Raw genomic sequence first — 55,750 nt, forward strand, 5'->3', positions numbered from 1 at the left:
GACCGGACCCCGCATCAGCGACACAGCCCGGCCGACCACTACAGGCGTACCACCGCGACCACACCTCCAACAGCTACCGGCAGCTACGCACCGCCGCGGCCATGGACGGCGCAGCCCGCACCCTCGCCGGGCGGACCCGGGCCCGCGTCATCGCCGCCGGCCTCGTCGCCGTGCACGGCGCGAACCTGACCGCCGAGACCGCAGACCTGCGGGTATGGGCCCGGCGGTGGGGCCGGGGCATCCACGCCTTCACCCCCGGCATGCTCCTCACCGCCCTCACCCACGAAGCCACCAAAGTCACCGCCACCGCCACTGTCAGCACCAGCGGCAGCATCGGCGCAGGCGGGGGTGGGTTGATGCGGGCCGGGACCCGGCACACCGCCTGGAGCCAGCACTGCCTCTGCGGCGCCCGCGTCCCCAAACCCCTCCGACAACGCCGGCACACCTGCCCCACCTGCGGCCTGACCGGCGACCGGGACCTCACCGCCGCCCTCCTCGGCGCCCACACCGTCCTGGACGACCCCAACCAGCCCAACACCGCCCGCATCGACTGGCCTCACGCACACGCCACCCACACCACCCTCGGCGTGACAGCGATCAACGAAGGGCTGCAAGGAGCCCTGACCGAGTCAACCGGACACCACCGCCCCCACCCACACCCCACCGGTGCCGGTGCACGGCGGCCGCAGCGCAGCACCAACCACCCCGTACGGGGCGGTCGATGCCGGCGTGCTCGGCGAAATACCGGACAGGCGCCCCCGACAACCCCGGACCAGACCCACACACCACCACCGTGCGGGACCACACCGGAACGACGAGACGCACACCCCGGACTGCGTCAACACCAGGGCACCAAACCCCGACATTGACACAGGCATTACAGGAACTGTTCTCCCTGTTCGGCCTTGCGCAGCAGTAGCGCCGGCGGCTCGAACCGGGAGCCGTAGCGGGCCGCGAGCTCGCGGCTGCGGGCGATGAACCCGGGCAGGCCGCCCTCGTACTGGTTGATGTACTGCAGCACGCCGCCGGTCCAGCCGGGGAACCCGATGCCGAGGATCGAGCCGACGTTGGCGTCCGCGACGCTGGTGAGGACCCCCTCGTCGAGGCACTTGACCGACTCGAGCGCCTCGGCGAACAGCATCCGCTCCTGCATGTCCACGAACGGCACGTCCGCGTCGGGTTTCGCGAAGTGCTCGCGCAGACCGGGCCACAACCGGTCGCGTTTGCCGCCGGTGTACTCGTAGAAGCCGGCTCCGCCGGAGCGCCCCGGCCGGCCGAACTCGTCGATCATGCGGTCGATGAGCGCGTCGGCGGGGGTCGGGGTCCATGCGTCGCCGTACGCGAGCCGGATCTTGCGCGGCAGCGTCAGGGTCAGCTCGTCCATCAGGGCGAGGACCGCGGCGGGGTAGCCGGCCTGCAGGCCGGCCTGCTCGATCGACGGCGCGGGCACGCCCTCGGCGAGCATGAGCAGGCCCTCACCGGTGAACGCGCCGATGACCCTGCTGGTGAAGAACCCCCGGCTGTCGTTGACGACGATCGGCGTCTTCTTCAGCTGCCGCACCACCGCCAGGGCCCGGTCCAGGGCGGCGTCGGACGTGGCGGCGCCCCGGATGACCTCGACGAGGGGCATCTTGTCCACGGGTGAGAAGAAGTGCAGCCCGACGAAGTCCTGCTGGCGCTTGACGCCGTCGGCCAGCAGCGAGATCGGCAGCGTCGAGGTGTTGGAGCACAGCAGCGCGTCCGGCGCGACGACGTCCTGGACCTCGGCGAACACCTTGTGCTTGAGGCCCGGGTCCTCGAAGACGGCCTCGATGACCAGGTCGGCGCCGGCGAGGTCGGCCGGGTCGGCGGTCGGGGTGATGCGGCCCAGGATCTCCTCGGCGGGCAGGAACGGCTTCTTGCCCAGGACCTTCACCGCGTACTGCTTGCCGCGTTCGGCGGCCTCGACGGTGACGTCCTTGAGCAGCACCTGCATGCCGGCCTTCGCGCACACGTAGGCGATGGCCGCGCCCATCATCCCGGCGCCGAGGACGGCGACCTTCGTGAACGGCGCGGCGTTCGTGCCGCGCGAGTTCGCCGCCTGCAGGTCGAAGAAAAACGCCTTGATCATGTTCTTGGCGATCTGCCCGGTGGCGAGCTCGGTGAAGTAGCGGCCCTCGATGGCGAACGCGGTCGCGAGGTCGACCTGGGCGCCCTCGACGGCGGCGGCGAGGATGTTGCGCGGCGCCGGGTACGGCGCGCCCTTGAGCTCCTTGCGCAGCGTCGCCGGGAACGCGGGCAGGTTCGCCGCGAACGACGCCTGCGCCGGGGTGCCGCCGGGGATCCGGTAGCCCTTCACGTCGTAGGGCTGCACCGCGCCCGGGTTGGCGGCGATCCACGCCTTCGCCCGTGCGAGGAGTTCCTCGCGGGGCGCAACCTCGTGGACGAGCCCGGCGTCCAGGGCGGCGGCGGGCCGGTGCCGCTGCCCGCGCAGCAGCACGGTGAGCAGCGCCTGCGCGATGCCGAGCAGCCGGACGGTCCGCACGACCCCACCGGCGCCGGGCAGCAGCCCGAGCGTCACCTCGGGGAAGCCGATCTCGATGCGGGCGTCGTCGGCGACGATGCGGTGGTGGCAGGCGAGCGCGAGCTCCAGGCCGCCGCCGAGCGCGGAGCCGTTGATCGCGGCGACGACGGGCCGGCCGAGGGTCTCCAGGCGCCGCAGCAGGCCCTTGAGGTGCATCGAGGAGGCGTACACGTCGGCGGCCTGGTCGGGGCCGATGCTGCCGAGCCGTTCCAGGTCGCCACCGGCGAAGAACGTCTTCTTCGCCGATGTGACCACGACACCGGTGATGTCGTCCTTCCCGGCCGTCAGCCGGTCCAGCGTCGTCTCCAGGTCGGCGACGAACGCCGTGTTCATCGTGTTCGCGGAGTGCGCCGGGTCGTCGAGGGTGAGGACGACGACGCCGTCGTCGCCGCGGTCCCAGCGAATCGTGTCGGTCATGTGCTGTGCGCCCTTCAGATTCGCTCGACGATGGTGGCGATGCCCATGCCGCCGCCGATGCACAGCGTGGCGAGGCCGTAGCGCAGGCCGCGGCGGTCGAGCTCGTCGACGAGGGTGCCGATGAGCATCCCGCCGGTCGCGCCGAGCGGGTGACCCATCGCGATGGCGCCGCCGTTGACGTTGACCTTGTCCAGGTCGAAGTCCATGTCCTTGGCGAAGCGCAGCACGACGGCGGCGAACGCCTCGTTCATCTCCACCAGGTCGATGTCTGCGGCGGTGAGCCCGGCCTTCGCGAGGGCCTTGCGGGTCGCGGGCGCCGGCCCGGTCAGCATGATCGTGGGGTCGGCGCCGCTGACGGCGGCCGCGACGATCCTGGCCCGCGGGGTGAGCCCGGCCCTCGTCCCGGCGGCCTCGCTGCCGACGAGCACGAGCGAGGCGCCGTCGACGATGCCGGAGGAGTTGCCGGCGGTGTGCACGTGCTCGATCCGCTCGACCCAGTGGTACTGCTGCAACGCCACCGCGTCGAAGCCGCCCATCTCACCGATCATCGCGAACGACGCCGGCAGCGCCCCGAGCCCGTCGAGCGTGGACGCGCGCAGGTGCTCGTCGCGGTCGAGCACGACCAGGCCGTTGCGGTCGCGGACCGGCACGACGGAGCGGCTGAAGTAGCCGCCGGCCCAGGCCTTCGCGGCGCGGGTCTGCGACTCCAGGGCGTAGGTGTCCACGTCCTCGCGGGTGAAGCCCTCCAGCGTCGCGATCAGGTCGGCGCCGATGCCCTGCGGGACGAACCGGGTGGTGAAGTTGGTCTCCGGGTCCATTGCCCACGCGCCGCCGTCGGAGCCCATCGGCACGCGCGACATCGACTCGACGCCACCGGCGAGGACGAGGTCCTCCCAGCCGGCGCGGACCTTCTGCGCCGCGACGTTGACCGCTTCGAGGCCGGACGCGCAGAACCGGTTGAGCTGCACCCCGGCGACCGTGTCGGGCAGGCCGGCGGCGATCGCGGCGGTCTTGGCGATGTCGGACCCCTGGTCCCCGATCGGGGAGACGACGCCGAGCACGACGTCGTCGATGTCGGCCGGGTCGAGTCCGGGATAGCGGCGGCGCAGCTCGTCGATCAGCCCGACGACCAGCGACACGGGCTTCACCCCGTGCAGCGAGCCGTTCTGCTTGCCTCGCCCGCGCGGGGTGCGGACGGCGTCGTAAACGAAAGCCTCAGTGCTCACCTACCCGAGAGTAACTTGTCCTCGTCGGGCGCGGTACCCCACCACCTCCCATCGCCCTGCGAGCATGTCCACATGCGCCGTGGGACCGCTGGCATCCTGCTGCGGGTCTCCGCGGCGGCTGTCGTCGTCACCGTGGACCACCCCGATGATCGACCGCTGCAGCGGCGCGGACTACGTCGACTGAACGCCCCACTCCTTGAGCACCTCGGCGGTGTGCTGCCCCGGCAGCGGCGGCGGCCCGCCGAGCGCCGCCGGGGTCGCGGAGAACCGGGGTGCGGGCACCGGCTGCACGACGCCCAGGTGCTCGGCAAACGTGCCCCGCGCCCGCAGGTGCGCGTCCTGCGGCGCCTCGTGCAGTGACAGCACCGGGGTGACGCAGCCGTCGCTGTCGTGGAACAGCGCGGACCACTCGTCGCGGGTCTTCGTCAGGAACACCGCGGCGAGCCGTTCCCGCAGCACCGGCCACTGCGCCACGTCCAGCTGGTCCGGCAGGTCGCTCAGCCCGAGCGTGGCGACGAGCGTGGCGTAGAACTGCGGCTCGAACGCGCCGACCGCGACGTGCCTGCCGTCCGCGGTCTCGTACACGTCGTAGAACGGCGCCCCCGTGTCGATCATGTTGACGCCGCGCCGGTCCTGCCACAGGCCGGCGGCCAGCATGCTGTGCAGCATCGTGCTGATGTGCGCGGCCCCGTCGACGATCGCGGCGTCCACGACCTGCCCGCGGCCGGTGCCCTCCGCGTCGCGCAGCGCGGCGATCACCCCGACGACCAGGTACATGGCGCCGGCACCGAAGTCACCGAGCAGGTTCACCGGCACCTGCGGCGGCCCGCCGGCCCGGCCGATCGGGTGCAGCGCCCCGGACAGCGCCAGGTAGGTGATGTCGTGCCCGGCGGTGCTCGCCCGCGGCCCGTCCTGCCCCCAGCCGGTCATCCGCCCGTACACCAGCGCCGGGTTCACCGCGTGCGCCTGCTCGGGGCCGACGCCGAGCCGCTCCGCGACCCCCGGCCGGTACCCCTCGATCAGCACGTGCGCCCGCTCGACCAGCCCGAGCACCGTCGCCACCCCGGCCGGCTCCTTCAGGTCGACGGCCACCGACCGTTTCCCCCGGTTGAGCAGGTCGGTGGCGGCCGGCGGCGCGATCGGCGACCCGGGCCCGATCCGGTCGACCCGGACCACGTCGGCCCCGAGGTCCGCCAGCATCATCCCCGCGAACGGCCCCGGCCCGATCCCGGCCAGCTCCACCACCCGCACGCCCCGCAAAGGTCCACTCGTCATGCCTGCCATCTTGACGGTTCCCCGCCGCGGCGGCCTACGGCGTCGTGGGGAACCGCACGGGGCGCGGCACGGTCCTATGCTCATGGATGTGCGTTCCCGGACCGGCGTCGCCTGCTTCCTGGGCGCTGCCGCGCTCGCCGCGGGTGGTTGCGGTGGCGGTTCCGCCGGGTCCGACGGCCCGGCGGGGACCGTCCACGGCACGATCGTCCAGTCCGGTGGCCCGCGCGGCGCGTCGCCCGGCGGCGCACCCGGCACGGTGATCGTGCGGCGCGGCGGTGCCGAGGTCGGCCGGCAGGACGTGGCAGAGGGCAAGGAGTTCACGTTCAGCCTCAGCCCGGGCAGGTACCGGCTGTCGGTGCAGGGCGTCAACGGCGCCTGCGTGGACGCGGACATCACCGTGACCGCCTCGTCGGACCAGTCCGTCGAGCTGCTGTGCCAGCGGAAGTAGGCACCTGCGGAGCGCGACCTGAGCCCGGTCTCACGCAACGGACGCTGAGACCGGGCTCAGGTGCGCTCAGGAACGTCACAGTGCTCGATGGCGAGACTGTCGGCATGGTTCGGGGGCGCACGGCAGCGGGTTGGACGGCGGTCGGGGCGGCGGCGGTGTACATCGCGCTGCAGGGCGACTGGGCGGACGGTTGGACGTTCGGCGTGAAGGCCGACGCGTGGCTGCAGGACGCGGCCACCGCCGCCCAGGTCCTGTGCGCGGCGGCCGGGCTGCTGGTCCTGCTCGTCGGGACCCGCCGGCAGCAGCAGCGGCGCCGGCCGGCCTCAGGCGGTGCGGCACACGAAGACGCCCCAGCCCAGAAACTCCCGCTGGTACTCCAGGTGCGTCCGCCTGCTGTGGTCCAGGTAGCGCCGCATGGTGTCGGCGTCCGGGCCCGCAGGGTGCGCACGCAGCCATTCGTCGACGGTCCACCACTGCGCCGCCACGTACCGGTCCCATGAGTCGCGGTCGGCCAGGACCATCTCGACCAGGCTCAGCCCGGCGGCGTCGAGCCGCTCCAGGGTGCCGAGCAGCGACGTGAACTCGGCGAACTCCGCCGGGACGCCGCCGGGCGGGGTCGCGGTCCAGTAGGGCTCCCCGACGAGCAGCAACCCGCCGGGGCGCAGCGCGGGACGCAGCAGCTCAATGGTGCCGGCCAGGCCGCCGCCGATCCAGGTGGCGCCGATGCAGGACACCACGTCGTAGGAGGCGTCGTCGGGGACGTCCTTGGCGGCGTCGCCGTGGCGGAACGTGACACGGTCGCTGACGCCGAGCTCCCGGGCACGGTCGTGGGCGGCGGCCAGGAACACCTCGCTGATGTCGACGCCCTCGCCGACGGTGCCGTAGACGTCAGCCCACCGCGACAGCATCTCGCCTTTGCCGCAGGCGAGGTCGAGGTGGCGCTGCCCCGGTCCGAGCCTGCACACCTCGCCGAGCAGCATCAACTTGTCGTCGGTGAACGGGTTGAGGATCCGGTGGCCGGCCTCGGCGATCTCATGCTGGCGAAGGATGTCCATGCTGCACCTTTGCCGCGGAAGGTGCCGGTTGTCCACCATTTTGCGGACCGGTGACGGCGCCGTGCAGGAACAGCTCGACGAGGTCCGCCGGTTCGCCGCCGGCCATGACGAGGTGCTGGAACACCCGGGCGAGGTATTCGGGGTCGCGGCGCAGCCGGTCCTGCTCGGGTTCGAACAGCCCGGCGAGGGCGTCGACGGTCGCGGTCATCGACTCCCGGCGCAGGTCCGGCCGGGGCGCGGCGGCAGGGTCCCGGCGGGGGCCGCCGAGGTGGCCGAGGGCGCCCGCGACCGCGCCCATCCGGCTCATGTACGCCCGCAGCGTCTCCACCGCCTCGACGAGCCGGTCGGCGAGGGGCTGGTCGAGGTCGATGGCGCGGACGTGGGCGAGGGTGTCGGCGGGGCGCAGCGCCTCGGCCATGCACGCGGCGAGCAGCTCGTCCTTGTCGGCGAACGCGCGGAAGACGGTGCCCTCGCCGATCCCGGCGGCGCGGGCGACCTGGGCGGTGGTGACGGCGGCGCCGTGCTCGACGACGAGGGGCAGCGCCGCCGCGACGATCATCGCGCGGCGCTGGTCCGGGCTCATGGGCGAGGCCCGCCTGCGGGGTTCGGTCATACCCCGATTCTGCGGAGTGAGTCCTCACTCCGTCAAGGATGACTTATCGTGATCTTCCGTGAACGGTGTCCAGCTCCTCCTGATCATCTTCGGCGGGATCACGGTCTCCGCCGTCGCGCACCGCCGCGGCGCCCAGCCGGGGCTGATCGTCGTCATCCTCGCCGCGGCCGCGTCGTTCATCCCGGGCGTGCCGCGGCTGGAGCTGGACAGCGAGCTGATCCTCGCCGTCGTCGTGCCACCGCTGCTGTACTCCGCGGCCCGGGGCGCGTCCATGTCGAGCTTCTCGCAGAACCTGGGCCCGATCCTCACCCTCGGCGTCACGCTCGTCGTGCTCACCACCGGCGTCACCGGTCTCGTCGCCTCCTGGCTGCTGCCCGCGATCGGCCTGCAGGCCGCGCTGGTCCTCGGCGCCGTGCTCGCCCCACCGGACACCATCACCACCGTCACCCACGGCAAGGAACTCGGCCTGCCGCGCCGGGCCACCGCGATCCTCACCGGCGAGAGCCTCGTCAACGACGCCACCGCGCTCACCCTGTTCGGCCTCGCCGTGGCCGCGACCGGCGCCGGGCACACCCTGTTCGACAACGGCTTCGTGCTCTTCCTGTACAACGCCTTCGTCGGCATGCTCGTCGGTGCGCTGCTCGCCGTGGTCACGCTGTGGCTGCGCAAGCGGCTGCTCGACCCGGTCCTGGAGACGGCGGTGTCGCTGCTGCTGCCGTTCACCGCGTTCCTGCTCGCCGAGCAGGTCCACGCCTCAGGCATCCTCGCCGTCGTCGTCACCGCGTTCTCCGTGTCGATCAACACGGCCCTCGACAAGCGCCACCAGTACCCGGGCGCCTACCGTGCCCGGTTGCAGGAGGAGGCCGTCTGGCCCGTTGTGGACTTCCTGCTGGAGACGTTCGTCTTCGCGTACATCGGCCTGCAGCTGCGATTCGTGGTGCAGAACCTCGCCTCGTCGGACTCGCTGCTGCGCACCGTGCTCGCGGCCGCCGTCATCCTCGTCACCGTCGTCGTCTTCCGCCTCGGCGCGGTCCCGGCCGCGTTCGCCTGGTGGGGGCTGCGCCGCCGGCGGCGCGAGCAGCGCGTCGAGACCGACCCGCGGGCCCGCGCCAAGTGGGAGCGCCGCCTGCAGTGGCGGGCCCGCCGCGGCCGCAACCGCCCCGTGCTCGGCGAACCCACCCCGAAGGAGGCGCTCATCGTCGGCTGGACCGGCATGCGCGGCATCCTCACCCTCGCCGCCGCGGCCGCCGTCCCCGAGCACCTCGGCGACGGCACCCCGTTCCCCGGCCGCGACGAGATCCAGACGATCGCGCTGCTCGTCACCCTCGGCACCCTGCTGCTGCAGGGCACCACGATCCCGCTGCTGGTGCGCCGCCTGCGCATCGACACCGCCGCGGAACGCGAACGGGAGGACGAGCTGCGCGCCCGTGGCGTCGCCATCGCCGCCGGTGCGGGCGGCGAGCAGGACTTCGACGCCCAGCGCGACGCCCTCGCCGACGCCGTGTTCAACGAGCAGCTCGACGACGACACCGCCCGCCGCCTCATCCACGACATCGACCTGCGCCAGGCCGCCCACGGCACCCACCCCCGGTAGGTGCGAGACTCTCCGGTCATGGGGATCTTCAAGCGCCGCGCCGCCGCCGAACCCGCCGACCTGGCCACCCTGATCATGCAGGGCGAGGACATGGTCGAGCAGCTGGCCCGGGCACACCAGTCGTGGGGTCTCGGCACCGCCGACCGGTGGGGCCTCGACCAGCGCACCGGCGTCATCACCTGGACGTTCCCCGACCGGACCGCCACGGCGCCGGCGCAGATCCTGGGCAGCTTCAACGCCTCGACGTCGTCGTGGGTCTGGGCGTGGGCCAACTCGAGCATCCTGCCCGGCCTGTGCCGCGACGCCGAAGCGGTGCGCGCCTGGGGCGAGGAGCACGGCCAGGGCGCCTTCACCCAGCCCCGGCTCGACGTCGGCGAGGAGGTCGCCGCCACCCTCGTCGCGGTCGCCGTGCGGGTCACCGGCGCGACCGGCTTCTACCGCGGCACCGGCACCGCGTCGGTGCCGGTCATCACGTTCGGCCCGGTCACGCTGACCGCCGCCGACGGCACCACGTCGACCTTCACCGTCGACGTCGCCTGACCATCCTCACGCCGCTGTCAGGGCGGCCGCGAGGTCGGCGGTCCGGCCGAGGAGCCGGGCCGTGGCGATCGGGTCCATGTAGTCCTGGTACGACACGATCTCCCCTTCGCGGACCCGGATGACGCCGAGGGCGCGGAACCGGTACGCCTCACCGGTCACCGCCGAGCGCCCGTGGTGCTCGATCTCGGCGACGACCACCTCGGGGTCGTCGGTGTCGCGGACGATCGCGTCGACGCCGTCCATCTCGAACAGCCGCCGGGATCCCGACGCCGCGCCGTGGTAGGCGCGGATCGCGTCCCTGCCGCGCAGTTCCCGCGGCTGGCCGGGCAGCGCGAACGGGTATTCCAGCACGCCGTCCTGCGCGAACAGATCCGCGAAGTGGATCCCTTCCCCGGCCACCATCCGCCGGACCTGCTCGGCGACCTCACGCGGGCTGTACACCATGGCTCCTCCAGTACAATCGGAACGATGACCCCGGTTAGACGATACGGAACGGTGGCCCCGGTTAGCAATGCCCGCTGAGCAGCCCCTGCGCGCCGACGCCCGGCGCAACCGCGACCGGATCCTCCTCGCCGCCCGCGACGCGTTCGCCGAGGCCGGGTTCGCGGTGCCGCTGGACGACATCGCCGCCCGCGCCGGCGTCGGCCCCGGCACCGTCTACCGGCACTTCCCGACGAAGGAGGCCCTGTTCCAGGCCGTCATCACGGCCAGGGTCACCGACCTCGTCGCCACCGCCCGGCGGCACGCCGAGGACCCCGACCCCGGCGCCGCCTTCTTCGCCTTCCTGACCCACCTGGGCGCCGAGGGCGCCGCCAAACGCGACACCTCCGACGCGATGACCGTCCCGGGCCCCCTGATCGCCGACCTGCACGCCGCGGTCGCCACCCTGCTCACCCGCGCCCAGGCCGCCGGCGCGGTCCGCCCCGCCGTCACGGTCGAGGACCTGTTCACGTTCCTGAAGAGCCTGTTCACCGCCGTGCACGACAGCACCGACCCGGGCAGGGCCGAGCGCCTCTTCGCCGTGCTGACCGACGGCCTGCGCGGGCCGGCCGCCTGAGTTGCCGTTCCCCGGCGTCGTTCGCCGGCGGCAGGAGGGTCGCCCGACGACCGATGCGGCCGCCCCGCCGCGCCACCGGCGACCGTCCGGCATTCAGATCGGCGGGCACCACACCGTTCGTGACGGACGCCGCCCGGGGTGCCGCTGCCACCCGGGCCTTCGGCGATGCGCCCCGGCACCGGACAGCGCGGACCGGCGGGTGAGTGCGGACCCGGTCGTCGATCAGCTCCCGGTGACCCGTGGATGCCACCCCGGCCCGGGCGTGGAGGTCTCGGTGTACTGGACGTAGTCGAAGACGCCGGGCACCGAGATCGAGTCGCCGAGCGGTCCGACGAGGACGTCCTTCAGCGCCAGGGGCCCTCCGAGCAGCACCGCACGGTCGAGGGAGCCGGAGTTCCCCGAGAAGTACGCTTGCGTCGACAGCCCCAGGTCGCCCGGGTGGGCCAGCAGGAGCGGGCCGCCGTTCGCGCCGATCATCGCACCGCCGGTGAGCGCGTCGAACCACGTCGTGGCCGTGGCGACGGCGGCGGTGCGTGGGGCAGGGAAGAAGTGCCGGGCCACCTCGACGGCGGTCTCGAACGCGGTCTGCCCGTACAGGGCCACGGGCGTGTACCCAGCCGGCCAGCTCGGCAGCCGGCCGCCGGTCGAGGCGTTGCGCAGCGCGGTCAGGGCCGGGCCGCCGGCGGCGATGACGCGGGTGCCGCCGGCGTGCGACGGGTCCGGGTCGAACGTGTCGAGGTAGGCGGCGGTCGCCGCCGGCATCGCGGTGCCCGCGCAGAGCACGACGACGGTGCCCAGGTTGGCGCCGGCGGCGGCGCCGGCGGCGAGCGCGTCGTAGTAATCCAGCGACGTGGCCACGATGATCGTCGACGGGGTGGCGGTGATCGCCTTCGCGATCGCGATCGCGGTCTCGTACCCGTCCTGCCCCCACAGCCGCACCACGGTGTAGCCGAGGGCCTTGACCTGCGATTCGACCTTCGCCGACAGCGCCGCCGTCCCGCCGAGCAGGTACACGGCGCCGGTGCCGCCGAGGACGCGCTGCAGCTCCGCCTCCGTCTGCCGGTCCAGCGACCCGGGCGGCGTGATGAGCAGCGGCCCCTGCTTGACGATCGCGAGCGCGGACCCGCCGAGCGCGTCGAAGTAGGTGTCGTCGCGGGACAGCACGACCGACTTCGCCTGCGCGCGGACACCGTCGTCGACGCCGTGGTCGGCCCAGTTGTACCGGGATGCGGCAACGGCCGTGCCGAGCGCGGTCTGCCCCCAGACGCGTTCGACGGCGTTGCGGTTCACCGGCTGGCAGGTCGGCTCGCTGCCCTTGGCGATCAGGGTCGTGACGGTCTTCTCGGCGAAGTCGATCCGTTTGATCTTCGGGGTGCCGCCCTCGACGCTGGTGAACAGGACCGCCTGGTTGTTCGTGGTCCAGGCCGGGTCGCTGTTGGCGGTGCTGGCGGTGTTGGCGGACGTGGTCAGCTGCGCCGCGCCGGTGCCGTCGGCGTTCGCGGTCCAGATCTGCCCGCCGCGCACGAACGCGAGCTTCGTGCTGTCCGGTGAGAAGTCCGGGGCGGTGGCGTCGGCGATGAGCTTCGACACCGCGGTCGGGCCGGCGACCCGGTACACGTCGGTGCCGCGCTGGAAGACGATCGTGCCGTCGGCTGCCACGGTGGCGGCGGAGGCGGTGGCGTCGTTCACTGCGAACTGCCATCTCCCGGTCACCGGCCGGCTGTCCCCGCTCGCGTAGCCGGACGTGATCCCGCCCTGGCGGGTGTGGGCGACGCAGGCGCCGTCGGGAGTGAACGCCGGCTCGGTGCCGGCCGTGACGGTGAACGCCCCGGTGCCGTCGGCACGCACCGAGACGATGCTGGCCCCGTCGGAGTACACGAACCTGCTGCCGTCCGGCGACCACGACCCGGAGCCGGCGCCGACGCCGGTGACCAGCACGCGGCGGTCACCGCCCTCGGTGTCCGCCCACCAGATGCTGTCGCCGTACCTGTAGGTGATCCCGGCTGTCTTCCCTGGCAGCGACGCGTTCGCCGTGCGCTGCCCCGGGATGAGCCCGGCCATCGCCGTGCCGGTCGCCGCGGCGACAGCGCCGAGCATCGCGGAGCGTCGTGTCAACGCGAAGGACACCGTTCCCCCATCAGGTCGCCGGGTGATCACCCCGGTCATCCTAGGGGGCGCCGCCCCTTCACGTGGTGAGCATGAGGATCCCGTCGTCGTCGGTGCGCACGTCGTACACCCGCAGCGGCGGCTGGCCGGTCGTCGAGCAGCCGGTGGCGAGGTCGTACACGTGCTGGTGGAGGGGGCAGATGACGACCTTCGCGTCGATGAGCCCGTCGGCGATGGGGCCGCCGGCGTGGGGGCAGACCGCGGACACGGCCCGCAGCCCGCCGCCGCGCAGCCGGAACACGGCGATCTGGTGCCCGTCGACCGCGTAGGCGCGGCCCTCCCCGACGGGGATGTCGGTGACGGGGCCGAGGCGGTGCGTGCGGCCGGTGTCCACGGTGGTCATCGGACCGGCACCTGCGGCAGCACGACCAGCGGCAGCGACGTGCGGAACTGGCCCGGCACCGTCGGTTCGAGGCCTTCCTTCCACGGGTCCCGGTACGCGCCCACGGCGGCCTCCATCCGTTCGTCGAGGCCCGCGCCGAGGCCTTCGGTGTCAAGCACGATCAGGTCGCGGAGCCGTTCGATGCCCAGCCGCGGCACGAACGCGTAGGTGCGCTCGAGCCAGTTGGCGTTCTCCCGGTAGTACTGCAGGAACCGTCCGGTCAACGTCATCACCTCGTCCGGGGTGTCGACGGTGGCGAGCAGGTCGCCCTTGCGGATGTGGGCGCCGGCGGCGCCGCCGACGTAGATCTCCCAGCGGCCGCCGTCGATCGCGACGACGCCGAGGTCCTTCACGTACGCCTCGGCGCAGTTGCGTGGGCAGCCGGTCACGGCGAGTTTCATCTTGCCGGGGCTCTCCAGGCCCTGGAAGCGGGTCTCGATCGCGATGCCGAGCGCGGTGGAGTCGCCGACGCCGAAGCGGCAGTAGTCGGAGCCGACGCACGTCTTCACGGTGCGCATGCTCTTGCCGTACGCGTACCCGGACGGCATGTCCAGGTCCGCCCACACCTTCGGCAGGTCCTCCTTGCGGATGCCGAGCAGGTCGATGCGCTGCCCGCCGGTCAGTTTCACCATGGGCACCGCGTACTTGTCGGCGACGTCGGCGATGCGGCGCAGCTGGGCGGGGGTGGTGACGCCGCCCTTCATCTGCGGCACCACGGAGAACGTGCCGTCGCGCTGGATGTTGGCGTGGACCCGGTCGTTGATGAACCGGGCGCCGCGCTCGTCGACGTAGCCGTCGCCCCACAGCATCCGCAGCAGCGACACGAGCCCCATCTTGCTCTTCGCGTCCTCCTCGCCGCCGGCGAGCGCGTCGAACACGGCGGAGACGCTGCGCAGGTTCTGCGCGCGGATGGCCGCGATGAGTTCCGGTTTGTTCATGGGTACGCCCGGCACGTACCAGTTCGCGGCCGGGTCCTCCTCGGCGGCGCCTCCGGCGGCCCAGTCCACGATCTGCTTCACCAGCGACTTGCAGGACCCGCAGCCCTTCCCGGCCCTGGTGCGGTCCATGACCCCGGACAGGGTCTTCGCGACGGCGGTCGCCTCGACGATCGCGGCCTTGCTGACGCCGTTGCAGTTGCACACCTGCGCGTCCGCGGCGAGTTCCGCCGCCGACTCGGCCTCGCCGGGCCCGCCGAGGTCGAACAGCAGCCGCACCCGCTCCTCCGGCAGCGGCAGGCCCTGGTCGAACGCCTGCATCAGGTACCCGACCTTGCCGACGTCGCCGAGCAGGGTCGCGCCGACGAGCCGGTCGTCGCGGATGATGACGCTCTTGTACACGCCGCGGCTGGGCTCGGAGAACACCACGAACTCGTCGCCGGGCGCCGGGGTGGTGATCCCCATCGCGGCGACGTCGACGCCGGCGACCTTGAGCTTCGTCGCGGTCCGTGACCCGTGGTAGGCGGCCTTCGTGTTCGTGCCGGTGAGATGGTCGGCGAGGACCCTGGCCTGCTCCCACAGCGGCGCGACCAGCCCGTAGGTTTCGCCGCGGTGCTGCACGCACTCCCCCACCGCGTAGATGTCGGCCTCGTCGAGGCAGCGCAGCTGGTCGTCCACGACGATGCCGCGCTCCACGGTGAGCCCGCTGACCTCGGCGAGCGTGGTGCTGGGACGGATGCCCGCGGCGACGACGACCATGTCGCAGCCGATGACCCTGCCGTCGGCGAAGCGGACGCCCTGGACCTTCTCCTTGCCTTCGATCGCCTGGGTACGGGCGGCGAGCTCGACGGTGATCCCGAGCCGCTCGACGCTCGCCTTCAGGATCGCCCCGCCCTGCGCGTCGAGCTGCGCGTTCATCAGGTGACCGGCGGCGTGCACGAGCGTGACGGCGACCCCGTACTGCTGCAGCCCGCGGGCCGCCTCCAGCCCGAGCAGCCCGCCGCCGATGACGACGGCCCGCTCGTGGTCGCGTGCGTAGCGGATCATGCCGCGGGTGTCGTCGATCGTGCGGAACGTGAACACGCCCTGGTGGTAGCCGCGTTTCGGGTGGTGCATGTTCTCGATCGGCGGGATGAACGGCCGGCTGCCGGTGGCGATGATCAGCTTGTCGTAGCGCAGCTCGTTGCCCTCGGAGTCCAGCACGACCTTCGCGAACCGGTCGATGCGCTCGACCCGGATCCCGGCGCGCAGGTCGATGCCGTTCGTGGCGTACCAGGGCAGGCTGTTGAGGAAGATGCCGTCCTCCTCCTCGGCCCCGGACAGCACGTTGGACAGCATGATCCGGTTGTAGTTGCCGTACGGCTCCTCACCGAACATCGTGATGTTGAACCGTTCCCGGCCGCCGCGTTCCAGGATCTCCTCCACCGCCCGCGCGCCGGCCATCCCGTTGCCGATGACGACGAGCCGTTGCTTGTCGGGCACGGTTACACCTCCACCAGGCCGAGATCCACGACGAGCGACCCCGCGACGCCCTCCGGCGCGCCGACGAGCAGCTCCACGACGGTCCCGCCGTCGAGGTCCTCGACGACCCGCAGCGGCACGTGCACGTCGCTCTTCGCGCCGATCGGGAAGTACCGCATCGGCCGGCCGTCGCGGGTGAGCACGACGTAGACCAGGTCGCCGGTGGTGTTACCGCCGCGGAAGTACACCGTCTGCGCGATCACCCCGGCCGGCACGGTGTACGTGAGCGCCGCGTCCAGCGGCACCGGCGACTCGATCCCCTTGCCGACGAACGGGAACACACCCTGCAGGAAACGTGGCGTCGACTGCACCTCTGCCGTCCTCTCCGCAGGACCGGCCGGGCGGCCCTGACTGCCCCTGATGGTGTCCAGCCGCCGTTACACGCCAATACCGCTCCTGTTACGCGCGGTGGTTCGTGTCCTCTTCGCCTCCTGGTGCACGCTGTGAGCTGAGGCGACGAGAGGACGTTCCATGATCGACGTGATCATCGCCGGTGCCGGGCCGACCGGTGTGATGCTGGCCGCCGAGTTGCGGCTGCACGGCGTGCGGGTGCTCGTGCTGGAGAAGGACGCGGAGCCGACGAAGGTCGTGCGCGCGCTCGGCATCCACGCGCGCACCATCGAGCTGATGGACCAGCGCGGCCTGCTCGAGGAGTTCCTCGCGCTGGGCCGGCAGCATCCGCTCGGCGGGTTCTTCGCCGGCATCAGCAAGCCGCAGCCGGACCGGCTGGACACCGCGCACGCGTACGTCCTGGGCATCCCGCAGCCCGTCATCGTCCGCCTGCTGACCGGGCACGCCACCGGCCTGGGCGCCGAGCTGCGGCGCGGCGCCGAACTGGCCGGCCTGCGCCAGGACGACGACGGCGTGAGCGTCGACCTGGCCGACGGCACCCACCTGCGGGCGCGGTACCTCGTCGGCTGCGACGGCGGCCGCAGCACCGTGCGCAAGCTGCTCGGGGTCGGCTTCCCCGGCGAGCCGTCCACCGTCGACACCCTGCTGGGTGAGATGGCGCTGACCGCACCGATGGACGAGCTGACCGCCGTCATGACCGAGGTCCGCAGGACCCAGCTGCGGTTCGGCGCCATGCCCCTCGGCGACGGCATGTTCCGGGTCCTGGTGCCCGCCGCCGGTGTCGCCGGGGACCGTGCCGTGCCGCCGTCGTTCGAGGAGTTCAAACACCAGCTGCACGCGACCGCCGGGACCGACTTCGGCGTGCACTCCCCGCGCTGGCTGTCCCGCTTCGGCGACGCCACCCGGCAGGCCGACCGGTACCGGGTGGGCCGGGTGTTCCTGGCCGGCGACGCCGCGCACGTCCACCCGCCGACGGGCGGGCAGGGCCTCAACCTCGGCGTCCAGGACGCGTTCAACCTGGGCTGGAAGCTCGCCGCCGCGGTCGACGGGTGGGCGCCGGCAGGGCTGCTGGACAGCTACCACACCGAACGGCACCCGGTGGCCGCCGACGTGCTGGACAACACCCGCGCCCAGATGCACCTGATGTCCCTGGACCCGGGCGCCCAGGCGGTGCGCCGTCTGCTCACGCGGCTCATGGACTTCGACGACGTCAGCCGGTACCTCACCGAGAAGATCATCGCGGTCGGCATCCGGTACGACTTCGGCGACGGCCCCGACCTGCTCGGCCGCCGGCTGCGCGACGTGCCGCTCAAGCGGGGCCGCCTGTACGAGCTGCTGCGCGCCGGCCGGGGCCTGCTGCTCGACCAGACCGGCCGGCTGTCGGTGACCGGCTGGGCGGACCGCGTCGACCACGTCGTGGACGCCAGCGAGGAACTGGACGCCCCGGCGCTGCTGCTGCGCCCGGACGGTCACGTCGCCTGGCTCGGCGACGACCAGCAGGACCTCCAGCGGCACCTGCCCACCTGGTTCGGCGATCCCGCCGCGGGGTGACCCCCGGTTGTCCGGCAGGGTCGGGATCAGCCGATCCTCGCGCCGTACACGTGGTCGACGGTCATCGTCATCAGCACGCGGCGGTCGGACACCATCACCGAGCGGTACTCGTCCCACTCGGGGTGTTCGCCGGCGGCGCGGCGGTAGTAGTCGACGAGGGCCTCGACCTCGGCGCCGTGCGGGTCGGTGCCGGGGCCGGTGAGCGTCGCGACGCCCTCCACGGTCGCCCACTGCAGGCCGTCGGCGCTGGTGACCTCCAGGGTGGCGCGCGGGTCGCGGCGCAGGTTCGCCGTCTTCGCCCGGCCCTGCGTCATCGACACGAGGATGACGGCGGCGGCACGGTCGTAGAACGGCATGACCGGCGAGAGTTGTGGCCGGCCGTCGGCCTTGATCGTGGCCAGGACACCGAGCCGGCTGACGGCGAGCAGGTCGTGCGGGTCGAACGTCGCGTTCACCTCGCCAGCCTATCCAGCGTCGCGGCCGGCGGTCAGACGACAGGATCCCTGAGGACCTCCTGCAGGGTCCGCGCCTGGACGCCGGCCTGGTCGGGGCTGGACGCACCGGCGAGGGTGACCAGGGCCTTCCACAACGCCCAGCCGCGGGCCCGCCGCCACGCGGCGTCGGGCAGGCCGGCGGCGACGCGGAACGCCCGCCGGGACGGGCCGTGGAAGTGTGTCCAGGCGATGACCAGGTCGCAGGCGGGGTCGCCGACGCCGCAGGTGCCGAAGTCGATGACCGCAGACAGCCGCCCGCCGGTGGTCAGCAGGTTCCCGGCGGCGACGTCGCCGTGGAACCACACCGGCGGCCCCTGCCACGCCGACGTCAGCGCCTGCGCCCACACCCGTTCGCACGCGGCCGTGTCGACCGTGTCGCCGAGGGTGCGCAGGGCCTCCTGGACCCCGTCGCCGTACACGCTGGGGTGGCAGCCGCGGTAGAAGCAGTGCCGCCCGCCGACCGGTCCGCCCTGCGCCGGCACCGACCGCAGCGCGGTCAGGAACCCGCCGAGGTCCTCGGCGAGCGCGATCGTCGCGTCGGAGGCGGCCAGGACGTCGCCCGGCAGCCAGCGGCGCACCGACCAGGGGAACGGGTACACGCCGGCAGGGGCGCCGACCGCGACCGGCTCCGGGATCGGCAGCGGCAGCCGCCCCGCCAGGGCCGGCAGCCACCGGTCCTCCTTCTGCACCGCCGCGACGTACCCCTCGGCGCTGGGCAGCCGTACGGACAACTCGTCGCCGAGGCGGAACGTCCGATTGTCCCAGCCCTGCCGCGGCACGGGGGTGACCGCCAGCGCGGCCCAGGCCGGGAACTGCTCACGGACCAGTGCCCGCACGAGGTCGGCATCGATCATCGGCACAGTCTGTCGATGATCGACATTGGACGCATGAGGATTTCCGCGCAGACGTCGGCTACCGCAGCGGGGCGCAGCCGTCGGTGACGCTGGCCGTGGCCGCCGCGATCACGGTGTCCAGGCGGTCGCGGGTGGCGGTGAGGCCGGTGATCTGCGCGTCGATGCGGTCGCGTTCCGCGGCGAGCAGGGCCAGGGTCTGCGGGGTGGCGAAGCCGGTGTACACGCACGGCAGCAGCTCCAGGATGCGGCGACTGGACAGGCCCGCCGCGTACAGCTGCTGCACCAGCACGACCCGGTCGACGGCGCCGTCGGGGTACGTGCGCTGCCCGCTGGGGGTGCGCTCGGCGCCGAGGAGGCCCTGCTCCTCGTAGTAGCGCAGCGCCCGCACGCTGACGCCGGCCTTCGCCGCGAGCTGTCCGATCCGCATCCTGCGATCCTCCCCACACCGGCAACACTTGCCTCTGACGTCAACGTCAGGTTTTAGCGTAACCGGCATGGAGATCAACGGATCGGTCGCGCTCGTCACGGGCGCGAACCGTGGCCTCGGCCGGCACTTCGCCCAGGAACTGCTCAACCGCGGCGCGTCGACGGTGTACGCCACCGCCCGCGACCCGCGCAGCGTCGACCTGCCGGGGGTGCGGGTGCTGCGCCTGGACATCACCGACCCCGGCAGCGTCGCGGAGGCCGCCGACGTCGCCAAGGACGTCAACCTGCTCGTCAACAACGCCGGCGTCGCCACGGGCACCAACCTCCTGGACGGCGACCTGGCCCGGATCCGCCTGGAGATGGAGACGCACTACTTCGGCACGCTGCAGGTCGTGCGCGCGTTCGCGCCGGTCCTGGGCCGTAACGGCGGCGGCGCGATCCTCAACGTCCTGTCGGTGCTGTCGTGGGCGAACTACGACGGCGCCAACGCCTACAGCGCCGCGAAGGCCGCCCAGTGGAGCCTCACCAACGGCATCCGCCTCGAACTGGCCGGCCAGGGCACCACCGTCACCGGCGTGCACCTGGGCGCCGCCGACACCGACATGATGGCCGGGTTCGACGTGCCGAAACTCGACCCGGCGTTCGTGGCCGCCACCGCCCTGGACGGCGTGGCCGCCGGCCGGCCCGAGGTCCTCGTCGACGACGCCAGCCGCGCGGCGAAGGCGGCACTGACCGCCGTTTAGGGTCGGTGGTGTGCCGTCGCTGCTGACACCCGCGCTGCCCGCCGGGACCCTCGCCGCCCTCACCCAGCCGTCCCTGGACGGCGACGGTGCGCTGCGGCTGCGGCCCTGGCGGGCGGCGGACGAGGCCGCCGTCGTGGCCGCCTACGCCGACCCCGACATCCAGCGCTGGCACTGCCGCACGATGACCGGCGCCGAGGCCCGCGGCTGGATCCGCCGGTGGCCGGCCAGGTGGCGGGCGGAGACCGGCGCCGGCTGGGCCGTCACCGAGGCCGGCGCCGTCGCCGGGCAGATCAGCCTGCGCCGCGTCGACCTCGCCGAGGCCCTGGCGGAGGTGTCGTACTGGGTGCTGCCGCACGCCCGCGGCCGCCGCGTCGCCGGCCGGGCCCTCGCCACGCTGACCGGGTGGTCGTTCCGCACGCTCGGCCTGCACCGCATCGAGGTCTGCCACTCCACCGCCAACCTTGCGTCCTGCCGGGTGGCGCAGCGGGCCGGGTACCAGCTCGAGGGCACCAAACGCGGCGAGGCCCGCCACACCGACGGCTGGCACGACATGCACCTGCACGCCAGGGTCGCCACGCCGTAGCAGGGAAATGCGGGAGGGTCGAGCCCGTGCGGCAGGAGGACATCCGGGACACCGACGCGGCGCGGCGGTGTCCGGTATCGTCCGGTCCGTGACGGGGCGGATGCTGGTGACGGGTGCGACCGGTTCGCTGGGCCGCCGGGTGTACGAGCGTGCCACCGCCGCCGGATGGTCCCCGGTCGGCACGCACTTCGCCGGGCCTGACGGGTCCGCCGACCTGCGCCTGGACATCCGGGACCGGGCCGCGGTCGACGTGCTGCTCCGCGACCTGCGCCCCGACGCCGTGATCCACGCCGCCGGCGGCCGCGACCGCGGCGACTGGCGGTCCCTCGCCGACGGCGCCGCCCACGTCGCCCTGGCCGCCGCCGCGACCGGGACACGCCTGGTGCACATGTCCAGCGACGCGGTGTTCTCCGGCCGGGAGGTCCACTACACCGAGGACGCCTTGCCCGACCCGACGTACCGGTACGGTGCCGCGAAGGCCGCCGCCGAGACCGCCGTGCTCGCGATCGCCCCCGCCGCCGCCGTCGTGCGGACCTCCACGATCCTCGGCGACGGCCGCGGCGCCCACGAGGTCCTCACCCACGCCCTGTCCTCCGGGGCGTGCACCGGCGCCCTGTTCACCGACGAGATCCGCATGCCGGTCCACGTCGACGACCTCGCCGACGCCCTGCTCGAACTCGCCGGCACCGACTGGCACGGCCCGCTGCACGTCACCGGCCCCGAGCCCGTCAGCCGCTACGACCTGGGCCTGATGGTCGCCGCCCGCGACGGCCTGGACCCCGCGTCGATCCCGGCGGCCCGCAGCGCCGAGATGCTGCCGGGCCGCCCCCTGGACGTACGCCTGGACTGCACCCTCGCCCGGTCGCTGCTGAAGACCCCGCTGCGCCCGGCGACGCAGTTCATGGCCCGCTGACGTCCTTCTGGGCGGGTGCGATCATCATGCGGTGACCGACGAGCAGGCGCGCGTGCTCGCGCGGGGGACGAACATCGCGGTGACGCACCTGGAAGGCCGCGCGTTCCCCGGCATCCACGTGCAGGGCGACACGTTCAGCGCGCTGCTGCAGCAGTTCGCCGCCGCGGCCGACCGGTGGCGGCACTCCCCGGACGACCGGGAGGCGCTGGAGGACCTCGAGTACACCGTCGAGGAGATGACCGACATCCTGCGCTACTACGAGTCGGTGCTGGCGGCGCACCACATCCGCCTGCCGTACGCCCGCGCGGCCACCGGCGGGGAGGACGCCGGTGGCGGGAGCGGGGTGTGACCGTCGACGCCTGACCGGTCAGGAGCACTGGCCCGATGTTGTGGGTGATGCGGTACGCCCAGAACCGCATCGCGATCGTCACGACCGGCACGATGTGACCCAGGTCACGTGGATTCGTGATCCGTTCGGGGTCACGCGATCGACCATCTAAGCGTGGGAGGAACCGGGCAGGACGAGGAGCGGCTGCTGCGGCGGGTCGCGCGGGCCGACCTGGACGCGTTCGACGAGCTGTACCGGCGCACCTCGCCGTGGCTCGCGTTCCGGCTGCGCCGGCGGTGCTCCGACGACGGCATCATCTCGGAGGTCCTGCAGGACACGTACCTCACGGTGTGGCGGGCCGCCGGCTCGTTCGCCGGGATCAGGCAGTCCGGCGGCGCCGACGCGCCGGGCGGCACCGCCGTCGGCTGGATCTGGACGATCGCCGCGCGGCGCCTGGTCGACGCGCTGCGCCGCCGCGCCCGCCTCCAGGAGGTGCCGACCGACGTGCTGCCGGTGCTGAGCGCGCCGGCCGCGGAGGACGAGGCCCTCGCCGGGTCGATCGGCCTGGAACTGGGCGCGGCGCTGGACAGCCTGGCGCCGGAACTGCGGGCGGTGCTGGCCGCGATGGTCCTGGACGGGCTCACGGTGCGGGAGACGTCGGTCCTGCTGGGGGTGCCGGAAGGCACGGTGAAGAGCCGGGCGCGGCGCGCCCGCACCGCGTTACGGGAGGCGCTGGCATGACCGCTCACGTTGCACCGTCGGCCCTGGCGGCGTACGCCGCGGGCGACCTCGGCCCCGACAACGCCGCCAGCTGGACCGTGGAGGTGCACCTGGAGGGCTGCGCGCAGTGCCGCGAGCGGCTCGGTGCGCTGGCCACCCCGCCGCTGCGGGCGCTGCTCGGCGACGCCCGGGAGGCGATCCTGCAGCAGGCGCGCACCGGACCGCAGCCGGTGCCGCCGCGCCGGTTCCGGCGGTGGTACCTGCGTTGGGCGGACTGGTCCGTGCTCGGCTGGGCCGCCATGACGTGCACCGCGATCCTCGCCGCGGTCCTGCTCGACCGCAACTTCCACGACCGGCCCTCGGCCGTGCTGCTGCTCGCCCCGGTTGCGCCGCTCGCCGGTCTCGCGGTGGCCTGGTCCCGCCGGACGAACCCGTCCTGGGAGGTGATCGCCGGCACCGCCCGCGCCGGGCTGGAACTGCTGCTGCGCCGCACCCTCGCGGTCCTGGCCATGGTCCTGCCGCTGCTGGCGGTGGCCGGGCTGGCACTCGGCCGCAATCCGGCGCTGTGGCTGCTGCCGTGCCTGACGTTCACCGCGGCGACGCTGCTGCTCGGCAGCCGCATCGGCGTTCCGCTGGCGGCCGCCGTGCTCGGCGGCGGCGGCTGGCGGTGGCCGCGGTGGTGTCGCTCCCCGACGGGACCACGCCGGCCCTCACCGCCGCGCCGACCGAGGCCCTGATGCGGCCCGAGACCATGCCCGGCTGGGCCGCGGCCGCCGTCGTGCTGACCCTGCTGACCGCGCTGCGCGTCGACGACCTGCGAAGCCCAGCCGACTGGCGCTGACCACACCGACACAACACAGCACAACCCGGCACGACCCGATCGACGGTGCCGCCCGGCGCCGCGGCCGACCCTGCCCCGAAGGAGACGACATTGGTACGCGCAGTGAGCGCCAACGAGGTGGCGCCGACCCGGCACGCCTGGCCGATCGAGGCGGTGGGTCTGTCGGTGAAGGCCGGCAGGCACCTGGCCGTCAACGGCCTCGACCTGACCCTCGGCACCGGCGTGCACGGGCTGCTCGGCCCGAACGGCGCCGGCAAGAGCACGCTGATGCGGGCCTTGTCCACGGTGGTCAAGCCGCACGGCGGTGTGCTGCGGCTCCTCGGCGCGGACGCCGCCGCGGGCCGTGAGCTGCGACGCGTGCGCAGCCGGCTCGGCTACCTGCCGCAGCAGTTCGGCTTCTACCCCCGCTTCACCGTCCGCGACTACGTCGAGTACCTGGCCTGGTTGCGGGAGATGCCGTCCTCCGCGGTGCCGGCCGCGGCCCAGCGCGCCATCGACCGGGTCCGGCTCACCGACCGCGCCGACACCAAACTCAAGTCGCTGTCCGGTGGCATGCTGCGCCGGGCCGGCATCGCCCAGGCGATCGTCAACGAGCCGGACCTGCTGCTGCTCGACGAGCCGACCGTCGGCCTGGACCCGGAGCAGCGGGTCGAGTTCCGCGAGCTGATCCGCGAGCTCGGCACGGACAACTGCGTCCTGGTCTCCACCCATCTCGTGGAGGACGTGGTGGCCGCATGCTCCGACGTCATCGTCATGGACCGCGGCGCCCTGGTCTTCCAGGGGCTCCCCGCGGACCTGGTCCGCTCCGGCGAGGCCGGTGGCATCGGCGACAGTCCCGCCGAGCGCGGCTACTCGTTCCTGCTCAAGCAGCACCGGGACGCCGCATGATCCGGTCCGTCCGCATCGAGCTGCGCCGCTCCAACGCACCGGTCCTGGCGGTGCTGCTCATCGTCATCGGTGGCCTGTCGGCGGCCAGCATGTACTCCTTCTGGCAGGGACAGTGGCTGCGGTTCGGCTACACCCAGACCACCGGCATGTTCGTGCTGATGCCGCTGGCGCTGGCCGGCGGCGCCGTGCTCGGCCGCCGCGACCGGCGCACCCGCGCCGAGGACCTGATGAACAGCACCGGCCGGCCCCGCTGGCAGCGGGCGCTGCCGGCGATGAGCGCGCTCGGCATCGCCGTCGCGGCGGCGCACCTGGTCGTCCTCGCCGCCGGCGCGGTCCTGGTCGCCGGCACCTACCTGGGGGTCCGCGGCCTCGCCGCCCCGCTGATCGACGTGCTGGTGCTCATCGGCGCGGCCTGGACGGGAGTCGCCGTCGGCCGCCGGTGGTCCTCGCCCCTGGTCGCTCCGGTGCTGGCCGCCGCCGTGCTGGTCGTGCAGTTCGGCGCGTCGGAGGCCGCCCACGGGGGTGACCGGCTGGGGAACCTGGCCCTGCTGATCGACTGGCCGCCGGACTCGCCGTGGGAGACGATGTCGACCCGGCTGCTGCTGAGCCGTCTCGCGCTGGGCGCCGGGCTGCTGCTGACCGGACTGCTCCTCGCGGCGGGCGGGTCGTGGCGGGCTCGGGTGGGTGCGCCCGCCAGCCTGGCCGCCGGCGTGGCGGGGCTGCTGCTGATCGGCACACCGACGGCGGCCGGGACGTGGCAGCTGGATCCGGCGGCGTACCGGTACATCTGCGCCGATGGCGTGCCGCAGGTGTGCGTCACCGCCGTCCACGCGCATCTGCTGCCCGGCGTCACCACCGACGCGCGCCGTGCGCTGCGCGCCCTGGCGAAGCTGCCGGGCGCGCCGACCCGCGCGGTGGAACTGCGGCTGGACACCATCGGCAGCAGCGACAGCGACCAGTGGTACCGGCCGAAGCCGCAGCCGGGCACGGTCCAGTTCCAGCTCGAGATCGACCCTGCCATGGGCCGGGACCCGGACGTGGCCGAGAGCATCGTCATGGGCGGCGGTACCCGGTGGTCCGGCTGCGGCCACGGCGCCGACGAGATCGCACCGGCCGTGGCCGCGGCGTGGCTGCTGGACACCGACGTCGTGCGGCTGTGGGACCCGTGGGTCGGGTACCGGTTCGCGGAGCGCCTCGAACCGGAGATCCGCGCGGGGGTGCAGGCGCTGCGGGCGCTGCCCGGCCCGGAACAGCTGCGGCGGGTGACCGCGCTGCGGGACGCGGCCGCGCGGTGCGAGCCGGACCTGATGCCCGTCCTCACCGGTCAGGCCGCGTCGTGAGCGGCTGGCTGTGGCTCTACCTGCGGTCCCGCCGGGTGCCGGTCGCCCTGGCCGGATCGGCCGGTGCCGTCGCCGTGGTCGCGGCCGCCTGGTCCGGCGTGACGGACCGGGCGGCGGTGCCCGCCGGCCTCGCGGTGCTCACGACGGCGCTGGCGGCGGCGCCGCTCGGCCGACCCTCGCCGGGCACGACCCGGCGCTGGAGCGGACCGCCGCGCTGCCCTGGCCGCCGCGCCGGATCGCGCACCTGGTCGCCTGCGGCGCGGCGGTGGCCGGGTTGCTGGTCGCCGCCCGGGTCCTCGGCGCCGACTTCGGGCCGGTCCCGGTGCTGCTGCGCAACGCGGCCGGACTGGTCGGGCTGGTCGGGCTCGGCGCCGCGCTGGCCGGCGCGCGAGCCGCGTGGCAGGTGCCGATCGCCTGGGCCGCCCTGGCGTCCTTCCTGGCCGCCCCGGGCGGACCGGCGTGGCGGCAGGTGGCGCTGTGGATGGTTCAGGAGCCGGGCAACCGGATCGCCGCGGTCACGGCAGCCGCGTTCCTGACGGCCGGTGTCGTCGCGTACGCGGTGCGGGTGGGCCCGCCGACGGCGCCCGCCGAAGCAACGATGGACCAGTAGCCACGCCGCACCGCCCGGCGGCGATCCGCGCATAACAGTGATTATGGTGTACGCCTTTCGGAGGTAATTACAGGATTATCGGTAATCGCAATACGGCAATGCGGCGTGTCGTCGGATGGGAAACGCCGGGGAACGCCTACGCTCACGGCCGTGAAGGATGCGAAGGAACGTCCCGCGGTGACCGTCCGGGTGGACCAGCCGGACGGTCACCGCGGGACGGGACGCGGGACCGGCCGTGGCGTCGGCCGGGAGACCGCCCGGGAGGCCGGGCAGGACGCGGGGCCGGACGCCGCGCGGACCGGCCCTCAGACGGATACCCGGGATCACCCCCGGACGAACGCGGGCGATGCCGGCCTGGATGCCGGCCTGGACGCCGGTCTGGACGCCGGGAACGGCACGGAGCAGGACGGCGACGAACGGCCGTGTGCGCACTGTGGCCGGCCGGTGCCGCAGCGCAACGCGGCCGGTAGGCCGTTCCGGTACTGCCGTGACAACGACGGAGAGTGCCAGCGCGCCGCCCGCAACGCCCGGCTGCGGCACCGGGCCTCCCCCGGGCTGAGCGGGCAGGTGGCCCGCGCGTTCGAGGTCGCCGAACGCCTCGACCAGGTCGTGGAGACCCTGGTGGAGGCGTTGCACGCGGAGCTGTCCCCGGCCGGGGTCGAGCGGCAGATCGCGCACGCCCGCGCCGAGGCCGCCGCCGGGGTGCTCTCAGCGCACGCCGAACGCGACGACGCCCGCGCCGCCGTGCAGCAGGCCGACGCGGCGGTGAAGGCCGCACGGTCCGCGACCCGCGCGGCGGAGGCGGCCGCCGCGGCGGCCCGGGAGGAGACCGCGGCCGCGCACGCCGGCGCCGACGAGGCCCGCCGCGACGCGCAGGCCGCGCACCTGGCCGCCGAGGACGCCCGGCACACCGCCCAGGTCGCGACGGACGAGGCGGCCGTCCTGGTCGCCGAGGCGCAGCACGCCGCCGCGCGGACCGTCGCCGACGCCGAACGCGACGCCGCGCGCCGGGTCGACGCGGCGCAGGCCGCGGCCCGTGACGCCGACGCGGCCGCGGCCGTCGCGGGGTCGAACGCGACGCGGCCCGCCGGGAGGCGGCGACGGAGGCGGCGCTGCGCGCGGAGGCGTACCGGGAACGTGACACCGCCCGCGCCGCCGCCGACACGGCAGTGCGGGACCGGGAGGCGGTCGAACGGGCCCTGGCCGGCCGCACGGAGGAGGCGGCCCGGCTGCGGCGGCGCCTCGAGCAGGCGCAGGCGGCCATGGACCGGCTCCAGGAGGACACCACCCGCCTGCAGGGTGAGACCCGCCGGTTGGAGGGTGAACTGGACCGGGCGAGGGACCGCGCCGAGGATCTGCGCGGGCAGCTGGCGCGGGCGGTGGAGCGGGAGGTGACCGGTCAGGCGCTGCTGCAGCAGCAGCTGGCGACGCTCAGCGGGGCGCTGGCGCAACTGACCGGTTCCCGTCAACCGGGACAGACACCTGCCGAAACTACCGGTGGTGAGGCGCGCCACGGCGCCGCCTAACTGGTCGATCATTGAAACCCAACGTAAAATAACCGTACCGACCCGGCGACTGGACTACCGCAGGTCCCGGAAGGTCGTGTAATCTGCCCGCCCGCAGTGGGAATCGTCAGACCACGTGGTGTCGTTGGTTACAACGAAGCGCAACACGATTCGAAGGGGAAGACCGACCATGGGCGAGCGCATGCTGCGCGGCAGCCGTCTCGGAGCCGTCAGCTACGAGTCCGACCGCAACACCGAGCTGGCTCCGCGTCAGACCCGAGAATACCTGTGCGCCAAGGGGCACCAGTTCGAGGTGCCGTTCGCCGTCGACGCCGAGGTCCCCATGACCTGGGAGTGCAAGTTCGACGGCAGCGTCGCACGGCTGGTCGACGGCAACGAGCCGGAGGCGAAGAAGGCGAAGCCGCCGCGCACCCACTGGGACATGCTGCTGGAGCGGCGCTCGATCGCGGAGCTCGAGGACATCCTCAATGAGCGCCTCGAAGAGGTCCGCCACCGCCGTGGCCGCTCAGCCTGAGCGGCGGGACAACCGCATAAGCACGCAGGACAGCAAGGACGCCCCGGCGGTCGGTGACCGCCGGGGCGCTCTGCGTGCCGACTGCGGCAGCTGCTTCGGGTTGTGCTGCGTCGCGCCGGCGTTCGCCCGGTCCGCGGACTTCGCGATCGACAAGCCCGCCGGCCACGCCTGCCCGAACCTCGCGTCGGGGACCGACGGGTTCGGCTGCGGCATCCACACCGAGCTGCGCCAGCGGGGGTTCGCCGGCTGCACCGTCTACGACTGTTTCGGCGCCGGGCAGAAGGTCGCCCAGGTGACGTTCGCCGGCAGGGACTGGCGGCGGGCACCGGGCTCGGCGCCGCTGATGTTCGCCGTGTTCGCGACCATGCGGCACCTGCACGAGCTGCTGTGGTACCTGACCGAGGCCCGTGACCTGGCCGCCGCCGCACCGCTGCACGCCAGGCTCGACGACGCGCTCGCCGAGACCCGCCGCCTCACCGACCTGCCCGCCGACGCGCTCGCCGCCGTCGACGTCGACGCGCACCGCATGTCCGTGGTGCCGCTGCTGCGGCAGGCCGGCGAACTGGCCAGGGCGCGCGTGCGGGGCAGGCGGCAGGCGTACCAGGGCAGAAACGTCGTCGGCAAGGACCTGCGGCGCACCGATCTGCGGGCCGCGGACCTGCGGGGCGCGTCAGCGGTCGGTGCCGACCTGCGCGGCGCAGACCTGACCGGCGCCGACGTCACCGGCGCGGACCTGCGCGGCGCCGACCTGCGGGGCGCGGACCTGCGCGGTGCCCTGTTCCTGATCCAGTCGCAGCTGGACGCGGCCCGTGGTGACGGCGCGACCCGGCTGCCGGCGACGCTCAGCCGCCCCGGCCACTGGACAGCGCGTCGCTGACCGTGTCGTGGACCGGTATCCGGCCGGTGAGCCCGACCGTGTCCAGCAGCCCCGCCAGGAACGGCGACGGCGCCGCCAGCCGCAGGTAGCCTCCGTCGGCGACGCACCGGTTGTGGCTGTACGCGAAGGTCCCGAGCCCGACCGAGTCGCAGAACTCGACGTCGCCGAGGTCCACCACGATCCGGGATCTGCCGCGGTCCAGCGCACCGTGCATCGCCTCACGTAACCGGGGGGCGGAGTCGATGTCGAGGGCGCCGCGCAGCGCGACGAGCACGACACCGTCAGCACAGTCCGTCACTGCAACATCCATCACTCGATCCTGCACCGGTTCAGTCCACTCCGCAGCACAGCGGGTACGTTGCCGCCATGCTCGCCCGTCTCCTCACGGCCGCGACCCTGGCCCGGACCGCGGACGCGGGGGGTGGGGTCGCGCTGCTCCTCGCGTCGGTGCGGCACACCGGCGACCCTGCGCTGGGCGCGCTGGTCCTGGCCGCGGTGATGGTCCCGCACGTGCTCGCCGGCCCGTTCGTCGGGCTCGTCACCGACCGGGCCCGCCGCCCGGGCCTCGTCCACGCGGGGTTCGCGGCCCTGTTCGGGGTCACGCTCGGTGCGGTGCTGCTGCTGACGGGTGTCGCGCCGCTGCCGCTCGTCGTCGTCCTCGCCCTCGTCGCCGGCGGGTGCGGCCCGATGATCTTCGGTGGTCTGTCGAGCCGCCTGGATGACGTGGTACCGCCGGCGCGCCGCCCGCACGCACGCGGCCTGGACGCGGCGACGTACAACGTGGCGGAGATCGCCGGTCCGGCGGCCGGGGCGCTGCTGGTGGCGGCGTTCGGGGTGCCGGTCGCCGCGGCGGTGCTGTCCGGTGCGTGCCTGCTCGCGGCGGCCGCGCTGCTCACGGTCGCCGACACCCCCGCCCCGGTCGCCGCGGCAGCCACCCCGGCAGCCACCCCGGCAGCCACTGCGGTGACCGCCGCCGGCCCGGTCGCCGCGCCGGCACCCGTGTTCGCGGCCGGTGGCGACGCCGCCGGGCGTGCCGCGCCGTCCGACGCGGCGGTCGCGGTGGTCCCCGGCGGGCCCGCGGAACAGTCGGAACAGTCGGAGCGGCCGGAGCGGCCGGAGCGGTCGGCGCGGTCGGAGCGGCCGGCGCGGGTCGGGGTCCGGGACGGCCTGGCGGCGATCGTGCGCAGCCGCCCGCTGCTGGCGGTGACGGCGGCGACGGCGGTGGCCGCGTACGGCGCCGGGATGATCGCGCCGGTCGCCGTCGTGCTCGGGGTCGCCACCGGCCGCCCGGCGGGTGGCGGTCTGCTGGTCACGGCCCTCGGGGTCGGTGCGTTGTGCGGATCGCTGCTGGTGGCGCGGTTCCCGGTCCGTCTCCCGCCGCACCTGGTCGCGGTGGCGTGCCTGGTCGGGGTCGGCGCGGCGTTCGCCGGTCTCGCCGGTGCGGTCCTCGCCGCGGTGCCGTGGCCGGTGCTCGTCGGCGTGTTCGCGGTGGCCGGGGTCCTGGACGGTCCGCTGCTGTCCTCGGTGCTGCAGGTCCGGTCGCAGGAGGCGCCGCCGGGGACCCGCACGCAGGTGTTCACGCTCGGCGCCGGGATCAAGCTGACCGCGGCGTCGGTCGGTGCGGCCACGTTCACCCTGGTCGCGGGCGCGCCGCCGGCGGCGCTGGTCGGGGTGCTCGCCGCCAGTCACCTGCTGGCCGCCGCCCTCGGCGGTGTGCTGCTGCGGGCCCGGCGCAGAACACGATAATGGCGATGTCGAGAACCGGGGCGCGGCTGCGTCCCCGTAGCGGACACGGCGACGACGCCCGTGCCGCATCGAGGAGATCATGATGGCCAAGTACCTGCTGCTGAAGCATTACCGGGGCGCGCCGGCGCCGACGAACGACGTGCCGATGGACCAGTGGACGCCGCAGGAGGTGACGGCGCACGTGCAGTACATGCGGGACTTCGCCGCGCGGCTGGAGCGCAGCGGCGAGTTCGTCGACGGTCAGGAGCTGTCGCCGGACGGGGTGTTCGTCCGCGCCGACGGTGCGGTGCGGACCCCGGTGACCGACGGGCCGTTCGCGGAGACGAAGGACCTGATCGCCGGTTGGATGGTGATCGACGTCGACACGTACGAGCGGGCCCTGGAACTGGCCGCCGAACTGTCCGCGGCGCCGGGCGCGGGCGGCGAGCCGATCAACGAGTGGCTGGAGCTGCGGCCGTTCCTGTCCGCCGGCCCGGCGTGCGTGGAGTGACGCGTGGTCGATGAGGTCCTGTTGCGGACCCTCACCCCGACGGTGATCGGCGTGCTCGTGCGCCGCGGAGCTGACTTCGCGGCGGCCGAGGACGCGGTGCAGGACGCGCTGGTCGAGGCGGTGCGGGTGTGGCCGGGTGACCCGCCGCGGGATCCGAAGGGCTGGCTGGTCACCGTCGCGTGGCGCAAGTTCCTGGACGCGGCCCGCGCCGACACGTCCCGGCGGCTGCGGGAGGTCCGCGTCGACGGCGAGCCGGAGCCCGGCCCGGCGGAGGTGGCCGACGACACGCTGCAGCTGTACTTCCTGTGCGCGCACCCGTCGCTGACCCCGGCGTCGGCGGTCGCGCTGACCCTGCGGGCGGTCGGCGGCCTGACGACGCGGCAGATCGCGGAGGCGTACCTGGTGCCGGAGGCGACGATGGCGCAGCGGATCAGCCGGGCGAAGCGGACCGTGGCGGGGGTGCGGTTCAACCAGCCCGGTGACGTGGCCACGGTGCTGCGGGTGCTGTACCTGGTGTTCAACGAGGGCTACTCCGGCGACGTGGACCTGGCCGCGGAGGCGATCCGGCTGACCCGTGAGCTGGCCGCGAGGACCGGTCATGCGGAGGTTGCGGGGCTGCTCGCGCTGATGCTGCTGCACCATGCGCGGCGCCCGGCCCGTACCGGCGCCGACGGCCGGCTCGTCCCGCTCGCCGAGCAGGACCGTGGCCTGTGGGACACCGGCATGATCGCCGAGGGCGTCGTCGTGCTGCAGGCGGCGCTGGCCCGGGACCGGCTGGGCGAGTTCCAGGCGCAGGCGGCGATCGCGGCGTTGCACGCCGACGCCCGTCGCGCCGAGGAGACCGACTGGGTGCAGATCGTCGAGTGGTACGACGAGCTGGTGCGGCTCACGGGCAACCCGGTGGTGCTGCTGAACCGGGCCGTCGCGGTCGGTGAGGCCGACGGGGCGCGGGCGGGTCTGGCGGCCCTGGCGGGCGTGGATGCGTCCCTGCCGCGCTACACGGCGGTCGCGGCGTACCTGCACGAGCGTGACGGTGACCCGGTCGCCGCGGCCCGCCTGTACGCGCAGGCGGCCCGGGCGGCGTCGAACCTCGCCGAACGCGACCATCTGACCCGGCAGGCGGCCCGCCTCAACGCGCGGCTGCGTGGCTGAGCCCGGCACGGACGCCGGCGGGCGGCACCCCTGTGATGTGGGGTGCCGCCCGCCGTGGGTGGTGCCGTGGTGTCAGACGCGGTGCCGGCGGCCGCCGTACTCGTGTGCGATCAGGATGTACTTGTTGCGGCCGATGCGGTAGCAGTCGGAGTCGTCCCACAGGTGGCGCTGCTCGCCGATCCAGCCGACCCAGTTGCAGGCCTTCTTGGACCGAAACGTGTCGACGGCCCAGGACTGGACCCAGCCGTTGTTGCGGCGGTGGCCGTCGAAGGTGCCGTGCCAGCGGCCGCCGCCGCTGTTGCCCATGCCGCCGGGCCAGTGGCTGCCGCCACCACCGCCGCCGGTGCCTCCGCCGCCACCCCCGCCGCCACCGCCGGGCGGCGGGGCCTGGATGGCGGTGGTGTTGCTGTCAGCGCTGGGCGCGGCCGACGCGGCTGTGGCGCCGAGGCCGATGATCGAGCCCGCGGCGAGCGTCAAGCTCGCCAGGGCCATGAACCGTTGTGCGTTTCGCATCTCTGACTCCCCCTCGTGTCGTGATGACGCGATTACACTATGTAGTTGAAAGCCGCATTTCTCGCAAAACGCGTCATCCTTTCAGCCAAAGGCTGAAGGACGTCAGGCCAGCCGGTGACCGCTGTCAGGCCAGCTCGTTGTATGCGGGTCGCTGCACGCGAGACCTACGGCAGACGCAGTTCCAGGACCGTCCCGCCGGCCGTGAACGGCTCCCGCCCCGTGACGGTGAACCCGGCCCGCGTGTACGTCCGCAGCGCCGCGTCGTTGCCGGCGCCGACCTCGAGCTCGACCCGCCGGGCGGCACGCTGCCGCGCCCATCCGGTGACGGCGCCGACGAGCCGGCCGGCGACGCCCCGGCCACGCGCGGACGGGCACACCCACATGCTGATCAGGTGGGTGACGTCGGGTTCCGCGGGCGTCACCCACGCGCACGCGATCCCGACGGGTTCGGCGCCGTCGAACGCGGCGAACGCGCTGCCGTGCCACGGCCAGTCCCTCCAGCCGGCCTCGCCGCGGCCGGCCTCACGGGCGTGGCTGCTGGCGAACGCGGCCGGGCTGTCGAGCAGCGCGGCGAGCCTCAGATGCCGTTTGAGCTGCCATTCGTCGCTGGTGAGCGGGCGGGTGTCCACACCCCGCCGGTTCGTACGCCGGGACACCACCGGGATCTTCTCACCGTGCGGCGTGGTCGGTGTCCAGCTGTTCCAGCACCGGGCGCACGACGTCGTCGAGGTGCCGCACGAGCACGGCGACGGCGCGTTCGGCGGCGGCGTCCAGGTGCCGGTCCTCGGTCGGGGTCGGCAGCCCGTCCAGGGGCAGCGGCGTCTCCAGCAGCAGCGTGCCCCGCAGGTGCGGGTGCCGGCTGAGGTCCCGCGCGGAAGGCTGCACGAACTGCCCGAACAGCTCCGGCCAGCCGCGCCACCCGCGGTCCCGCCACCAGGTGCGGGTCGCGGTCAGCGGCGCCGGCAGCGGCGACACCAGCTCCACCCTGGCGGTCAGCCCGCCGTCGAACGGGTTGCGCAGGCACACCGCGGTCAGGACCCGCCGGTGCCAGCGCACGTACCCGGGGTCCAGCATCGGCGGGGTGGCGGCGGCCCAGGCGACGCACGCGAACCCGACGGGTGCGATGTCGCCGATGGTGCCGGCGAAGTCCGCCGCCCGGTCCCGCACGGCGCCGAGGTACCGGTCCCGGTCGCGGTCCACCCAGAACGTCTTCACACCTTGCGACGGTAGCCCGTCGAAGGTCAACCCGCGTCCAGGACCGCACCCATCACGGCCCGCCGCAGGGCGGGGCTGCACAGCAGGTCGGTGCTGTCAGCGAACTGGTCGATGCCACCCACCGGGGGCAGCGCCGCCACCGCCGGGTCGGTGATGGCGGCGTGCAGCGCGGCGGCGAACCGCCCCGCGTCGATCACCTGATACGGCCTGTCGAAGTACGCGCGGCGGGTCGGGTCGACCGGTTCGGCGAGCCCGAGCGTGTTCTGCCGCCGCCCGGCGTCCTCGAACGCCGGGCACAGGTCACCGACGTCGACGCCCGCACCCGGCAGGGCCGCGTGGGCGGTGCCGAGCCACTTGCTGTACGGCGGGTACCGGCGCTCCTGCAGCAGTCGCAGCCGCATCACGTGCCGCGCCAGTCTCGCCGTGACCACCTGGCCACCCAGGACGTCTCCCGCCTCGGCGGCCCGGCCGGGAAACGCCTCCTCCTGCGCCAGGTGCGTCCACTGCGCCGCCAGCACGTACCGCCACACGTCATCCGGATACCAGGCCACGGCGGCCCGCAGCGCGGTCAGGTCACCGGTGTCGTCGTGGTACACCGCGCCCGCCGTCGTTTCGGCGAACACCTGGGTGGGGGTGGCGAGCCAGTCCAGCAGCGTCCCGCGGAACGGCGCCCCGAACTGGGCGACGGTCCAGTCTGCGACGGTGGTGACCTCGACGCGGTGCGCGACCGGCCCGTCGGTCGCCGTCATCACCCGCACCCGCGCGTCCGGCGGCGTGAAGTGCGTCGGCCACCCCAGGACGTGCTTCGGCAGCCGCTCCCGCAGCATCGCGCCGATCCCGGCGCCGTGCCGTGCCGCGTCGGCCGCGGTGAGGAACAGGGTGAGCCGCGGCCCCCAGTCGTGGTCGGTGGACCGGGCGGTGTCGTAGCCGAGCACCTCGCTGCCGGGCCCGATGCGGGCGGCGGCGTGCGGCAGCCCCGGATACGCCTCGTCCAGCAGCGGCGCGACCGCGTCGCGGTAGAACACCTCGCACAGCGCGAGACCCGGCAGGAACACCCCGGTCACAGGACGAGGGCCGGGTGGCGGGGGTCGTCGGCGCGCACGACGATGTCGGCGTACTCCTGCGGCATCACCTCGTCGTGGTACCGCTGGAACGCCGGCAGTGTCCACTGCATTTCCGGCGGCGTGCGCCGGGCGATCGCCGCCGCGCTCTGCGTGAGGTGGACGGTGACGTCGAAGTCGAGGCCGGCGCCGAGCAGCATCGTGCCGGACAGCACCACGATCCCGCCGGCGGGCAGCTGCACGTACGGGGCGCGGGTCGCCCGGTCGGTGACGGGGTCCCACAGCGACGGCAGGACCCGTCCGGTGCCGCCGGCCTTCGCGGGGGTGAGGACCTCCCGGGTGACGGCCCGCAGGTCCAGCCAGTCCTCGTAGTACGCGTCGGGGTTGGTGCGGCCCCGCTCCAGCCGCAGCGACGCGGCCCGCAGGAACCCGCCGGCGCGGATGTGGACCGCGTGCCCGCCGTCGGCGCGCAGCTGCTCCACGACGCGTTCGGCGAGGACGTCGGCGCCGGAGGTGGGGGCGCCGTCGACGGCGACCCTGGTCGCGTGGGCCAGCTCGACCCGGGCGGCGATGTCGGCGGCGAGCCCGCCGACGGTGACGGGGCGGGCCTTCACGCGCTGTGGTGGCGGTGCTGCGGGTCGATCACGTCCCCTTCGATGACCTCACCCTGCAGGACCTCACCGTGCGGCTGCGAGCCCGGCTGCTGCGGCACCGTCCCCTGCGCGGGGTCGGCGCGGGTCGCCTTCACGATCCGCGGCCCGAACAGGTCACCGGCCGCCGCCGCGGAGATCCGCGACTCGGTGGCGCGGCGGACCTGCCGCCCGGTGAACGCCCGCACCGGCGGGATGAGCAGCAGCAGCCCGGCCGCGTCGGTGATGAACCCGGGCGCGAGCAGCAGCAGCGCCCCGGCGAGCCCGGCGACGCCGGTGCCGGCGTCACCGCCGGGTGGGCGGCCTTCGCTGACCGCCGCCCGCAGCCGCCGCCACGCCCGGACCCCTTCACGTTTGGCGAGGACCGCGCCGAGGACCGTGGTCGCGGCCCCGGCCAGGACCGCCCACCACCAGCCGATCGCGTGGGCGACCAGCACGAACACGGTGATCTCTGCGATCACCAGCAGCAGCGCGCCGGCGGCGGCGAATCCGAACGTCCGCATGGTCGTGTCCTCAGCTGCCCTGCCGGGCGTCGGCGCGCGCGTCGCGGGGCCCGCCGCCGGCAACCGCGCGGCGCACCGCCTCCCAGCGGGCGGTCGCGCCCCAGACGGTGACCCGCCACAACGCCTCCCGCACGATCGACGAGCTCATCTTCGAGTGCCCGCGTTGCCGTTCGGCGAACGTGATCGGGACCTCCTGGACGCGGAACCCGTCGCGGAACGACCGCCACGCGAGGTCGACCTGGAAGCAGTACCCCTGCGACGCGATCGACTCGATCTCGATCTTGCTCAGGACCGGGGTCCGGTACGCCCGGTAGCCGCCGGTCGCGTCGCGGAACGGCATGCCGAGCGCGATCCGCACGTACAGGTTGCCACTGCGGGAGATCAGGTGCCGGTGCATCGGCCACCCGACGGTCTTGCCGCCCTTCACGTACCGGGACCCGAGCACGACGTCGGCCTCGCCGAGCGCGTCGAGGAGCTTCGGCAGCTCCTCCGGGGCGTGGGAGCCGTCGGCGTCCATCTCCACGACGGCGTCGTAGTCGTGTTCGGTGCCCCACGCGAACCCCGCCATGTACGCCGCGCCGAGCCCCTGTTTCCCGGGCCGGTGCAGCACGTGCACGGCCGGGTCGGCCGCGGCGAGTTCGTCGGCGATGCGCCCGGTCCCGTCGGGGCTGTCGTCGTCGGCGACGAGCACGTCCACGGCGGGGGTGGCGGCACGGACCCGCTCCACGATGAGCCGCAGGTTGTCGGCCTCGTTGTAGGTGGGGATGATGACGAGGACCCTGCCGACCCCGGGGTACTGGTTCACGCCTCGGTCGGTTGCGCTCACACGTCCTCCTCGGTTGGGTGCTGCCGGGCGCGCCGGCGGACCGCTGCGGCGGCCACCAAGGCGGCAATACCCAGCATCACGATCACATATTCGGGTCCGGCGCCGAGCCTCGTCGCAAGCGTACGGGCGGAGCCGAGGCGCAGCTCGGCGACGATGACGGCACCCTCGTTGAACTTCGTCTCCTGGTGGGTGCCGCCGGCGGCGTCGACGAACGCGGAGATCCCGACGGTGGACGCCATGAGCGCGTCCCGGCCGTGTTCGACGGCCCGCAGCCGCACCATCGCCAGCTGCTGACGCGCCTCGGCCTCGTCGAACGTGGCGTTGTTCGTCTGGACGGCCAGCAGCTGCGCGCCGCCGGTGACGGTGTCACGCACGATGCTGTCGTAGGCGACCTCGAAGCAGATGACGTCACCGACGGTCGCCGGCCCGACCCGCAGCACCCCGGGGGTGTCCCCGGCGGTCATGTCGGAGACCCGGTCGACCTCTTTGCTCACCATCCGGGCGATGTCCCGCAGCGGCATCGTCTCCGCGAACGGCACCGGGTGCCGTTTGGTGTACCGGCCGGACACGCCGCCCTGCCGCGGGTTGCCGGCGGCGTCGACGTCGGGTTCCCAGACGAGCCCGGCGTTCTCGACACCGACGGCGGGGTCGGTGAGGACGGCACCGACGAGGATCGGCACGCCGACGGCCCGGGCGGCGGTCTGGATCGCGGCGGCGGCGTCGCGGTTGCGCAGCGGGTCGATGTCGGAGGAGTTCTCCGGCCACACGACGAGGTCGGGGCGGCGGGCGCCGTCCTGGGTGACGGCCCGGCCGAGCTCGACGGTGGCCCGCACGTGGTTGTCCAGCACGGCGCGGCGCTGCTCGTTGAAGTCCAGGCCGAGCCGCGGCACGTTGCCCTGCACGACGGCGACGTACACGCCGGTGCCGTGCGGCCGCTGCACCGGCACCAGCAGCGCCGCAGCGACGAGCAGCGCGGCGACGGCGGGCGCGGCGAGAAGGTTCACCCGCTGATCCCACCCGCGGGTTACGTCGCCGGCGGGGCCCTGCCGGGGTGTGCTGATGGCATGCACGAACGGCACGGCGAGGAGGGCACCGGTGAGCGCGACGGCGAACGTGACGAGAGGTGCCCCGCCGGCCGCGGCGAGGCGCAGCAGCGGTGACGTGTCCTGGCTGAACGCGAGCCTGCCCCACGGGAACCCGCCGAACGGTGCCCGGTCCCGCAGCGCCTCCTGCGCCGTCCACAGCGCCGCCAGGGCCGGCGCCCACATCCACGCGCGGCGCCGCAGGGGGCTGACCCAGGCGGTGGCGGCGCCGAGCAGCCCGATGAACAGTGCCTGCAACGCTGACAGCAGCAGCCACGGGACCATGCCGGTGTGCAGGTTCGTCCAGGACAGCAGCGGGGTGAAGAACAGGGCGCCGGTGAGGGTGCCGAGCCCGAACCCGGCCCGCAGCCGCCGCCCGTGCACGGACGCGGCGGCCAGCGCGACGGCGACGGGCGCCGCCCACCACCATCCGTACGGCGGGAACGCGACGAGCATCACAGGCCCGGCGGCGGCGGCGAGGAGCACCGCGACCCACAGCGGCGGCACCGCCCGCCCCACGGCACCGGCGTCGCCCGCCACGGCGGGTGCAGCGGGTGCGGCCGGGGTGTGCCCGGGGGTGCGGGCGGGTCTGCGGGGCCGTCAGCGTCGTCCGCCGAGCCGCTGTCCGCTGCGCTGCCGGTGCTGACCAAGGTCACCTGCGCCATCCCCTGTGCCGTGTCCGACCGGCCCGGCGTGGCCGCGTGTGGGCGACGCCGGACCCGCGGGCCGGTGTCGGCCCGCGGCGCCAATTATGCGGCCAGGTCACCCCGGGAACGGAATCGGCGGCGGTGCGCGCCGCTGTGAATGTGCTGGGATGTGGCTGGACTGTGACCGGAGCGCAACCGTGCCGCCCCCGGACCGGCCGTCACCACACCCTCGCGACCGTTGCCGGTGACCGCCGGGCTCGCTCGCCCGCAGGTGACCCTGGTGGAGGCGCTGCGGGAGTCGGACCCGGGCGGCTGTGCGCTTCGGGGCTGAAATCGGGGCGCGACCGAAGTCGCGCCCCGCACTCCCAGGCCCTTGGTCCGGCCGGTGCGGCAGGGGCGTGCGGGCGCGGCCTTCGTTCCGGCGCGGCACGGGCTGGCTGCCCGGGACGTGCCGTTGTCTACTGGTCGCGTGACCCCCCTGCCCTGACACCGGTGGATGCCCGGCCCGCGGCCCCCGCCGACCCCCGCCCACTGGATCCGGTGGCGTCCCGTCGGTTGACGAGGACGTCCGATCAGTGGGCGTTGGGGAGTAGCGAACCGTGGTCACCCGCGCCGAAGTAGGACGCAAAGACGTTACGCGCTCGCCGGGGGGCCCTGTCAACTGTCGCACGCGATGTAATTCACCCGGCCCGGCGTGTCGGGTGTCGCGGGTGCGGTGTGTCGTGCCTCGTTCACCCGCGTCGAGTGACCCGCCGCCGTTGCTGTACGCCTGCTCCGCCCGTCACCCACTGTGCACGTACGCCCGCAGCAGTCCGGCCGCTGCGGCGGGATGCTCACCGGCGAGGAGCCCCGCGGCCGCCAGGACGTACCGGTCGTCGACGGTGACCCGCGGCGAACGCGGCAGCGCCCACCCGCCGGCGTGATCACGCAGCGTCGGGTCGAACGCGGCGAGCGCCGCGTCCCGGTCAGCATGCCGGAACACGCCGCCGGACGCGATCACCGTCGCGACGTTGCGCAGGTCCCGGCGCTGCGGGCGTGCCGGCGCACCGCGATCACCGCGGCTGCGGCGGCGACGCCGAGCGGCCCGTCGCCGACGGTGACGCGTTCCCGGCCGGCGGCGGCGTGGACCCCGTCGACGTTCCACCGCACCCCGAGGTCCCCTTCGACGGTCCTGGCCCGCCACAGCGTCCCGGCGACCCCGGCGGCGCCGCCGTCGGGGACGAGCGCGGAGTACACGTCGGTGGTGGCGCCGCCGACGTCCACGACGAGGAGGTCCCCGCCGTCGGCGCCGAGGGTGTCGGCGAGCAGCGACACGCCGGTGAGGACCGCGTCCGGGGTCGCCATCCGCACCAGCCGCGCGAACCGCGGCCCTTTCGACAGGTGCTTGCCGCCGATGACGTGCCGCAGGAACACCGCACGGATCGCGGCCCGCGCCGGTCCGGGTTCGGTGACCCCGATGCGCGGCAGTACGTTCCCGGCGCCGACCGCCGGGACGCCTCTGGCGGTGAGGACACCGACGGCGCTGTCCCGCACGTCGGTGTTGCCGGCCACGACGACCGGGACCCGCCACCGGGCAGAGGCGACCTTCGCCGCGTTGTGCAGCAGGGTGTCGCCGTCACCGCCGTCGGTGCCGCCGACGAGCAGCACCACGTCGGGTTTCGCCGCCCGCACCGCGCGGATGCCGGCGGGGTCCTGCCGGCCGGCGGCGACGTGCACGACCCGCGCCCCAGCGGACAGCGCGACCCGGTGCGCGGCGTCGGCGGAGACGAGGGCCTCATAGCCGATGACGGCCAGGCGCAGCCCGCCCCCGGCCGACGAGCAGCAGTACACGTCGCTGACCGGGCCCGCGCCGGCGAGGAGCGCGTCGACGCCGACGAGGACGTCACCGCCGGTCGTCGGGTGGGTGCCGGTCCGCACGAGGGTGCCGTCGGTGGTGTCCACGACGGCGAGTTTCGTGTCCGTCGACCCGACGTCCAGGCACGCGACCAGCGGCATGCGGCTACCGGCGTCCGGGTTACGGCACGACGACGGTGCCGGTCGCCGACACCGCGAGGACCGGCGGGTCCAGCACCGCGGCCGCGGACGCGCCGGCGTCCGGGGTACCGCGGCACACGACGTGGCACGTGAAGTCGACGGTGCGGGAGCGGGTCCCGACCCTGGTGATCGTCGCGGTGACCTCCAGGACGTCCCCGGCCCGCACCGGCGCGTGGAACACCACGGACGCGTACCCGGCGAACAGGCCCTCGTCACCGTCGGTGCGGATGCACAGCTCCGTGGCGACGTCACCGAACAACGCGAGGCTGTAGGCGCCGTCCACGAGGTTCCCCGCGTAGTGCGCGTGCGAGTACGGCACGTACCGGCGGTGCACGACACTCACGCCGGCCGCGGCCCCGGTCGCGCCGCTCACCGGGCACCCACCGCGTGCACCAGATACGACGCGACCTCCCGCGGGGTGGTGCCCCGCCCGAAGATCCGGTCGACGCCGAGGTCGGCGGTCTGCAGCTCGTCGAAGCGGGGCCCGCCGACGACCAGCAGCGGCCGGCGCGCCGCCGGGAACGCCTCCCGGAACGCCGCCGACATCTCCCGCGTGTTCGTCAGGTGCGCGTCGCGTTGCGTGACGACCTGACTGACCAGGACCGCGTCGGCCTTCTCCACGCGGGCGTGTTCGACGAGCGCGGCGACGGCGACCTGCGCGCCGAGGTTCACCACCCGGCACTCCCGGTAGTACTCCAGGCCCTTCTCACCGGCGATCCCTTTCACGTTGAGGATGGCGTCGATACCGACGGTGTGCGCGTCGGTGCCGATGCACGCACCGACGACGACGAGTTTGCGGCGCAGCCTCGCCCGGATCGCGGCGTTGACCTCCTTCGCCGACAGCAGCGGGTAGTCCCGTTCGGCGACGATCACCTTCCCGGGCTCCACGAGGTGGTTGACCCGCCCGTACACGACGAAGAACGTGTGCGCCTCACCGATCGGGCGGGCGTGCACCACCATCGCCGGGTCGATGCCCATCTTCCCCGCCAGTTGCAACGCCGCGCCCTCACCGCGCTTGTCCGCCGCGAGGGGCAGCGTGAAACTGACCTGGACCATGCCGTCGCCGGTGGTGTCCCCGTACGGCCGCACGACGGCGCTCATCCCGGTTGTCCTTCCGCGTCGTGTCGCTGCCCGTCGTGTCGTTGCGCGTCGAGCAGGTCGATGGCCGGGTTCCAGTAGCCGGCGTCGCGTTTCGCGACCCCGTCCAGGCCCTTGCCGCGGTCGGCGGGGCGCCGCATGATCCCGAACGTGCCCTCACCGATCGCGGTGAGCAGCCCCTGCTCACCGATCTGCCGCAGCAGCGTGACGGCCTCGCCGAGGACAGTGTGCGCCCGGTCGCGGATGAACGTGCCGGGCGTGAAGTCCTCGTGCAGGTTCCCGGCCGCGTTCAGGACATACCGGACGTTCTGCAGCGCGATGTCACGGTCCGACAGCCACGGCGTCACCACCGCCTCCGTCATCATCCCCACCAGGAGAATCCCCTGCCCGGTGAGCACACCGGCAAGGTTGAAGAACCCGTCCAGGAGGTTGCCGCGGAACACGTCCCCGGTCATGTGCTTCGTCGGCGGCATCCACTTCAGCGGCGCCTCCGGGAACAGCTCCCGCGCCAGCAGCGCATGCGCGAGCTCGAGCCGGAACGACTCCGGCAACTCCGGGTTGATCTCGAACGCGTGCCCCAGCCCCAGCTGCCAGTCCGCCAGCCCCGCCTCGTGCGCGAAGTACTCGTTGAGCAGCTGCGACACCGTCACCGTGTGCGCCGCGTCGACCGCGTCGGCGGTGGTGAGGTAGTTGTCCTCACCGGTGTTGATGATGATCCCGGCCCGGGCGTGGACCTGCCGGGAGAACCGCTGGTCGACGAACGTGCGGATCGGGTTGATGTCACGGAACAGAATCCCGTACATCGAGTCGTTGAGCATCATGTCGAGCCGCTCCAGGCCCGCCAGCGCCGCGATCTCCGGCATGCACAGCCCCGACGCGTAGTTCGTCAGCCGCACGTACCGGCCGACCTCCTTCGACGTCACGTCCAGGGCGGCCCGCATGAGCTTGAAGTTCTCCTGCGTCGCGTACGTCCCGGCGAACCCCTCCCGGGTCGCGCCCTCCGGCACGTAGTCCAGCAGCGACTGCCCGGTGGAGCGGATCACCGCGATCACGTCCGCGCCGGCCCGGGCGGCGGCCTGCGCCTGCGGGATGTCCTCATAGATGTCACCGGTCGCGACGATCAGGTAGATCCACGGCCGCTGCCGCGGGTCGCCGTGCCTTCTGATCAGCCGCTCCCGCTCCGCCCGGCGCCGGTCGATGCGGGTGAGACCGGTCTTGACCGCCCTCGCAGCGGCCCGTTTCGCCGCCGCCGGTGCGTCCGCCGTGAACGTCACACTGCCCGCCGCGGCCTTCTGCGCCAGGAGCGTGAGGTCGGTGTGCCCGTCGCGCAGCAACGCCTCGAACACGGGCCCGGTCACCCCACCGCCGAGCCCGACCTGCTCCACAACCGTGTCGACCAGCCGGTTCACCCACGGGATACCGTCCGGGTCGGCGCCGGTGATCCCGGCCAGCCGCAGCGTCGCACGCTCCACCGACACCGTCGTATGGCTGCGCGCCAGATCCACGACCGGTTTCCCCGCCGCGGCCGCGAGCCGCCGCGCCGCCGCGACCGTGCGCCGGTCCAGCTTCAGCTTCCCGCTGCTCATAAAGGTTCCTGCCTGTTGTGGATCGGCCGCCCGCGCAGCACCGTCACCCGCGCCTGCGGGTTCGTCTCGGTGTGCAGCACCTCACTGATGTCCTCGGTCGTGTCCCACACGGTGAACGTCGCCGACCACCCCGGGTTCAGCACACCCTCGTCGTCGACGCCGACGGCCCGCCACCCACCACGGGTGTGCGCGGCGAACGCCGCCTTCGCCCCGATACGCTGCACCGGGTTGTGATGCCGCATCGCCGCCCGGCACGTCCCCCACGGGTCCAGGTCCGTCACCGGCGCGTCCGACCCGAACGCCAGCAGCACCCCCACCCCCGCCAGCGCACCGATCGGGTTGCTCGCCAGGGACCGGGCCCGGCCCAGCCGCTGCGCGTACATGCCGTGCTCACCGCCCCACAACCGGTCGAACGCCGGCTGCACCGACGCCACGATCCCGAAGTCGACCAGCCCCGCGATCAGCGCCTTGTCCAGCAGCTCCACGTGCTCGATGCGGTGCCTGCCGGCACGGATCGCCTCGACCCCGACCCGTTTCGCCGCGCCCTTGAACCCGTCCAGGACCGTCTCGATCGCCTGGTCCCCGATCGCGTGGAACCCGCCCTGCATCCCGTGCCGGGCACAGTCCACCAGATGCTCCGTGACCTGCTCCGCCGTCAGGTACCCGTGCCCGTGCTCCTCGACCCGGTTGCCGTGCGCGTCCCGGCCCGTCCCGTCCAGGTACGCGCTGCGCAGATGCGCCGTACGGGCACCGAGCGCACCATCGGCGTACAGGTCACCGGCCGCACCGACCGCACCGAGCTGCTTCGCCTTCGCCGCCGCGTTCGGCTCACCCCACAACCCGAACACCTGTGGGAACCACGCACCATGCGCCAGCGCCGCGACGAAGTCCGCCTCACCGGACGTCCCCGGCCCGCCGCACTCGTGCACCGACGCGATCCCCAGCGACGCGGCATGCGACAGCGCCGCCCGCTGCGCGTCCAGGACCTGCGCGTGCGTCACCGACCCGAACGCGACCTCCCGCACCAGGTGGTGGGCGTCGCGGCGCAGCCAGCCGGAATCGTCGTACCCCGCCGCTGCCTTCACCTCGCCGGTGAGCAGGGCGGTGGACACCAGCGCCGCGTGCACGCACGCCCTGGACAGGTAGACGGCCCGGCCGCCACCGGCCCGGTCGAGCTCCGCCGCGGTCGGGGTCCGCTGATCCGTCCACCCCGACTCGTCCCAGCCGTGCCCGATGACGATCGCGTCGGCCGGTAGCGTCGCGGCGTGCGCGGCGACAGCGTCCAGGACCTGCACCCTGGAGGTGGTGCCGGCAAGGTTGAGCCCCCGCAGCGTGAACCCGGTGGCCGTGGTGTGCACGTGCGCGTCGACGAACGCCGGCGTCACGAGGGCCCCGTCCAGGTCCACGACCCGGTCGACGCGTCCGGCCCTGCTGGGTGCGTCGGCGGTCGGGCCGAGCCAGGCGATCGTGTCACCGTCGACGAGCATCGCCGTCGCGGACGGGTCGGCGGGGGTGTGGACGCGGCCGTCACGGAAGAGGGTTCGCATGTGGCTCAGTCTGCCAACCCGGGCGGTGCTTCGGTCCGCAGCCGCGCCTGAAAGAGGCCCCGGACACCGGCGTCGGCCCGCAGCAGCCGCAGCGCGTAGTCGGCGTGTCCCGGGACGTAACCGTTGCCGATGAGCATCGTCACATCCGCGGCGAGACCTTCGGCGCCGAGCGCCGCGGCGGGGAACGACGTCGCCATCGAGAAGAACACCACGGTGCCGCCGGGGGCGGTGGCCAGGACGGCGGCGTGCTCACACCCGGGGACGTCGACGCAGACGACGGTGACGTCCGCGGCTCCGCCGGTCACACCGCCGGTCGCGTCATTTGCGTCGTTTGCGCTGCCTGCCGGGCCGCCGGAGGTGCCGTCGAGGGCAGCGGCGAGCCCGACCGCGTCACGGGCGTCGGCGATGACCACCTCGTCGGCGAGCCCGGCGGCGACGAGCCTGGCCCGCTCGGCCTCGTCGCGCACAACACCGACGGTGCGGACCACGCCCGGCCCCTGCCGCCGCCAGGTGGCCGTCTGGTCACCGGCAGCGCTGCGGGCGGCGCTCTGCGCGGCGTCACGGGCGGCGGCGAGGGCGAGGGAGCCGCTCTTGCCGGCGGCGCCGAGGACCGCGACCGTCACCGGTCGGGCCGCCGTGTGGTCACGCAGGGTCTGCCGCACGACGCGGGCGACCAGCGCCGGGGCGCCGCACACGTCCAGGACCGCCAGGGCCAGCTGCGGGTCCAGGTCGTCGGGCAGGACCGCGGCGATCGACCGGGCGAACAGGATCGCGTGCCCGTCGCACGGGACCTGCTCGGACAGCCCGTCCCAGTCGCGCAGCTCGTCGGCGATGTGCAGCGGCGTCAGCGTCAGCGACACCAGGGTCGCGACACGGTCACCCACCCGCAGGCCGAGCGGCGACGCGGGGCCGGCCGCCTCGACGGTGCCGATGAGCATGCCGCCGGAGCCGGTCACCGGGTTGTGCATCTTGCCGCGGGTGCCGACGATGTCCAGGACCGCCGCGCGGACCTTCGCGCCGTCGCCGCCGTGCTCGGTGCGCAGCTGGTGGAACGACGCGGCGTCCAGGTTGAGCCGCTGCACGCGGATGCGGACCTCGTCGGCGCCGATGGCCGGGTCCGGGTCCAGCCGGTGGGCGGCCTGGGGCAGCACCCCGGCCGGTTCAAGGACCCGGTGCAACCCGATCGGCGATGTCATTTCCCGCACCGACACAAGTTAGCCGAAGATTTTCCGGCGCACCAGCGTAGGTGCGGGAAGAACTACCGTGCGCGGGCGGTCGACAGCGACAACACGTGCTCGACCAGACCGATCAGCACCGCCTTGCTCGACTCCCGGTCCCGCGCGTCACACAACAGCAACGGCACATGACCGTCCAGGTCCAGCGCCTCCCGGACCTCCGCCTCCGTGTACGACGACGCATCGTCGAAACAGTTCACCGCCACCACGAACGGCGTGCTGCGCCGCTCGAAGTAGTCGATCGACGGGAAACAGTCCGCCAGCCGCCGCGTGTCCGCCAGGACCACCGCACCCAGCGCACCCAACGCCAGCTCGTCCCACAGGAACCAGAACCGGTCCTGACCCGGCGTACCGAACAGGTACAGCACCACATCCTGCCCGATCGTGATCCGGCCGAAGTCCATCGCCACCGTCGTGGTCGACTTCCGCTCCACCCCCGTCAGGTCATCGGTGCCGATCCCCGCCGCCGTCAGCGACTCCTCCGTCTGCAACGGCCGGATCTCGCTCACCGCACCCACCAGGGTCGTCTTGCCCGCCCCGAACCCACCGGCAACCAGAATCTTGATCGCCGTCGGGACCGGCCTAGAGCGCCCGGAGTCCATTGATCACCGCCTTGAGGATGCTCTCGCTCGGCAGCTCGCCCGCCGCCGGAGGGTGGTACATCTCGATCAGGCCCTGACCCAGCAGGTCACCCAGCAGCACCCGCACCACACCCAGCGCCAGGTCCAGATGCGACGCCAGCTCCGCCACCGCAAGCGGATCCCGCGCGTACGCCAGGATCGCCCGGTGCTCCGGCTGCAGCACGTACCCCAGGTCCGACAGCACCGCCCGGTTCGCCACCACCATCGCGACCACGTCGAACGACCCCGACGCCGGATGGACCCGCCCACCCGTCATCGCATACGGGCGCACCACCGGACCCGCGTCCCGGTCCACCCACGTGTGATCCACCCACGGCTCCGCGGCCAGATCACCCCGCGGCCGGTCCGGCCACGGCTGCTCCACCCGCGGAGCGACATACTCGTCGGCCTCCCAGCTGCGCCGCTGCTCAGCCCGGTACGCATCCGCCCGCTGCTGCTCAGCCCACTGCTGCTCGACCCACAACTGCTCAGCCGCACCCGGCGCACCCGGCTCCCGCGGATCACCGCGGTCCTGCTGACCCGCCGCATGCCGGCCCGGCGGGGTCGTCATCCGCCGGCCACCGGGCGCGCCGACGTCGACAGGTTCTGCCCCACCCGCTGCACCAGCATCGCCATCTCGTACGCGATCAGCCCGATGTCCGCGTCGGACTCCGCCAGGACCGCCAGGCACGCACCACGACCCGCCGCCGTCACGAACAGGAACGCCGACTCCATCTCGATGATCGTCTGCCGGACCGGCCCGCCGCCGAAGTGCCGCCCGGCACCCCGCGCCAGGCTCTGAAACCCCGCCGCGACCGCCGACAGGTGCTCCGCGTCCTCCTGCGACAGACCCTTCGACGCGCCCATCATCAGCCCGTCCACCGACAGCACCACCGACCGCTGTACCGACGGCACCCGATCGACCAGATCGTCCAGCAGCCAGTTCAGGCCGGTGTTGCTACCCTGCGCCGCCGTCATCCCGCCACCCCGTCACGACCCGTGCCGTCGCTGCCGCTGCCGTTGCCGCCGTCATCGGAGGTGTCGCCGCCGCCGGCGTGCCGGCCCCGCGCCGTGCCCGCCTGGAACGACGACATCATCCGCCGCAGCTGCTCCGGCGACCGGCTCGCCTGCGGCACATCCACCTCGTCCAGGTCACCGGCCGCCGCCGTGTCCTGCTGCAACTGCGGCGCAAGGCTCTGCTGCCGCACCCGCTTCGGCAACCCCCGCGGACTCGCCCCCTGACCGGAACCCTGCCCCGGGCTCCCGGCCACCGACCCGCCGGCCGCTGCGGACGCTGCGGGCCGCTCCGCCTCCGCACGCCCGACCGGCCGCTGCCGCGGCAACGGACCAGGACCGGAACGACGCCCGTCCGGCACCACCGACAACGCCGGCCGCTGCCCGATCGAGGACGCCGGCAGCACCTGAGTGTGCTCCGGCACGTCACCGGCACCGTCCTCCGGCAGCCACGAGAACGGCTCCCGCGCCACCACCTGCATCTCGTGCGTGTTCGACAGGTCCGCCGGCGCCCCCGGCGGCAACGGCGACGGCACAGCGCTCGGCTGCGCCACCACCAGGTCCGTCGGCAGCAACGCCACCGCCGTCACCCCACCGAACGGCGAGGACCGCAGCACCACCCGCACCCCGTGCCGCGCCGCCAGCTGCGCCACCACGAACAGCCCCAGCCGCGCACTGTTCGCCGGATCGAACTCCGGCGGCTCCACCAGACGCCGGTTCGCCTCCGCGATCGCCTGCTCCGACATCCCCAGCCCACGGTCCTCGACCTCGATCACGAAACCGTTCGGGACCATCTGACCCGTCACGTTCACCCGCGTGTGCGGCGGCGAGTACGCCGTGGCGTTCTCGATCAGCTCAGCCAGCAGATGGATGACGTCACCGACGGCCCGCCCGACCACCGCGCCCTCACCGATCTGCTGCACCTGCACCCGCGCGTAGTCCTCGACCTCCGACACCGCGCCACGCACCACGTCGATCACCGACACCGGGTTGCGCCAGCCCCGCCCGGGCGCCGCACCCGCCAGGATCACCAGATCCTCCGCGTGCCGCCGCATACGCGTCGCCAGGTGATCGACCCGGAACAGGTCCGCCAGGTCATCCGGCTCCGACGTACGCCGCTCCATGCCGTCCAGCAGCGACAGCTGCCGGTGCAGCAGCGTCTGCGACCTGCGGGCGATGTTCAGGAACACCTCGTTCATGCCCTGCCGCACCGAGGACTCCTCGACCGCGGACGCCACCGCGGTGCGCTGCACAGAGTTGAACGCCTCACCCACCTGACCGATCTCGTCCGTGCCCAGCCGCAACGGCGGCGCCTCCGCCGCCACGTCCACCTGCACGCCACGCCGCAGCCGCGACACCACCGACGGCAGCCGCTCATCGGCGAGATCCATCGCCGCCGCCCGCAGACCGTCCAGGCGCCGCGCCAGCGACCGGCCGATACGCACCGACAGCACCAGCGACAGGATCACCGCCAGCAGCCCCAGCGCACCGGCCACACCGAGCCGCAGGAAGATCGCGTTCGACGCGTCCTGCGCCGCCTGTACGTTGTGCCGCTGCACCTCGGCGCGGAAGTTCTTCAGCTCCTCGTTCACGGGGTCGAACGCCGCCCGCCACGCCTGCAGGTCGATCCCCGCCGCCTCCGCCGTCCCCGGCGCGGTCGCCAGCAGCTGGTTCTCCAGCTGTGTCAGCCTCAGCATCGCCCCGCCGCCGGAGAACGCCCCGAACCGCGCCTGCGTGTCCTCCGCCAGCAGCGTCACCCCGTACGGCAGGATCAGCCGCTTCTGCCCCACCAGCGCCACCAGCTCGGTGTGCGCCTGCGCCGTGAACGCGTTGCTCGCCGCCGCCTCCGTGATCAGCGCGTCCTCCTGCGAGAACAGGTCCCGGGACAGCCCCAGCACGAACACGCCGGTCGCCTCCTCGGTGACCTCGGAGTCCTGGTGGTTCGTCAGCGACTCCGCGATGCCGTACGTACCGGTGATGATCGCGGAGTACGCCTGCCGCACCGCACTGGCCTGCCCGCCGCCGTCGGCCTGCTGCCGCAGCTGCGGCAGCGCGTCCACGGCCTTCGTCGACGCCGCGATCGCCTGCTTCGACTCCTCGCTCGCCACGTCCTGGAAGTCCTTGTCCGCGGCCAGCTGCCGGAACTCCGCGACCGCCGCGTCGGTCCTCACGCGCTGCTCCCGCACCGCCGTGGCGTTCTTGCGGCCGCCGGCGACGTACACGCTGGTCAGCTGCCGCTCGACCTGCAGCTGCTCGACCATCGCCTCGGCCGGCTCGGTGACCTTGTCGCCGACCAGCTTCGAGTTCCGCAGGTCGAGCGCGGGCTGGAGGGTGAAGCTCACCGCGAACAGCCAGATCGCGACGAGCATGACGATCGGGATCGCCAGCATCGCCGTGATCTTGGCGCGGATGGACCAACGGTTGTTCATCAGACCTCAGACCTCAAAGCAGACCTCAAACGGAAGACCTCAAGACGGACGGCATCGCTCGGGTGCGGTTTCGGTTGCGGACCGCCACCGTAAGCGGCCCCAGTCGTGACCCACCGTCATGTCCGCGGCTCCGCTTTTCCGACCAGCCGGATGACAGACAGTAGAATCTCCCGCGTCGTCTCGAAACGCCGTAGAATCTTCGCTACTGTGACGGTTCTAGCGCAGAATTTCTGGAGGTGTGCCGTGCAGCCGTACGCGTATCAACGCCACGAGCTCGTCGAGCCGGACTGGCGACGCCTCCCCGGCTGGCGCGACGTCACCCGGGACGAATGGGAATCCGCCCAATGGCAGCGGGCCCACTGCGTCAAGAACATCGCCCAGCTGCGCACCGTCTACGGCGACCTCATCTCCGCCGGCTTCTACGACGACCTCGCCCTCGACCAGGCCACCCAGGCCACCATGTCGATGCTCGTCCCACCACACATGATCAACACGATGGTGCCGACCGGCGAGATCACCGACAAGACACTGCTCGCCGACCCCGTCCGCCGCTACATGCTCCCCGTCGCCTCGGACCGGCTCACCGACTTCGCCTCACACCCCCACGCCAGCCGCGACTCACTCCACGAACACGACATGTGGGTCGCCGAAGGCCTCACCCACCGCTACCCCACCAAGGTCCTCGCCGAACTGCTGTCCACCTGCCCCCAGTACTGCGGCCACTGCACCCGCATGGACCTCGTCGGCAACAGCACCCCCGCCGTCTCCAAGCTCAAACTCGCACTCAAGCCCGTCGACCGCTACGACGCGATGATCAACTACCTGAAGGGGCAGCCCGGCGTCCGCGACGTCGTCGTCTCCGGCGGCGACGTCGCCAACGTCCCCTGGCCCCAGCTCGAGACGTTCCTCATGCGACTGCTCGCCATCGACACCATCCGCGACATCCGCCTCGCCACCAAGGCCCTCGCCGGACTCCCCCAGCACTGGCTGCAGCCCGCCGTCGTGGAAGGCCTCGAGCGCGTCGCCCGCACCGCCGCCCGCCGCGGCGTCAACCTCGCCATCCACACCCACGTCAACCACGCCCAGTCCCTCACCCCGCTCGTCGCCCGCGCCGCACACACCGCCCTCGAGGTCGGCGTCCGCGACGTGCGCAACCAGGGCGTCCTCATGCGCGGCGTCAACGCCACCGCCGCCGACCTGCTCGACCTCTGCTTCGCGCTGCAAGGCGAGGCCGGCATCCTGCCGTACTACTTCTACATGTGCGACATGATCCCCAACGCCGAGCACTGGCGCGTCGCCGTCTGGCAGGCCCAGCAGCTCCAGCACGACATCATGGGCTACCTGCCCGGCTACGCCACCCCACGGATCGTCTGCGACGTGCCCTTCGTCGGCAAGCGCTGGGTCCACATGGTCACCGACTACGACCGGGAACGCGGCATCACCTACTGGACGAAGAACTACCGCACCTCCATCGAGGACTCGTCCATGGACCTCGACCGCACGTACCCGTACTACGACCCGATCGACACCCTGCCCGCCTCCGGCATCGCCAAATGGCGAGCCGAGGCACAGCTCCCCTTGGTCGCCTACGCTGGGTGAGTGCGCCGTAACATTCTGCGCCTCCTCGGGCTGAGCCTCGCCGCGGTCGCCGTCATCCTGTACATCAACTCGATCGGCGACTCCGGCGGCGAGGCCGGCCCCGACCCCGCCGGTCGCCTCCAGTGCGCCAAGGACGGCCACATCGCCGCCGCCTACGCCACCGCCGCGCCTACCACTCGCGAGACCCGCACGCCGGAGCAACTGGCGACCGCCTGGGCGAAGGCGCGCTCCACCACCCTGCTCGCCGGCCTGCACCGGGTGTACGAGCAACCCGACCGCATCGACATCGCCTTCGACGCCCAGGCGCACACGGTCGCCGTGCTGACCTTCCGCGACCACGATCCCCTCGGCTGGCACCTCGACGCGGTCGTCGCCTGCCAGCAGCCGGTCATCCAGCGCCCCTCAAGCCCCAGCAGCGGTCCCTGACCGACAAAAACGGAAATCCGCCGCGTAGCGGCTGCTTGTGTTCTGACGTGGCGGTAGCCACGTCCTCTAAGGCATCCTAGGACGCTAGGATATGACGGTTGAGCAGGTGGCGCGGCCATTCACGCTGTTGCGGTGTGTCGGGCACCGCGAGCCCACGGGCCTGTTCGATGCGGTGCCACGCGTCGTCGGGCGCCAGCCCGTTGAACACCAGGACGCCGGCCGCGAGCAGGGACGCCCGGCCGATGCCGATCCGGCAGTGCGTGACGACGTGGGCGCCGTCGCGCACGCGGCCGGCGAGCCGCCGCAACTCCGGCAGGACGGCGGCGGGCTCGGGCACGCCACGGTCGGGAATCGGCACGGAGACGAACTCCAGCCCCGCGGCATGTGCCTCGCCGGGCTCCGCCACGAGGTCGACCTCGTGGAGCTCGGCGGCCGTCAGGGCACTGACGAGCACGTCAACGCCCGCGGCATGCAGCGCGGTCATCTCATCGGCGAGCCAGTCACCGCCCCGCGGTTTGGCCATGGTGCTGAGCCGCCCGGGACCGGGCAGCTCGACGGTGAACAAGGTAGGACGCATCGGACGATGCCTGCCCTTCTCACGGCTCCGGAGGGCGCGCGGGAGTGTCGCGCGGCGTTCCCCACGATCCCAGACGCTGCGGCCCGGGCCACGTCAGACTGACGTGGCCCGGGCCGCAGCGCGTAGGGCGTCCTAGGACACTAGGCAGAGAGGTCAGGACACCGACAGCGAGTGGATGGCGCCGGCGCGGGTGCCGAAGTACATGGCGCCCTTCCAGACCGCCGGGGTCGACTCGATGCAGCCGCCGATCTTCAGCTCCCACAGCAGCTTCGGCTGGGCGTTGGTGTCCTTCACGTCGTAGGCGTGCATGACGCCGGAGCAGTCACCGATGAACAGGGTGTCGTCGACGACGACCGGGGACTGCCAGGTCTCGCCACCGGGCACGCGGAACTTCCAGCGGACCGCGCCCGTCACGCGGTCCAGGCCCATGACGTCGCCGCCGGTGGTGTCGAAGATCGCGATGTCCTTGAACAACGCCGGCGTGCCCCAGATGCCGGCGGGCTTGCTCCCCTGGTCCTTCACCGACCACACGACCGGGTTGTCGGGCTTGGACGGGTCGAGCTTCAGCATCTGCCCGACCTGCTTGGAACGGGCGTTGCCCTTCTCGTACTCGGAGCCGACGTACAGGAAGCCTGCCTCGTCGATGACGATCGAGGCGTCCGTGTCGTCGCCCGTCCAGAAGCGGAACACCCGGGTCGGCGTCTTGCCCGTCTTCAGGCCGCTGATGTCCCAGCCCTGCACGAGACCGCCGGAGTTGGCGAAGTACACGGTGTCCTTGTAGATCGCGACGGAGTTCTCGATGGAGACGTTGCTGTCGCCGAAGTCCTTGAGCAGTTGCGCGTCCCAGCCCGGGGTGTTGAACACCAGCTTCGGGTTCACCGTGACCTTGCCGTTGGCGTCGTAGCCACGGTTGAGCTTCACGATGTGGAACTGGCTGTTCTCGCCGCCCTCGAACAGGTAGTCGTCGATGATGAGGCCGGAGCCGTCCCAGTCGTCGTTCCACATCACGGGCTTCACCGCGTCCGCCGACAGCTTCCACAGCTCGGTCGGCTTGTCCCGGTCCAGGGCGATGACCCGGTAGAAGTTGTCGCGGGAGCCGGAGTACAGCAGCGGGAAGCCGTCCGGGTCCATCGTCACGGTGCCCTTGATGATGTCACCGGTCATGAAGTCGGGCAGGATCCGCTCGCCGGTGGCGGCGTCCAGGAAGTGGATGGCACCGTCGTAGGCGCCGAACACGACCCAGGTCCGGCCGTCCTTCTCGAAGACGGCGGGCTGGCCGGTCCAGCCGTTGCCGCACCACTGCGTCGTCTTGCCCTTGTCCTCCGACATCCGGCACAGGCCGCCGGTCTTCGGGAACTGCCACTTGTGCACCGGCATGGTGCGCGGCACCGGGCCCTGCCCGTAGTAGGTGCGGGTCGGGTTGCCGCGGAACGTCAGCAGACCCTGGACCTTCGTGCCGTACGGCTTGCCGACCAGCTCCGGATCCGACCAGCCGGCGAACGGTGGTTTCGACGGCGACGCGGCAGTCGACGCGGCGGGCGCGCCGGTCGCGGAGACTTCGGGCTCCTCCGAGGCGGTGTCGCGCAACGCGTACGCGGTGGTGGCGATCCCGCCCAGGACGAGAACCAGGGCAGCGGCGAGCATGAGACGGAACGTCCCCGTACGTGACATGGCGACAGTATGTCGATCCCCCGCCACTGCGCGGCTCCCCCGAACGGCGTTATGGGATCCGTGCCACCGGGCTCACCCGGGCTTCTCGAAGTGCTGGTAGTCCACTCCGGTGCGCCACGCGCCGCCCCAGGCGAAGCCCTCGGCCTTGAACGCGGTCACGACCACGTCGCCGGCGATGATCATCCCGGGTCTGACGGTACTCCGGTCCAGGTAGTCCTTGCCGGCCGGCGGCATGATCTGCTTGCCCGGCAGGTACGGGTTCTCCACGGTGTTGACGTCGATGGCCCGGCCGTAGGCGTGGTTCGACCAGTGCTTGGTGTTCGGCACGTTGCGGCAGTTGAAGCCCGACGTGTTGTCGGCGGCCATCGACGCGTCGTCGCTGCCGCCGTACGCCTCGATGGTCTGCATGCCGCGGATCGGGAAGCGCGCCGCGTAGAGCTTCGCGAAGACCCGCACGGCCGCGTCGGCGATCGCCCGGTGCACGACGAGCTCCCCCACCTTCGCCGCGCCGTCGAAGTCGACATAGGACAGCCGCAGCAGGCGCAGGTCGTCGAGGCCGACCGGGCAGCCCGCCCGCCACGACACGCCGGTCATCCGCTGCCTGGCCTCCGCCGGCAGCACCTCCACGGTGCCCACGAACGCGGCAGGGCCCGATGCGGCGGCGGTCGGCGAAGCGGC

The 55,750-nt window shown here is 73.3% G+C and carries 59 protein-coding genes and 1 pseudogene (2 of these 60 only partly in view); 24 read left to right on the top strand and 36 right to left on the bottom strand.

What is annotated here, in order from left to right:
* A protein-coding gene (locus OHA72_RS40680) for a hypothetical protein (protein WP_327001410.1) crosses the window boundary here: on the top strand, nucleotides 1-869 show its 3' portion. It extends 412 nt beyond the left edge of the window; 869 of the gene's 1,281 nt are visible here — the last part of the coding sequence; its start codon lies beyond the left edge, outside the window; its stop codon occupies nucleotides 867-869.
* A gap of 8 nt (nucleotides 870-877) precedes the next feature.
* Here the strand turns inward: OHA72_RS40680 and OHA72_RS40685 are convergent, their stop codons facing one another.
* The 3 genes from OHA72_RS40685 to OHA72_RS40695 all read right to left on the bottom strand — a co-directional run bounded on the left by OHA72_RS40685 (nucleotide 878) and on the right by OHA72_RS40695 (nucleotide 5,490).
* Nucleotides 878-2,980: a 3-hydroxyacyl-CoA dehydrogenase NAD-binding domain-containing protein gene (locus OHA72_RS40685; RefSeq protein WP_327001411.1), complete on the bottom strand. Its 2,103-nt coding sequence runs from the start codon at nucleotides 2,978-2,980 to the stop codon at nucleotides 878-880.
* A 14-nt stretch (nucleotides 2,981-2,994) separates the two neighbouring features.
* Nucleotides 2,995-4,206: an acetyl-CoA C-acetyltransferase gene (locus OHA72_RS40690; RefSeq protein WP_327001412.1), complete on the bottom strand. Its 1,212-nt coding sequence runs from the start codon at nucleotides 4,204-4,206 to the stop codon at nucleotides 2,995-2,997.
* A gap of 171 nt (nucleotides 4,207-4,377) precedes the next feature.
* Nucleotides 4,378-5,490 carry a CaiB/BaiF CoA transferase family protein gene (locus OHA72_RS40695; protein ID WP_327001413.1) on the bottom strand — a complete coding sequence of 371 codons (1,113 nt, stop codon included), beginning with the start codon at nucleotides 5,488-5,490 and terminating at the stop codon, nucleotides 4,378-4,380.
* A gap of 79 nt (nucleotides 5,491-5,569) precedes the next feature.
* On the opposite strand from OHA72_RS40695, the gene OHA72_RS40700 reads away from it, so the two are divergent.
* Nucleotides 5,570-5,929 (top strand): hypothetical protein, encoded by a 360-nt coding sequence (locus tag OHA72_RS40700; protein ID WP_327001414.1) that lies wholly within the window; start codon nucleotides 5,570-5,572, stop codon nucleotides 5,927-5,929.
* Nucleotides 5,930-6,252: 323 nt separating this feature from the next.
* Here the strand turns inward: OHA72_RS40700 and OHA72_RS40705 are convergent, their stop codons facing one another.
* Nucleotides 6,253-6,984: an SAM-dependent methyltransferase gene (locus OHA72_RS40705; protein WP_327001415.1), complete on the bottom strand. Its 732-nt coding sequence runs from the start codon at nucleotides 6,982-6,984 to the stop codon at nucleotides 6,253-6,255.
* Nucleotides 6,962-7,597, bottom strand: a complete 636-nt coding sequence (locus OHA72_RS40710; RefSeq protein ID WP_327001416.1) for a TetR/AcrR family transcriptional regulator — start codon at nucleotides 7,595-7,597, stop codon at nucleotides 6,962-6,964. The genes OHA72_RS40705 and OHA72_RS40710 overlap by 23 nt, the downstream gene beginning before the upstream one ends.
* 58 nt (nucleotides 7,598-7,655) lie before the next feature.
* Here OHA72_RS40710 and OHA72_RS40715 point away from each other — a divergent pair, with 58 nt between their 5' ends.
* Together OHA72_RS40715 and OHA72_RS40720 are read left to right on the top strand one after the other, a co-directional pair.
* A complete protein-coding gene (locus tag OHA72_RS40715) occupies nucleotides 7,656-9,191 on the top strand; it encodes a cation:proton antiporter (RefSeq protein ID WP_327001417.1) in 1,536 nt (511 codons plus the stop codon).
* 18 nt (nucleotides 9,192-9,209) lie between these two features.
* On the top strand, nucleotides 9,210-9,731 hold the full coding sequence (locus tag OHA72_RS40720; RefSeq protein WP_327001418.1) for a DUF6882 domain-containing protein: 522 nt from the start codon (nucleotides 9,210-9,212) through the stop codon (nucleotides 9,729-9,731).
* 6 nt (nucleotides 9,732-9,737) lie between these two features.
* Here OHA72_RS40720 and OHA72_RS40725 read toward each other — a convergent pair whose 3' ends face one another.
* Nucleotides 9,738-10,175 (bottom strand): nuclear transport factor 2 family protein, encoded by a 438-nt coding sequence (locus OHA72_RS40725; RefSeq protein ID WP_327001419.1) that lies wholly within the window; start codon nucleotides 10,173-10,175, stop codon nucleotides 9,738-9,740.
* 67 nt (nucleotides 10,176-10,242) lie between these two features.
* Between OHA72_RS40725 and OHA72_RS40730 the strand changes: the two genes are divergently transcribed.
* On the top strand, nucleotides 10,243-10,788 hold the full coding sequence (locus OHA72_RS40730; RefSeq protein WP_327001420.1) for a TetR/AcrR family transcriptional regulator: 546 nt from the start codon (nucleotides 10,243-10,245) through the stop codon (nucleotides 10,786-10,788).
* A 222-nt stretch (nucleotides 10,789-11,010) separates the two neighbouring features.
* On the opposite strand, the gene OHA72_RS40735 is transcribed toward OHA72_RS40730, so the two are convergent.
* From OHA72_RS40735 to OHA72_RS40750, 4 genes are read right to left on the bottom strand one after another with little or no spacing between them, the layout of a single operon-like run.
* Complete coding sequence (locus OHA72_RS40735) at nucleotides 11,011-12,915, bottom strand: cell wall-binding repeat-containing protein (RefSeq protein ID WP_327001421.1); 1,905 nt, start codon at nucleotides 12,913-12,915, stop codon at nucleotides 11,011-11,013.
* Nucleotides 12,916-12,973: 58 nt separating this feature from the next.
* Nucleotides 12,974-13,297, bottom strand: coding sequence for a Rieske (2Fe-2S) protein (locus OHA72_RS40740; protein ID WP_327001422.1), 324 nt, complete (start codon nucleotides 13,295-13,297; stop codon nucleotides 12,974-12,976).
* Entirely contained in the window at nucleotides 13,294-15,753 is a 2,460-nt protein-coding gene (gene nirB / locus OHA72_RS40745; protein WP_327001423.1) for a nitrite reductase large subunit NirB, read from the bottom strand. Before nirB ends, OHA72_RS40740 begins: the two co-directional genes overlap by 4 nt.
* Before the next feature lie 2 nt (nucleotides 15,754-15,755).
* Entirely contained in the window at nucleotides 15,756-16,103 is a 348-nt protein-coding gene (locus tag OHA72_RS40750) for a molybdopterin oxidoreductase (protein ID WP_327001424.1), read from the bottom strand.
* Nucleotides 16,104-16,263: 160 nt separating this feature from the next.
* Between OHA72_RS40750 and rox the strand changes: the two genes are divergently transcribed.
* Nucleotides 16,264-17,694, top strand: coding sequence for a rifampin monooxygenase (gene rox / locus OHA72_RS40755; protein ID WP_327001425.1), 1,431 nt, complete (start codon nucleotides 16,264-16,266; stop codon nucleotides 17,692-17,694).
* Nucleotides 17,695-17,720: 26 nt separating this feature from the next.
* Here rox and OHA72_RS40760 read toward each other — a convergent pair whose 3' ends face one another.
* The 3 genes from OHA72_RS40760 to OHA72_RS40770 are packed head-to-tail and all read right to left on the bottom strand — an operon-like array spanning nucleotide 17,721 to nucleotide 19,469.
* Nucleotides 17,721-18,149, bottom strand: coding sequence for a PPOX class F420-dependent oxidoreductase (locus OHA72_RS40760; RefSeq protein WP_327001426.1), 429 nt, complete (start codon nucleotides 18,147-18,149; stop codon nucleotides 17,721-17,723).
* A gap of 32 nt (nucleotides 18,150-18,181) precedes the next feature.
* Nucleotides 18,182-19,042, bottom strand: coding sequence for an aminoglycoside phosphotransferase family protein (locus tag OHA72_RS40765; protein WP_327001427.1), 861 nt, complete (start codon nucleotides 19,040-19,042; stop codon nucleotides 18,182-18,184).
* Nucleotides 19,043-19,100: 58 nt separating this feature from the next.
* Complete coding sequence (locus OHA72_RS40770; RefSeq protein ID WP_327001428.1) at nucleotides 19,101-19,469, bottom strand: MerR family transcriptional regulator; 369 nt, start codon at nucleotides 19,467-19,469, stop codon at nucleotides 19,101-19,103.
* 67 nt (nucleotides 19,470-19,536) lie between these two features.
* Between OHA72_RS40770 and OHA72_RS40775 the strand changes: the two genes are divergently transcribed.
* The 13 genes from OHA72_RS40775 to OHA72_RS40835 all read left to right on the top strand — a co-directional run bounded on the left by OHA72_RS40775 (nucleotide 19,537) and on the right by OHA72_RS40835 (nucleotide 29,351).
* Complete coding sequence (locus OHA72_RS40775; protein ID WP_327001429.1) at nucleotides 19,537-20,211, top strand: SDR family oxidoreductase; 675 nt, start codon at nucleotides 19,537-19,539, stop codon at nucleotides 20,209-20,211.
* A gap of 10 nt (nucleotides 20,212-20,221) precedes the next feature.
* Nucleotides 20,222-20,794 (top strand): GNAT family N-acetyltransferase, encoded by a 573-nt coding sequence (locus OHA72_RS40780; RefSeq protein ID WP_327001430.1) that lies wholly within the window; start codon nucleotides 20,222-20,224, stop codon nucleotides 20,792-20,794.
* A gap of 88 nt (nucleotides 20,795-20,882) precedes the next feature.
* The gene (locus tag OHA72_RS40785) at nucleotides 20,883-21,707 is read left to right on the top strand and encodes a sugar nucleotide-binding protein (protein ID WP_327001431.1); all 825 of its coding nucleotides are present in this window, start codon (nucleotides 20,883-20,885) and stop codon (nucleotides 21,705-21,707) included.
* A gap of 31 nt (nucleotides 21,708-21,738) precedes the next feature.
* On the top strand, nucleotides 21,739-22,056 hold the full coding sequence (locus tag OHA72_RS40790; RefSeq protein WP_327001432.1) for a DUF6959 family protein: 318 nt from the start codon (nucleotides 21,739-21,741) through the stop codon (nucleotides 22,054-22,056).
* A 153-nt stretch (nucleotides 22,057-22,209) separates the two neighbouring features.
* Complete coding sequence (locus OHA72_RS40795) at nucleotides 22,210-22,776, top strand: RNA polymerase sigma factor (protein ID WP_327001433.1); 567 nt, start codon at nucleotides 22,210-22,212, stop codon at nucleotides 22,774-22,776.
* On the top strand, nucleotides 22,773-23,492 hold the full coding sequence (locus OHA72_RS40800; protein WP_327001434.1) for a zf-HC2 domain-containing protein: 720 nt from the start codon (nucleotides 22,773-22,775) through the stop codon (nucleotides 23,490-23,492). The genes OHA72_RS40795 and OHA72_RS40800 overlap by 4 nt, the downstream gene beginning before the upstream one ends.
* A 194-nt stretch (nucleotides 23,493-23,686) precedes the next feature.
* Nucleotides 23,687-24,484: an ABC transporter ATP-binding protein gene (locus tag OHA72_RS40805; protein WP_327001435.1), complete on the top strand. Its 798-nt coding sequence runs from the start codon at nucleotides 23,687-23,689 to the stop codon at nucleotides 24,482-24,484.
* The gene (locus OHA72_RS40810) at nucleotides 24,481-25,824 is read left to right on the top strand and encodes a hypothetical protein (RefSeq protein ID WP_327001436.1); all 1,344 of its coding nucleotides are present in this window, start codon (nucleotides 24,481-24,483) and stop codon (nucleotides 25,822-25,824) included. The genes OHA72_RS40805 and OHA72_RS40810 overlap by 4 nt, the downstream gene beginning before the upstream one ends.
* Nucleotides 25,825-25,834: 10 nt before the next feature.
* Nucleotides 25,835-26,434, top strand: coding sequence for a hypothetical protein (locus tag OHA72_RS40815; protein ID WP_327001437.1), 600 nt, complete (start codon nucleotides 25,835-25,837; stop codon nucleotides 26,432-26,434).
* A gap of 150 nt (nucleotides 26,435-26,584) precedes the next feature.
* Nucleotides 26,585-27,829, top strand: a complete 1,245-nt coding sequence (locus tag OHA72_RS40820; RefSeq protein ID WP_327001438.1) for a hypothetical protein — start codon at nucleotides 26,585-26,587, stop codon at nucleotides 27,827-27,829.
* Entirely contained in the window at nucleotides 27,826-27,960 is a 135-nt protein-coding gene (locus tag OHA72_RS40825) for a hypothetical protein (RefSeq protein ID WP_327001439.1), read from the top strand. Before OHA72_RS40820 ends, OHA72_RS40825 begins: the two co-directional genes overlap by 4 nt.
* A gap of 169 nt (nucleotides 27,961-28,129) precedes the next feature.
* Nucleotides 28,130-28,474, top strand: a complete 345-nt coding sequence (locus OHA72_RS40830) for an RNA polymerase-binding protein RbpA (RefSeq protein WP_033364323.1) — start codon at nucleotides 28,130-28,132, stop codon at nucleotides 28,472-28,474.
* Nucleotides 28,428-29,351 carry a pentapeptide repeat-containing protein gene (locus OHA72_RS40835; protein WP_327001440.1) on the top strand — a complete coding sequence of 308 codons (924 nt, stop codon included), beginning with the start codon at nucleotides 28,428-28,430 and terminating at the stop codon, nucleotides 29,349-29,351. The genes OHA72_RS40830 and OHA72_RS40835 overlap by 47 nt, the downstream gene beginning before the upstream one ends.
* Here OHA72_RS40835 and OHA72_RS40840 read toward each other — a convergent pair.
* Nucleotides 29,317-29,649 (bottom strand): STAS domain-containing protein, encoded by a 333-nt coding sequence (locus OHA72_RS40840; RefSeq protein ID WP_327001441.1) that lies wholly within the window; start codon nucleotides 29,647-29,649, stop codon nucleotides 29,317-29,319. The genes OHA72_RS40835 and OHA72_RS40840 overlap by 35 nt on opposite strands.
* Before the next feature lie 68 nt (nucleotides 29,650-29,717).
* Between OHA72_RS40840 and OHA72_RS40845 the strand changes: the two genes are divergently transcribed.
* The 3 genes from OHA72_RS40845 (at nucleotide 29,718) to OHA72_RS40855 (ending at nucleotide 32,739) form a co-directional block, all read left to right on the top strand.
* Complete coding sequence (locus OHA72_RS40845; protein WP_327001442.1) at nucleotides 29,718-31,097, top strand: MFS transporter; 1,380 nt, start codon at nucleotides 29,718-29,720, stop codon at nucleotides 31,095-31,097.
* 82 nt (nucleotides 31,098-31,179) lie between these two features.
* Nucleotides 31,180-31,587: a YciI family protein gene (locus OHA72_RS40850; RefSeq protein ID WP_327001443.1), complete on the top strand. Its 408-nt coding sequence runs from the start codon at nucleotides 31,180-31,182 to the stop codon at nucleotides 31,585-31,587.
* A gap of 3 nt (nucleotides 31,588-31,590) precedes the next feature.
* Nucleotides 31,591-32,739 (top strand): RNA polymerase sigma factor, encoded by a 1,149-nt coding sequence (locus OHA72_RS40855; protein ID WP_327001444.1) that lies wholly within the window; start codon nucleotides 31,591-31,593, stop codon nucleotides 32,737-32,739.
* A 72-nt stretch (nucleotides 32,740-32,811) separates the two neighbouring features.
* Here OHA72_RS40855 and OHA72_RS40860 read toward each other — a convergent pair whose 3' ends face one another.
* The 19 genes and pseudogenes from OHA72_RS40860 to OHA72_RS40950 form a co-directional block, all read right to left on the bottom strand.
* Nucleotides 32,812-33,252 carry a hypothetical protein gene (locus OHA72_RS40860; RefSeq protein WP_327001445.1) on the bottom strand — a complete coding sequence of 147 codons (441 nt, stop codon included), beginning with the start codon at nucleotides 33,250-33,252 and terminating at the stop codon, nucleotides 32,812-32,814.
* Between the two features lie 164 nt (nucleotides 33,253-33,416).
* Nucleotides 33,417-33,908 (bottom strand): GNAT family N-acetyltransferase, encoded by a 492-nt coding sequence (locus OHA72_RS40865; RefSeq protein WP_327001446.1) that lies wholly within the window; start codon nucleotides 33,906-33,908, stop codon nucleotides 33,417-33,419.
* Nucleotides 33,909-33,921: 13 nt separating this feature from the next.
* On the bottom strand, nucleotides 33,922-34,467 hold the full coding sequence (locus OHA72_RS40870; RefSeq protein ID WP_327001447.1) for a hypothetical protein: 546 nt from the start codon (nucleotides 34,465-34,467) through the stop codon (nucleotides 33,922-33,924).
* A gap of 26 nt (nucleotides 34,468-34,493) precedes the next feature.
* The gene (locus tag OHA72_RS40875; protein WP_327001448.1) at nucleotides 34,494-35,531 is read right to left on the bottom strand and encodes a DUF4037 domain-containing protein; all 1,038 of its coding nucleotides are present in this window, start codon (nucleotides 35,529-35,531) and stop codon (nucleotides 34,494-34,496) included.
* Complete coding sequence (locus OHA72_RS40880) at nucleotides 35,528-36,142, bottom strand: nucleoside/nucleotide kinase family protein (RefSeq protein WP_327001449.1); 615 nt, start codon at nucleotides 36,140-36,142, stop codon at nucleotides 35,528-35,530. The genes OHA72_RS40875 and OHA72_RS40880 overlap by 4 nt, the downstream gene beginning before the upstream one ends.
* A complete protein-coding gene (locus OHA72_RS40885; RefSeq protein WP_327001450.1) occupies nucleotides 36,139-36,681 on the bottom strand; it encodes an FxsA family protein in 543 nt (180 codons plus the stop codon). The genes OHA72_RS40880 and OHA72_RS40885 overlap by 4 nt, the downstream gene beginning before the upstream one ends.
* Before the next feature lie 10 nt (nucleotides 36,682-36,691).
* The gene (locus tag OHA72_RS40890; RefSeq protein WP_327001451.1) at nucleotides 36,692-37,507 is read right to left on the bottom strand and encodes a polyprenol monophosphomannose synthase; all 816 of its coding nucleotides are present in this window, start codon (nucleotides 37,505-37,507) and stop codon (nucleotides 36,692-36,694) included.
* Nucleotides 37,504-39,129 (bottom strand): apolipoprotein N-acyltransferase, encoded by a 1,626-nt coding sequence (gene lnt / locus OHA72_RS40895; protein WP_327001452.1) that lies wholly within the window; start codon nucleotides 39,127-39,129, stop codon nucleotides 37,504-37,506. Before lnt ends, OHA72_RS40890 begins: the two co-directional genes overlap by 4 nt.
* 888 nt (nucleotides 39,130-40,017) lie before the next feature.
* Nucleotides 40,018-40,419: a glutamate mutase L gene (locus tag OHA72_RS40900; protein ID WP_327001453.1), complete on the bottom strand. Its 402-nt coding sequence runs from the start codon at nucleotides 40,417-40,419 to the stop codon at nucleotides 40,018-40,020.
* A pseudogene (locus OHA72_RS40905) lies at nucleotides 40,395-41,231 on the bottom strand (glutamate mutase L); the annotation flags it as partial. The pseudogene OHA72_RS40905 and the gene OHA72_RS40900, both read right to left, overlap by 25 nt.
* Before the next feature lie 19 nt (nucleotides 41,232-41,250).
* The gene (locus OHA72_RS40910) at nucleotides 41,251-41,643 is read right to left on the bottom strand and encodes a 3-aminobutyryl-CoA ammonia lyase (RefSeq protein ID WP_327001454.1); all 393 of its coding nucleotides are present in this window, start codon (nucleotides 41,641-41,643) and stop codon (nucleotides 41,251-41,253) included.
* Nucleotides 41,640-42,371, bottom strand: a complete 732-nt coding sequence (locus OHA72_RS40915; protein WP_327001455.1) for a lysine 5,6-aminomutase subunit beta — start codon at nucleotides 42,369-42,371, stop codon at nucleotides 41,640-41,642. Before OHA72_RS40915 ends, OHA72_RS40910 begins: the two co-directional genes overlap by 4 nt.
* On the bottom strand, nucleotides 42,368-43,954 hold the full coding sequence (locus OHA72_RS40920; protein ID WP_327001456.1) for a lysine 5,6-aminomutase subunit alpha: 1,587 nt from the start codon (nucleotides 43,952-43,954) through the stop codon (nucleotides 42,368-42,370). Before OHA72_RS40920 ends, OHA72_RS40915 begins: the two co-directional genes overlap by 4 nt.
* On the bottom strand, nucleotides 43,951-45,510 hold the full coding sequence (locus OHA72_RS40925; RefSeq protein WP_327011762.1) for an amidohydrolase: 1,560 nt from the start codon (nucleotides 45,508-45,510) through the stop codon (nucleotides 43,951-43,953). The genes OHA72_RS40920 and OHA72_RS40925 overlap by 4 nt, the downstream gene beginning before the upstream one ends.
* Entirely contained in the window at nucleotides 45,507-46,697 is a 1,191-nt protein-coding gene (locus tag OHA72_RS40930; RefSeq protein ID WP_327001457.1) for an L-erythro-3,5-diaminohexanoate dehydrogenase, read from the bottom strand. Before OHA72_RS40930 ends, OHA72_RS40925 begins: the two co-directional genes overlap by 4 nt.
* A gap of 62 nt (nucleotides 46,698-46,759) precedes the next feature.
* Nucleotides 46,760-47,338 (bottom strand): GTP-binding protein, encoded by a 579-nt coding sequence (locus tag OHA72_RS40935; protein ID WP_327001458.1) that lies wholly within the window; start codon nucleotides 47,336-47,338, stop codon nucleotides 46,760-46,762.
* Entirely contained in the window at nucleotides 47,319-47,705 is a 387-nt protein-coding gene (locus OHA72_RS40940; protein WP_327011763.1) for a DUF742 domain-containing protein, read from the bottom strand. The genes OHA72_RS40935 and OHA72_RS40940 overlap by 20 nt, the downstream gene beginning before the upstream one ends.
* 218 nt (nucleotides 47,706-47,923) lie before the next feature.
* Complete coding sequence (locus OHA72_RS40945; protein ID WP_327001459.1) at nucleotides 47,924-48,334, bottom strand: roadblock/LC7 domain-containing protein; 411 nt, start codon at nucleotides 48,332-48,334, stop codon at nucleotides 47,924-47,926.
* Nucleotides 48,331-50,799, bottom strand: coding sequence for a sensor histidine kinase (locus OHA72_RS40950; RefSeq protein WP_327001460.1), 2,469 nt, complete (start codon nucleotides 50,797-50,799; stop codon nucleotides 48,331-48,333). Before OHA72_RS40950 ends, OHA72_RS40945 begins: the two co-directional genes overlap by 4 nt.
* A gap of 195 nt (nucleotides 50,800-50,994) precedes the next feature.
* On the opposite strand from OHA72_RS40950, the gene OHA72_RS40955 reads away from it, so the two are divergent.
* Complete coding sequence (locus OHA72_RS40955) at nucleotides 50,995-52,398, top strand: KamA family radical SAM protein (protein ID WP_327011764.1); 1,404 nt, start codon at nucleotides 50,995-50,997, stop codon at nucleotides 52,396-52,398.
* Nucleotides 52,399-52,824 carry a hypothetical protein gene (locus OHA72_RS40960; protein WP_327001461.1) on the top strand — a complete coding sequence of 142 codons (426 nt, stop codon included), beginning with the start codon at nucleotides 52,399-52,401 and terminating at the stop codon, nucleotides 52,822-52,824. It abuts the gene before it with no gap.
* 76 nt (nucleotides 52,825-52,900) lie between these two features.
* Here OHA72_RS40960 and OHA72_RS40965 read toward each other — a convergent pair whose 3' ends face one another.
* The 3 genes from OHA72_RS40965 to OHA72_RS40975 form a co-directional block, all read right to left on the bottom strand.
* Nucleotides 52,901-53,401: a protein-tyrosine phosphatase family protein gene (locus OHA72_RS40965; protein ID WP_327001462.1), complete on the bottom strand. Its 501-nt coding sequence runs from the start codon at nucleotides 53,399-53,401 to the stop codon at nucleotides 52,901-52,903.
* Between the two features lie 153 nt (nucleotides 53,402-53,554).
* On the bottom strand, nucleotides 53,555-55,072 hold the full coding sequence (locus OHA72_RS40970) for an outer membrane protein assembly factor BamB family protein (RefSeq protein WP_327001463.1): 1,518 nt from the start codon (nucleotides 55,070-55,072) through the stop codon (nucleotides 53,555-53,557).
* Between the two features lie 72 nt (nucleotides 55,073-55,144).
* On the bottom strand, nucleotides 55,145-55,750 hold the 3' portion of the coding sequence (locus tag OHA72_RS40975) for a M15 family metallopeptidase (RefSeq protein WP_327001464.1). 138 nt of this gene lie beyond the right edge of the window; the window shows 606 of its 744 coding nt (coding positions 139-744); its start codon lies beyond the right edge, outside the window; its stop codon occupies nucleotides 55,145-55,147.

The sequence above is a fragment of the Dactylosporangium sp. NBC_01737 genome (genome assembly GCF_035963215.1).
Classification (GTDB): Bacteria; Actinomycetota; Actinomycetes; order Mycobacteriales; family Micromonosporaceae; genus Dactylosporangium.

Bases quoted from the DNA above. Each gene is read 5' to 3' on its own strand.
- OHA72_RS40945 (WP_327001459.1), bottom strand. From the start codon at position 48,334: ATGACGGCGGCGCAGGGTAGCAACACCGGCCTGAACTGGCTGCTGGAC.
- OHA72_RS40695 (WP_327001413.1), bottom strand. From the start codon at position 5,490: ATGGCAGGCATGACGAGTGGACCTTTGCGGGGCGTGCGGGTGGTGGAG.
- OHA72_RS40930 (WP_327001457.1), bottom strand. From the start codon at position 46,697: ATGACATCGCCGATCGGGTTGCACCGGGTCCTTGAACCGGCCGGGGTG.
- OHA72_RS40740 (WP_327001422.1), bottom strand. From the start codon at position 13,297: ATGACCACCGTGGACACCGGCCGCACGCACCGCCTCGGCCCCGTCACC.
- OHA72_RS40765 (WP_327001427.1), bottom strand. From the start codon at position 19,042: ATGATCGATGCCGACCTCGTGCGGGCACTGGTCCGTGAGCAGTTCCCG.
- OHA72_RS40730 (WP_327001420.1), top strand. From the start codon at position 10,243: ATGCCCGCTGAGCAGCCCCTGCGCGCCGACGCCCGGCGCAACCGCGAC.
- OHA72_RS40835 (WP_327001440.1), top strand. From the start codon at position 28,428: ATGAGCGCCTCGAAGAGGTCCGCCACCGCCGTGGCCGCTCAGCCTGAG.
- OHA72_RS40920 (WP_327001456.1), bottom strand. From the start codon at position 43,954: ATGAGCAGCGGGAAGCTGAAGCTGGACCGGCGCACGGTCGCGGCGGCG.
- OHA72_RS40860 (WP_327001445.1), bottom strand. From the start codon at position 33,252: ATGCGAAACGCACAACGGTTCATGGCCCTGGCGAGCTTGACGCTCGCC.
- OHA72_RS40845 (WP_327001442.1), top strand. From the start codon at position 29,718: ATGCTCGCCCGTCTCCTCACGGCCGCGACCCTGGCCCGGACCGCGGAC.
- OHA72_RS40965 (WP_327001462.1), bottom strand. From the start codon at position 53,401: ATGCGTCCTACCTTGTTCACCGTCGAGCTGCCCGGTCCCGGGCGGCTC.
- OHA72_RS40970 (WP_327001463.1), bottom strand. From the start codon at position 55,072: ATGTCACGTACGGGGACGTTCCGTCTCATGCTCGCCGCTGCCCTGGTT.
- rox (WP_327001425.1), top strand. From the start codon at position 16,264: ATGATCGACGTGATCATCGCCGGTGCCGGGCCGACCGGTGTGATGCTG.
- OHA72_RS40935 (WP_327001458.1), bottom strand. From the start codon at position 47,338: ATGGACTCCGGGCGCTCTAGGCCGGTCCCGACGGCGATCAAGATTCTG.
- OHA72_RS40800 (WP_327001434.1), top strand. From the start codon at position 22,773: ATGACCGCTCACGTTGCACCGTCGGCCCTGGCGGCGTACGCCGCGGGC.
- OHA72_RS40720 (WP_327001418.1), top strand. From the start codon at position 9,210: ATGGGGATCTTCAAGCGCCGCGCCGCCGCCGAACCCGCCGACCTGGCC.
- OHA72_RS40725 (WP_327001419.1), bottom strand. From the start codon at position 10,175: ATGGTGTACAGCCCGCGTGAGGTCGCCGAGCAGGTCCGGCGGATGGTG.
- OHA72_RS40710 (WP_327001416.1), bottom strand. From the start codon at position 7,597: ATGACCGAACCCCGCAGGCGGGCCTCGCCCATGAGCCCGGACCAGCGC.
- OHA72_RS40850 (WP_327001443.1), top strand. From the start codon at position 31,180: ATGGCCAAGTACCTGCTGCTGAAGCATTACCGGGGCGCGCCGGCGCCG.
- OHA72_RS40950 (WP_327001460.1), bottom strand. From the start codon at position 50,799: ATGAACAACCGTTGGTCCATCCGCGCCAAGATCACGGCGATGCTGGCG.
- OHA72_RS40830 (WP_033364323.1), top strand. From the start codon at position 28,130: ATGGGCGAGCGCATGCTGCGCGGCAGCCGTCTCGGAGCCGTCAGCTAC.
- OHA72_RS40810 (WP_327001436.1), top strand. From the start codon at position 24,481: ATGATCCGGTCCGTCCGCATCGAGCTGCGCCGCTCCAACGCACCGGTC.
- OHA72_RS40915 (WP_327001455.1), bottom strand. From the start codon at position 42,371: ATGAGCGCCGTCGTGCGGCCGTACGGGGACACCACCGGCGACGGCATG.
- OHA72_RS40885 (WP_327001450.1), bottom strand. From the start codon at position 36,681: ATGCGGACGTTCGGATTCGCCGCCGCCGGCGCGCTGCTGCTGGTGATC.
- OHA72_RS40685 (WP_327001411.1), bottom strand. From the start codon at position 2,980: ATGACCGACACGATTCGCTGGGACCGCGGCGACGACGGCGTCGTCGTC.
- OHA72_RS40705 (WP_327001415.1), bottom strand. From the start codon at position 6,984: ATGGACATCCTTCGCCAGCATGAGATCGCCGAGGCCGGCCACCGGATC.
- OHA72_RS40775 (WP_327001429.1), top strand. From the start codon at position 19,537: ATGGAGATCAACGGATCGGTCGCGCTCGTCACGGGCGCGAACCGTGGC.
- OHA72_RS40770 (WP_327001428.1), bottom strand. From the start codon at position 19,469: ATGCGGATCGGACAGCTCGCGGCGAAGGCCGGCGTCAGCGTGCGGGCG.